This is a genomic window from Bacillus sp. ISL-47, from assembly GCF_018613175.1.
In the GTDB taxonomy this organism is placed as follows: Bacteria; Bacillota; Bacilli; order Bacillales; family Cytobacillaceae; genus Cytobacillus.
This window is the reverse complement of sequence record NZ_JAGGQS010000019.1, coordinates 57,051-114,721: the sequence shown is the minus strand read 5'-3', so window position 1 is coordinate 114,721 and position 57,671 is coordinate 57,051. Positions and strand designations below refer to the sequence as shown.

Annotated in this window: 58 protein-coding genes (1 of these 58 only partly in view); 17 read left to right on the top strand and 41 right to left on the bottom strand. The window is 39.5% G+C overall.

The features are described 5' to 3' along the window. The 3 genes from J7I93_RS06900 to J7I93_RS06890 all read right to left on the bottom strand — a co-directional run. Window positions 1-436, bottom strand: partial view of a CAP domain-containing protein gene (locus J7I93_RS06900; protein WP_214724615.1) — the 5' portion only. Its footprint begins 578 nt before the window's first position; the window shows 436 of its 1,014 coding nt (coding positions 1-436); its start codon is at window positions 434-436; the stop codon falls past the left edge of the window. Between the two features lie 728 nt (window positions 437-1,164). Further along, window positions 1,165-1,596, bottom strand: coding sequence for a CBS domain-containing protein (locus J7I93_RS06895; protein ID WP_214724613.1), 432 nt, complete (start codon window positions 1,594-1,596; stop codon window positions 1,165-1,167). A gap of 4 nt (window positions 1,597-1,600) precedes the next feature. After that, on the bottom strand, window positions 1,601-2,239 hold the full coding sequence (locus tag J7I93_RS06890; RefSeq protein ID WP_214724611.1) for a CAP domain-containing protein: 639 nt from the start codon (window positions 2,237-2,239) through the stop codon (window positions 1,601-1,603). A gap of 244 nt (window positions 2,240-2,483) precedes the next feature. On the opposite strand from J7I93_RS06890, the gene J7I93_RS06885 reads away from it, so the two are divergent. After that, on the top strand, window positions 2,484-2,843 hold the full coding sequence (locus tag J7I93_RS06885) for a YugN family protein (protein ID WP_214724609.1): 360 nt from the start codon (window positions 2,484-2,486) through the stop codon (window positions 2,841-2,843). 83 nt (window positions 2,844-2,926) lie between these two features. Here the strand turns inward: J7I93_RS06885 and J7I93_RS06880 are convergent, their stop codons facing one another. After that, on the bottom strand, window positions 2,927-3,277 hold the full coding sequence (locus tag J7I93_RS06880) for an Asp23/Gls24 family envelope stress response protein (protein WP_214724607.1): 351 nt from the start codon (window positions 3,275-3,277) through the stop codon (window positions 2,927-2,929). A 225-nt stretch (window positions 3,278-3,502) separates the two neighbouring features. On the opposite strand from J7I93_RS06880, the gene ytvI reads away from it, so the two are divergent. Beyond that, entirely contained in the window at window positions 3,503-4,561 is a 1,059-nt protein-coding gene (gene ytvI, locus J7I93_RS06875) for a sporulation integral membrane protein YtvI (RefSeq protein ID WP_214724605.1), read from the top strand. Window positions 4,562-4,895: 334 nt separating this feature from the next. Here the strand turns inward: ytvI and J7I93_RS25510 are convergent, their stop codons facing one another. The 8 genes from J7I93_RS25510 to cyoE all read right to left on the bottom strand — a co-directional run bounded on the left by J7I93_RS25510 (window position 4,896) and on the right by cyoE (window position 13,036). Next, the gene (locus tag J7I93_RS25510) at window positions 4,896-6,068 is read right to left on the bottom strand and encodes a GNAT family N-acetyltransferase (protein WP_214724603.1); all 1,173 of its coding nucleotides are present in this window, start codon (window positions 6,066-6,068) and stop codon (window positions 4,896-4,898) included. Between the two features lie 172 nt (window positions 6,069-6,240). Beyond that, entirely contained in the window at window positions 6,241-6,708 is a 468-nt protein-coding gene (locus J7I93_RS06865) for a DUF420 domain-containing protein (RefSeq protein WP_214724601.1), read from the bottom strand. A 224-nt stretch (window positions 6,709-6,932) separates the two neighbouring features. Then, on the bottom strand, window positions 6,933-7,835 hold the full coding sequence (gene ctaG / locus J7I93_RS06860) for a cytochrome c oxidase assembly factor CtaG (protein ID WP_214724599.1): 903 nt from the start codon (window positions 7,833-7,835) through the stop codon (window positions 6,933-6,935). Between the two features lie 208 nt (window positions 7,836-8,043). Further along, entirely contained in the window at window positions 8,044-8,379 is a 336-nt protein-coding gene (ctaF, locus tag J7I93_RS06855) for a cytochrome c oxidase subunit IVB (RefSeq protein WP_110067833.1), read from the bottom strand. Window positions 8,380-8,383: 4 nt separating this feature from the next. Continuing rightward, window positions 8,384-9,013 (bottom strand): cytochrome c oxidase subunit 3, encoded by a 630-nt coding sequence (locus tag J7I93_RS06850; RefSeq protein WP_144542371.1) that lies wholly within the window; start codon window positions 9,011-9,013, stop codon window positions 8,384-8,386. Then, window positions 9,013-10,881, bottom strand: coding sequence for a cytochrome c oxidase subunit I (gene ctaD, locus J7I93_RS06845; RefSeq protein WP_214987931.1), 1,869 nt, complete (start codon window positions 10,879-10,881; stop codon window positions 9,013-9,015). Before ctaD ends, J7I93_RS06850 begins: the two co-directional genes overlap by 1 nt. Window positions 10,882-10,909: 28 nt before the next feature. After that, entirely contained in the window at window positions 10,910-11,986 is a 1,077-nt protein-coding gene (gene coxB, locus J7I93_RS06840) for a cytochrome c oxidase subunit II (RefSeq protein WP_214724597.1), read from the bottom strand. A gap of 111 nt (window positions 11,987-12,097) precedes the next feature. Continuing rightward, window positions 12,098-13,036 carry a heme o synthase gene (gene cyoE / locus J7I93_RS06835; protein WP_214987933.1) on the bottom strand — a complete coding sequence of 313 codons (939 nt, stop codon included), beginning with the start codon at window positions 13,034-13,036 and terminating at the stop codon, window positions 12,098-12,100. A 673-nt stretch (window positions 13,037-13,709) separates the two neighbouring features. On the opposite strand from cyoE, the gene J7I93_RS06830 reads away from it, so the two are divergent. Then, complete coding sequence (locus J7I93_RS06830; protein WP_214724595.1) at window positions 13,710-14,684, top strand: COX15/CtaA family protein; 975 nt, start codon at window positions 13,710-13,712, stop codon at window positions 14,682-14,684. Between the two features lie 63 nt (window positions 14,685-14,747). Here the strand turns inward: J7I93_RS06830 and pyc are convergent, their stop codons facing one another. From pyc to glsA, 4 genes are all read right to left on the bottom strand, one after another. Beyond that, window positions 14,748-18,188: a pyruvate carboxylase gene (gene pyc, locus J7I93_RS06825; protein ID WP_214724592.1), complete on the bottom strand. Its 3,441-nt coding sequence runs from the start codon at window positions 18,186-18,188 to the stop codon at window positions 14,748-14,750. Between the two features lie 197 nt (window positions 18,189-18,385). Further along, window positions 18,386-19,588: an FtsW/RodA/SpoVE family cell cycle protein gene (locus J7I93_RS06820; RefSeq protein ID WP_214724590.1), complete on the bottom strand. Its 1,203-nt coding sequence runs from the start codon at window positions 19,586-19,588 to the stop codon at window positions 18,386-18,388. Window positions 19,589-19,845: 257 nt separating this feature from the next. Further along, window positions 19,846-20,127 carry an Fpa/YlaN family protein gene (locus tag J7I93_RS06815; protein WP_110067841.1) on the bottom strand — a complete coding sequence of 94 codons (282 nt, stop codon included), beginning with the start codon at window positions 20,125-20,127 and terminating at the stop codon, window positions 19,846-19,848. Window positions 20,128-20,504: 377 nt separating this feature from the next. Beyond that, entirely contained in the window at window positions 20,505-21,437 is a 933-nt protein-coding gene (gene glsA, locus J7I93_RS06810; RefSeq protein WP_214724588.1) for a glutaminase A, read from the bottom strand. A 146-nt stretch (window positions 21,438-21,583) separates the two neighbouring features. Here glsA and J7I93_RS06805 point away from each other — a divergent pair, with 146 nt between their 5' ends. After that, complete coding sequence (locus tag J7I93_RS06805) at window positions 21,584-22,081, top strand: molybdopterin-binding protein (protein ID WP_214724586.1); 498 nt, start codon at window positions 21,584-21,586, stop codon at window positions 22,079-22,081. A gap of 134 nt (window positions 22,082-22,215) precedes the next feature. Here the strand turns inward: J7I93_RS06805 and J7I93_RS06800 are convergent, their stop codons facing one another. After that, on the bottom strand, window positions 22,216-23,544 hold the full coding sequence (locus J7I93_RS06800) for a PhoH family protein (RefSeq protein WP_214724585.1): 1,329 nt from the start codon (window positions 23,542-23,544) through the stop codon (window positions 22,216-22,218). Between the two features lie 376 nt (window positions 23,545-23,920). Here J7I93_RS06800 and J7I93_RS06795 point away from each other — a divergent pair, with 376 nt between their 5' ends. Further along, window positions 23,921-24,520, top strand: a complete 600-nt coding sequence (locus tag J7I93_RS06795; RefSeq protein ID WP_214724583.1) for a YhcN/YlaJ family sporulation lipoprotein — start codon at window positions 23,921-23,923, stop codon at window positions 24,518-24,520. Between the two features lie 115 nt (window positions 24,521-24,635). Here the strand turns inward: J7I93_RS06795 and J7I93_RS06790 are convergent, their stop codons facing one another. Continuing rightward, window positions 24,636-25,091, bottom strand: a complete 456-nt coding sequence (locus tag J7I93_RS06790; RefSeq protein ID WP_214724581.1) for a pyridoxamine 5'-phosphate oxidase family protein — start codon at window positions 25,089-25,091, stop codon at window positions 24,636-24,638. Window positions 25,092-25,340: 249 nt separating this feature from the next. On the opposite strand from J7I93_RS06790, the gene J7I93_RS06785 reads away from it, so the two are divergent. Then, window positions 25,341-25,541, top strand: coding sequence for a YlaI family protein (locus tag J7I93_RS06785; protein ID WP_214724579.1), 201 nt, complete (start codon window positions 25,341-25,343; stop codon window positions 25,539-25,541). Between the two features lie 129 nt (window positions 25,542-25,670). On the opposite strand, the gene J7I93_RS06780 is transcribed toward J7I93_RS06785, so the two are convergent. The 3 genes from J7I93_RS06780 to typA are packed head-to-tail and all read right to left on the bottom strand — an operon-like array spanning window position 25,671 to window position 28,157. Then, a complete protein-coding gene (locus tag J7I93_RS06780) occupies window positions 25,671-25,961 on the bottom strand; it encodes a hypothetical protein (protein WP_214724577.1) in 291 nt (96 codons plus the stop codon). Window positions 25,962-25,976: 15 nt separating this feature from the next. Then, the gene (locus J7I93_RS06775; protein WP_214724575.1) at window positions 25,977-26,291 is read right to left on the bottom strand and encodes a YlaH-like family protein; all 315 of its coding nucleotides are present in this window, start codon (window positions 26,289-26,291) and stop codon (window positions 25,977-25,979) included. A 27-nt stretch (window positions 26,292-26,318) separates the two neighbouring features. After that, complete coding sequence (gene typA / locus J7I93_RS06770; RefSeq protein ID WP_214724573.1) at window positions 26,319-28,157, bottom strand: translational GTPase TypA; 1,839 nt, start codon at window positions 28,155-28,157, stop codon at window positions 26,319-26,321. A gap of 227 nt (window positions 28,158-28,384) precedes the next feature. Here typA and J7I93_RS06765 point away from each other — a divergent pair, with 227 nt between their 5' ends. Then, window positions 28,385-28,570 carry a YlaF family protein gene (locus J7I93_RS06765; RefSeq protein ID WP_214724571.1) on the top strand — a complete coding sequence of 62 codons (186 nt, stop codon included), beginning with the start codon at window positions 28,385-28,387 and terminating at the stop codon, window positions 28,568-28,570. A 39-nt stretch (window positions 28,571-28,609) separates the two neighbouring features. On the opposite strand, the gene J7I93_RS06760 is transcribed toward J7I93_RS06765, so the two are convergent. The 3 genes from J7I93_RS06760 to J7I93_RS06750 form a co-directional block, all read right to left on the bottom strand. Next, window positions 28,610-29,080 (bottom strand): GNAT family N-acetyltransferase, encoded by a 471-nt coding sequence (locus tag J7I93_RS06760; protein WP_214724569.1) that lies wholly within the window; start codon window positions 29,078-29,080, stop codon window positions 28,610-28,612. Next, window positions 29,067-29,867 carry an inositol monophosphatase family protein gene (locus J7I93_RS06755; protein WP_214724567.1) on the bottom strand — a complete coding sequence of 267 codons (801 nt, stop codon included), beginning with the start codon at window positions 29,865-29,867 and terminating at the stop codon, window positions 29,067-29,069. Before J7I93_RS06755 ends, J7I93_RS06760 begins: the two co-directional genes overlap by 14 nt. Window positions 29,868-30,302: 435 nt before the next feature. Next, window positions 30,303-30,497, bottom strand: coding sequence for a hypothetical protein (locus tag J7I93_RS06750; protein WP_214724565.1), 195 nt, complete (start codon window positions 30,495-30,497; stop codon window positions 30,303-30,305). Between the two features lie 299 nt (window positions 30,498-30,796). On the opposite strand from J7I93_RS06750, the gene J7I93_RS06745 reads away from it, so the two are divergent. Then, on the top strand, window positions 30,797-31,417 hold the full coding sequence (locus J7I93_RS06745; RefSeq protein WP_214724563.1) for a YktB family protein: 621 nt from the start codon (window positions 30,797-30,799) through the stop codon (window positions 31,415-31,417). Window positions 31,418-31,514: 97 nt separating this feature from the next. On the opposite strand, the gene J7I93_RS06740 is transcribed toward J7I93_RS06745, so the two are convergent. Then, window positions 31,515-31,787 carry a UPF0223 family protein gene (locus tag J7I93_RS06740; RefSeq protein ID WP_214724561.1) on the bottom strand — a complete coding sequence of 91 codons (273 nt, stop codon included), beginning with the start codon at window positions 31,785-31,787 and terminating at the stop codon, window positions 31,515-31,517. A 35-nt stretch (window positions 31,788-31,822) separates the two neighbouring features. Then, on the bottom strand, window positions 31,823-32,788 hold the full coding sequence (locus J7I93_RS06735) for an NAD(P)H-dependent flavin oxidoreductase (protein ID WP_214724559.1): 966 nt from the start codon (window positions 32,786-32,788) through the stop codon (window positions 31,823-31,825). 231 nt (window positions 32,789-33,019) lie between these two features. Here J7I93_RS06735 and J7I93_RS06730 point away from each other — a divergent pair, with 231 nt between their 5' ends. Continuing rightward, the gene (locus J7I93_RS06730) at window positions 33,020-34,489 is read left to right on the top strand and encodes an aminotransferase class I/II-fold pyridoxal phosphate-dependent enzyme (protein ID WP_214724557.1); all 1,470 of its coding nucleotides are present in this window, start codon (window positions 33,020-33,022) and stop codon (window positions 34,487-34,489) included. Between the two features lie 42 nt (window positions 34,490-34,531). On the opposite strand, the gene J7I93_RS06725 is transcribed toward J7I93_RS06730, so the two are convergent. Continuing rightward, window positions 34,532-34,663 (bottom strand): GapA-binding peptide SR1P, encoded by a 132-nt coding sequence (locus J7I93_RS06725; protein WP_214724555.1) that lies wholly within the window; start codon window positions 34,661-34,663, stop codon window positions 34,532-34,534. A 227-nt stretch (window positions 34,664-34,890) separates the two neighbouring features. Continuing rightward, window positions 34,891-35,190 carry a DUF3055 domain-containing protein gene (locus tag J7I93_RS06720; RefSeq protein ID WP_214724553.1) on the bottom strand — a complete coding sequence of 100 codons (300 nt, stop codon included), beginning with the start codon at window positions 35,188-35,190 and terminating at the stop codon, window positions 34,891-34,893. 172 nt (window positions 35,191-35,362) lie between these two features. Between J7I93_RS06720 and J7I93_RS06715 the strand changes: the two genes are divergently transcribed. Both J7I93_RS06715 and J7I93_RS06710 read left to right on the top strand, forming a co-directional pair. Beyond that, on the top strand, window positions 35,363-35,797 hold the full coding sequence (locus J7I93_RS06715) for a DUF1885 family protein (RefSeq protein WP_214724814.1): 435 nt from the start codon (window positions 35,363-35,365) through the stop codon (window positions 35,795-35,797). Window positions 35,798-35,873: 76 nt separating this feature from the next. Beyond that, window positions 35,874-36,221: a hypothetical protein gene (locus tag J7I93_RS06710; protein ID WP_214724551.1), complete on the top strand. Its 348-nt coding sequence runs from the start codon at window positions 35,874-35,876 to the stop codon at window positions 36,219-36,221. A 300-nt stretch (window positions 36,222-36,521) separates the two neighbouring features. On the opposite strand, the gene J7I93_RS06705 is transcribed toward J7I93_RS06710, so the two are convergent. Beyond that, window positions 36,522-37,388, bottom strand: coding sequence for a polysaccharide deacetylase family protein (locus J7I93_RS06705; protein ID WP_214724549.1), 867 nt, complete (start codon window positions 37,386-37,388; stop codon window positions 36,522-36,524). Window positions 37,389-37,636: 248 nt separating this feature from the next. Between J7I93_RS06705 and J7I93_RS06700 the strand changes: the two genes are divergently transcribed. Next, window positions 37,637-39,160: a glycine betaine uptake BCCT transporter gene (locus tag J7I93_RS06700; protein WP_214724547.1), complete on the top strand. Its 1,524-nt coding sequence runs from the start codon at window positions 37,637-37,639 to the stop codon at window positions 39,158-39,160. A gap of 58 nt (window positions 39,161-39,218) precedes the next feature. Here J7I93_RS06700 and J7I93_RS06695 read toward each other — a convergent pair whose 3' ends face one another. After that, window positions 39,219-39,464: a hypothetical protein gene (locus J7I93_RS06695; RefSeq protein ID WP_214724545.1), complete on the bottom strand. Its 246-nt coding sequence runs from the start codon at window positions 39,462-39,464 to the stop codon at window positions 39,219-39,221. 386 nt (window positions 39,465-39,850) lie between these two features. On the opposite strand from J7I93_RS06695, the gene J7I93_RS06690 reads away from it, so the two are divergent. Beyond that, window positions 39,851-40,231 (top strand): small peptidoglycan-associated lipoprotein, encoded by a 381-nt coding sequence (locus J7I93_RS06690; RefSeq protein WP_214724543.1) that lies wholly within the window; start codon window positions 39,851-39,853, stop codon window positions 40,229-40,231. A gap of 38 nt (window positions 40,232-40,269) precedes the next feature. Here J7I93_RS06690 and lpdA read toward each other — a convergent pair whose 3' ends face one another. The 5 genes from lpdA to J7I93_RS06665 all read right to left on the bottom strand — a co-directional run bounded on the left by lpdA (window position 40,270) and on the right by J7I93_RS06665 (window position 46,689). Then, on the bottom strand, window positions 40,270-41,679 hold the full coding sequence (gene lpdA, locus J7I93_RS06685; RefSeq protein WP_214724541.1) for a dihydrolipoyl dehydrogenase: 1,410 nt from the start codon (window positions 41,677-41,679) through the stop codon (window positions 40,270-40,272). Between the two features lie 3 nt (window positions 41,680-41,682). Further along, window positions 41,683-43,029 (bottom strand): dihydrolipoamide acetyltransferase family protein, encoded by a 1,347-nt coding sequence (locus J7I93_RS06680; RefSeq protein ID WP_214724540.1) that lies wholly within the window; start codon window positions 43,027-43,029, stop codon window positions 41,683-41,685. Window positions 43,030-43,120: 91 nt separating this feature from the next. After that, window positions 43,121-44,098 carry an alpha-ketoacid dehydrogenase subunit beta gene (locus J7I93_RS06675; RefSeq protein WP_214724538.1) on the bottom strand — a complete coding sequence of 326 codons (978 nt, stop codon included), beginning with the start codon at window positions 44,096-44,098 and terminating at the stop codon, window positions 43,121-43,123. A 3-nt stretch (window positions 44,099-44,101) separates the two neighbouring features. Beyond that, on the bottom strand, window positions 44,102-45,217 hold the full coding sequence (pdhA, locus tag J7I93_RS06670) for a pyruvate dehydrogenase (acetyl-transferring) E1 component subunit alpha (protein ID WP_214724536.1): 1,116 nt from the start codon (window positions 45,215-45,217) through the stop codon (window positions 44,102-44,104). 803 nt (window positions 45,218-46,020) lie between these two features. Continuing rightward, window positions 46,021-46,689 (bottom strand): YkyA family protein, encoded by a 669-nt coding sequence (locus J7I93_RS06665; protein ID WP_214987936.1) that lies wholly within the window; start codon window positions 46,687-46,689, stop codon window positions 46,021-46,023. Window positions 46,690-46,972: 283 nt separating this feature from the next. Between J7I93_RS06665 and J7I93_RS06660 the strand changes: the two genes are divergently transcribed. Both J7I93_RS06660 and def read left to right on the top strand, forming a co-directional pair. Further along, window positions 46,973-47,113, top strand: a complete 141-nt coding sequence (locus tag J7I93_RS06660) for a YjcZ family sporulation protein (RefSeq protein WP_214724534.1) — start codon at window positions 46,973-46,975, stop codon at window positions 47,111-47,113. Window positions 47,114-47,290: 177 nt separating this feature from the next. Continuing rightward, complete coding sequence (def, locus tag J7I93_RS06655) at window positions 47,291-47,842, top strand: peptide deformylase (protein ID WP_214724532.1); 552 nt, start codon at window positions 47,291-47,293, stop codon at window positions 47,840-47,842. A 106-nt stretch (window positions 47,843-47,948) separates the two neighbouring features. On the opposite strand, the gene J7I93_RS06650 is transcribed toward def, so the two are convergent. Further along, window positions 47,949-48,719 carry a Cof-type HAD-IIB family hydrolase gene (locus J7I93_RS06650; RefSeq protein WP_214724530.1) on the bottom strand — a complete coding sequence of 257 codons (771 nt, stop codon included), beginning with the start codon at window positions 48,717-48,719 and terminating at the stop codon, window positions 47,949-47,951. A gap of 36 nt (window positions 48,720-48,755) precedes the next feature. Then, entirely contained in the window at window positions 48,756-49,649 is an 894-nt protein-coding gene (locus J7I93_RS06645; RefSeq protein WP_214724528.1) for a DMT family transporter, read from the bottom strand. 546 nt (window positions 49,650-50,195) lie between these two features. Here J7I93_RS06645 and J7I93_RS06640 point away from each other — a divergent pair. Beyond that, window positions 50,196-50,408 carry a DNA-dependent RNA polymerase subunit epsilon gene (locus J7I93_RS06640; RefSeq protein ID WP_214724526.1) on the top strand — a complete coding sequence of 71 codons (213 nt, stop codon included), beginning with the start codon at window positions 50,196-50,198 and terminating at the stop codon, window positions 50,406-50,408. Between the two features lie 3 nt (window positions 50,409-50,411). After that, entirely contained in the window at window positions 50,412-52,079 is a 1,668-nt protein-coding gene (rnjA, locus tag J7I93_RS06635) for a ribonuclease J1 (protein WP_214724524.1), read from the top strand. Between the two features lie 235 nt (window positions 52,080-52,314). Here rnjA and J7I93_RS06630 read toward each other — a convergent pair whose 3' ends face one another. The 4 genes from J7I93_RS06630 to J7I93_RS06615 all read right to left on the bottom strand — a co-directional run bounded on the left by J7I93_RS06630 (window position 52,315) and on the right by J7I93_RS06615 (window position 57,655). Next, the gene (locus tag J7I93_RS06630) at window positions 52,315-52,974 is read right to left on the bottom strand and encodes a potassium channel family protein (RefSeq protein ID WP_214724522.1); all 660 of its coding nucleotides are present in this window, start codon (window positions 52,972-52,974) and stop codon (window positions 52,315-52,317) included. 95 nt (window positions 52,975-53,069) lie between these two features. Further along, on the bottom strand, window positions 53,070-53,984 hold the full coding sequence (locus J7I93_RS06625) for a DUF4349 domain-containing protein (protein ID WP_214724520.1): 915 nt from the start codon (window positions 53,982-53,984) through the stop codon (window positions 53,070-53,072). An 87-nt stretch (window positions 53,985-54,071) separates the two neighbouring features. Continuing rightward, on the bottom strand, window positions 54,072-55,889 hold the full coding sequence (locus tag J7I93_RS06620) for an ABC transporter ATP-binding protein (RefSeq protein ID WP_214724518.1): 1,818 nt from the start codon (window positions 55,887-55,889) through the stop codon (window positions 54,072-54,074). 11 nt (window positions 55,890-55,900) lie between these two features. Next, a complete protein-coding gene (locus J7I93_RS06615) occupies window positions 55,901-57,655 on the bottom strand; it encodes an ABC transporter ATP-binding protein (protein ID WP_214724516.1) in 1,755 nt (584 codons plus the stop codon). Window positions 57,656-57,671: the final 16 nt, after the last annotated feature.

Genomic DNA, 57,671 nt, shown 5'->3' with positions numbered 1-57,671 from the left:
CTTCTTCAGACAGTTCAAAACGGTAGGAGCTTTCCTTAAATTCAAGATTGATATTTGTCTCAACAAAAACGGATGAGTAAATTTCACCGACTGGCTGTCCGATTTTAAAAGGGCTGATGTCCAAATCTTCCCCAGTAGCAAAAATTGTGACCACTTTGTTGCCGCTAATGCCAACCTGGGCATACTTTGTATCGCTTTTATTATAAATCCACCATTCATAACCAAAAAAAGAAGGATCCACCCTGGAAGGCTCACCTAAACTTTCTTTAACCTCCTGAATAGATTTCCCCATCAGCCTGGCCAGACCGTTTTGAGGAATACCTGCATTTGAAGACATGTCAGGATTCATATCCTGCCCGAAATCCTTTAACGCCTCAGGCTGCGAATTTTCCTGGTTTACCAATATTTCTCCCTGTTCCTCACCGGCAATATCCATATAAAAACCAGCGGCAAGAAATATGGAGATCAATACTACTATTCGTAAAAGTGTCCGCAGAGAACGCGCCCTCCCTTCTATTAGTTATTCTATTTATGTATTTAAAGAGTATAACATTTACAATGTCTTATGTAATGTCCGCTGCGATATCAATTGACAAATATATCTCAGGCTTTTGTACTAATCATACCATTAGGTGTATCGTTTTTCTATTGTTTTTGGATTTGTTAAATTGCCTGGTGATTTACACTCCAGTCATTCGCTTTCTGTGTGCAGTCCGAATGCAGCCTCCTTGGCGTAAACGCCTGCAGGGTCCCCTTTTGACTCGCGTTTCCCCTTAGGAGTCCCGTGCTTTTTACTCCCATCAACTTGGCGCCAAAATCAACAATGAACTTTAACAAAGCTTTTTTTAAGGACTCTGTTAAATAGGCCTGTTTAATTCAGCACGAGGCACTCCCTTTCCACGGGCGGTCCGACGCTCCTCGTTGCTTTGCTCCTGCGGGATCTCCCTTTGATCCGCACTCCCGCAGGACTTTGAATAAGCTTTCTTGAGTAAACGTTGCACGAAGGAAATGCGAAGGCATTTTCGCGGGATTAGTGCCTTCCGCTCCAATCAACAGGGTGCTAAAACAACAATAAGCTTTAACAGAGCCATTTTATAAGACGATTTCTGACATTTAAACATTTAACCTGGGTAAGACAAAAAAAGAACACCAATTGGTGTCCTTTTAGTGCTGTGCTTCATTTTCATGTTTTGAGATATCGGAAAGAGCTTCTCCTGCCTGTTCATCTGTTAAATGACGAACAGCAAAGTCGCCAAGTGATACGATCCCCACAAGCTTGTCACCTTCCACCACAGGCAAGCGGCGGATTTGGTGCTCTGCCATCAAACGGGCAGCTTCTCTCGATTCTGTATCTTTATTAACTGTTACAAGATGGCTGCTCATTATGTCTTCGACTTTCGAAGAAGCAGGATGCTTTTCAGCCACACAGCGAAGGACGATATCGCGGTCTGTTATCATTCCGACAAGCTTATTATTATCAACAATTGGAATGGCACCTACATTTAACTCCTTCATCTTAACCGCAACTTCATATACATTATCCAAGAGCGAGCAGCTTTCAACATCGTCAGTCATAATATCACGAATTTTTTCCATGTTTTTATCCTCCTTCATTTTTCTCAACAATAAATATAGTCCAATAGTGCCCATGCAAACCGCCTTTTACATATCCAACTCCAATGTGTGTAGCCTTTTTATCCAGGATGTTTGCGCGGTGAATCGAAGAATTCATCCAGGCTGAAAACATTTCATCAGCTGACCTGTAGCCGGCCCCAATGTTCTCCTTCACTGTCAGGAAAGAAATTTGCTGATTCCTTAACATTTTTGTAGGATTTCCATATGTAGGAGAATTATGCGACACATATTCAAATTTCATCATATCCTGAGATTTTTGTTTAGCCACGCCAGTAAGCATCGAATCCATAACTAATGGCTTTAACCCTTTCTGTTTGCGTTCATCATTGGCAAGCTCCCATATGGTGCGCTCATCGGCAGCAATTTTTGGTGTGCCACTCCTCCCCGTTTGGCCAGGTATGAGTACAATTTGTCTCGGATATATAAAATCAGGGTTTTTAATATGAGGATTGCTGTTAATAATATCATTTAAATCTTTGTTGAATTTAACTCCTATTTTCCATAGCGTATCCCCTTTTTCCACCTTATACTCTGTAATAGCAGCAGCGGGCCCGGAAGCCAATAAGAATATGAATAAAGCTAGAGAAATCGTTCTTTTCTTCATTTCGTTTCTCCTTTCTCCTTGTTATGCTGTAAATTTATTTTGCATGTTGATAATAGAAATAAAATAAATAATTTTCCTGATTTCTCGCATTTACACTGATGATATATGACAGAACCATGTTTTCTTGCATGTATCCGTTGCATGTTACGCTTTTTTCTACTATTATTAAATTTGAGATAAACTTGTTTAAATTATGCATGGATCCGTTCAGCTGAACCATGGATTGTTTTCAGGAGGGACAATTATGAAATTTGAAAACACAGGTCTGGAAAATAAAAAAGCAGACTTAACCCGCTTAGATGAAGTGATGCTATCACACGGCCTTGTCCGTGAGGGCCAATGGGATTATGAAAGAGTTACATATGACCGAAAGTTCGAATTAAAAGAAGGAGTTTTTTACCTTCGTGTATTCGGATATGCAGTTGAGGGGGATGTAGGAGCACATAAAGCATTAATTCAGCTAATGACTCCACTTCTTGGTAAACATTATTACCCGCATGGAATTGAATATGGAGAAGGAGAAACCTTCCCGAATTCACTTGTAAAGCAGTGTGAAAAAATTCTTTCAGATATTAAAGCTGAAATCGATCAATTCGCGGTATAAATTTAAAAATGGAAGCTGTATAGCTTCAGAGCTGTTTTCACAGCAAAAGACGCATGGACACCATGCGTCTTTTTATACAATAATTACCGAAAATCCTCAAGGGATGAGTGATGTATTATTTTGTCTATAAATAGATCAACTCTTCTTACTTTAAGTCCTGTTAAGTGAATGATTTCATCCTTGATTTCTTTTTGAATCTTGGTTGTTTCCTCGATTATATTCATTCCCTTTTGTATGTTCATTTTTATTTTCAAATAAACTTCTGTATTCTTAAATGAGAGTGAAATATAATCAGGGCTTTTTTTAAAAAAAGAGAATTTATCACTTTTCACGGGAACCACACCTTCCCGTTCTTGTAAACTTGAGTCAACTATTGCTGAGATTATATCGCTCGCTGCCTTAATCGTTTCGAAGTCGAGATATTTATATCGCATCTTCTTCTCACTTCTTTCTGTCCGATTTATTTAAGTAATACCGAGCTATAATCTCTCAGTAAATAAATCATGTACATAACAGTTGTTTTTTATTGTTTCTAATATTAAATGCATAATATAATTGAAATGTTACTATTATTTTGGATGTTTTATTACTCTGGAATCTATGCTATTACATTGGCTGATGCTAGCTGCTTTTTAGGAGTTTGGAAAGGGGATCTATTTTTGTCTGCCATATTCACTAGACGATTTTTATTTATATTAATTGGCGCACTTCTCATCGCTGCCATATTCTACTTTATTTTGCCTGTATCTGTTCCATTGATCGTAGCCTTCATTACAGCTCTTATTCTGGAACCAATCGTAAAATTGCTTCGGGATAAAATAAAAATAAAAAGAAGATTATCCGTGCTGATTACTTTTATTGGATTTGTCCTTTTTATTGGTTTGACTGGCTATTTTATTACAACAAAGGTTATTACAGAGGCGATTAAGCTTATTGAAAATGCTCCTATGTACATTAACGAAATTACAAAAGCCTGGCTGCGGGCAGAGGCGGATTTTACGAATGCCGCTAAAGACCTTCCAAAGGATTTAGTTGATGAAATCAGCATGCAGGTCCAATCCTTCTTGAATAAAACAAAGGATGATCTTGTAGCTTATGTCAATATAGATAATCTAAAAGCATTATTGACTAATATTCCAAATTATCTTGTCAGTTTCATTGTGTATCTAATCGCATTGTTCCTATTTTTAATTGACCTTCCACGCTTAAGGAAAGGAATGTACAATCATCTTACAGAAAAAACTGCAGATAAAGTCAGATTCATGACTTCCAGGCTTACGTATGTTGGATTTGGCTTCTTTAAAGCTCAATTCCTTGTTAGTGTGATTATTTTTATCGTTTCCCTGATTGGGCTATTATTTATCAATCCAGAAGTAGCCTTGGTAATGGCGATCATCATCTGGGTGATAGACTTTATTCCGATCATTGGCTCCATTGTTATTCTTGGTCCTTGGGCACTTTTCCATCTCTTCACTGGAGATATCGCAATGGGAACAAAACTTGCCATTTTAGCAGCTATCCTATTAATTATTCGAAGGACTGTTGAACCAAAAGTAATGGGCACGCATATTGGATTATCTCCATTGGCAACTCTGATCGCCATGTATATCGGCTTAAAACTGCTGGGCATACTCGGGTTCATCATTGGTCCGCTTATGGTTATTGCGTTTAATTCTGCCAAAGAAGCCGGTTTAATTAAAATGAACTTTAAAATATAAGGCTCTTTTCGTATAGATTATTGTGTTGGACTATAAAACTTGCCCGTTAATTTCCGCTCCAGTCACGCAGCGAACCCGCGGGGAGGAACGGGAACCTCCTGTTGACTCGCTTCTCCCCCAGGAGTCTCGCCCCTTCCGCTCCAATCAACAGGGTGCAAGAATCAATATAAGCATATACACATCTAAGGTAAAAAAAAGAAGTAAATCGTCCTACCGAGTGTTATGCTGTCCATTTAAAATGACTCGAAAATGAAGAAAAAAAATCCCTAAATAAAAGCTGACATAAAAGAGTCGTCATTTAACGACCTTTTGAGTCAGCCTCTTTGCGTGTAATTTAAAAGAAGTCGTAAAAAAATGATTTTTGCTGCGGGATTTTTCTCTCAAGAGCCTCGACATCACTCCTTGGACCTGCAATTTCATCTAAGTCATATAATTCCAGCGGCCGTTTGTATCCAATGATAATTGCTGTTAGAGCATTTATAGACATATGCAGCCCTCTAGCAGCTGGCTTTGCACAGCGGCTCCCTTCTTTTTCCTTGAAAGGAGTTATACCATCGCCTGATATTAGATAGCTTCCAGTGTTCCATGGAGCATATGGATCCTCAATATGGATAAAAACTTTTTCTTGGTTATTATTAAATGTATATAGGTTCAAACAATTTTCCACATTTACGATTCTCCCCATAAAGTACGGGAAAACCTCCATCTTCAAATTAGGCTGAGGCAGGTAATATGGAAAAGGGTCATGTACAGAGGTAGTGAGCTTTACCTTCTCCACCATCGAATCATGCTGGCAGATGAAGTTCCATAAATTCACTCTGGCTTCGTGGTTTAGTGCCGTAAATTCTTCTACGTCCATTTTATGATCTTTTACTTTAAAAAGAAGGTAACCCTTCCCATCCCCTTTTTCATCATAATATACAGCTATCTGATAATCCGAGTAGACAAAGTTCTCCCACCAATAGGTATCTCTGATAAGCCCTCCAGAAAACTGCCCCATATATTCTTCGTAAATTTTTTCAATATCTTTGATATGCTGGCTTTTATTAAATCGTCTAATCGAGCCAGAAGATTTGCCCGCCATTTTTAAATCAATTTTATTAATTACAGTCTTCTTATAATCAGTAAATATTTCCCATCCGTATTTTCGATAAAATGAAATTTCAAAAGGATGCAAAAATGAAAAGATTTGCCCCTGCTCATCCATCTCAGCCAATGATTGTTTAATTAGCTGGCTGACGAACCCATTTCTTCTGTACTCAGGATAGGTTGCTACCCCAGCTAACCCTCCCATTTTCCAAGCTTGGCCATTAATATGGACGTTTAATGGAATGATGTGCAGTTTAGCTGCCAGGTGTTCTCCTTCCCATATCCCAAAAATTGTATGTTCCTTTAGCCTTTCCATCCGCTTTGGAATGTCATCTTCTGGAACATCGTACTGAAAAGCATACATGGAAAGTTTCATTGCTTCTAAATATTCTTTTTCTGCTAATTTCCTTACGTTCACTTTTTTCACTCCCGATTAATTTCATCCTGATAAAGATTCGCTATAGACCTGATAACTCCTTCCTAAACTATTGACTGGATTATGTGACCGGTTCAGCCGATGCAACTTTACTCAATGAAAAAACGTATATTTGCAAAAAAAATACCGCTTCAAAGCGGTATTCAATGCATTATTACGTTCCCAGTATTGCCTTAATAACAGATGTAGTCTCACCGCCGTGATAGAAAACATAAAGCAGCAAGTAAACAGCAACACCTGTAATCCCTGTGAAAAACCAGACAACACTTGTAATAGGTCCAAGTTTTCTATGTTTTTCCAATTTGTTTTTATAGCCGGTATAAAGGGATATAATTCCTAAAACAGCTCCCACAGTTGCAAGAGTGATATGGAAAATCAAGAAGATCGTATAATAAATTTTAATGTCATCGGGGCCGCCAAAAGCTGTATTGCCAATAAATATTGTTCTGCTGGCATAGATGATAAAGAAAATGACAGCGAGAACAGCCGCCAAAGTCATCGTTTTCTTATGGGCTTCAAGTTTTCTTTTGCTAATTTGTACCCAGCCAATCGCAACAGTAATTGCACTAAGCACAATGAATGTTGTACTGATTGTAGGCAGTATAGGTAATGAATATTCCATATAGTCTTCCTCTCTCCGGTTTTCGGTTGAAATTCAATATAGCTGCATCAAATAAATCACAAATTTAATTCTAGTAGAGTATTATGCTTTTTTCAACAAACAGCTTGTACTTTTAAGAAAAGTTCCTTAAATGTTCAATATTTATTAATTCTTATGTGATTAAACTCACTGCTCTATTGACAGAGAGTGCAAAAAAACTCCAGCATTTAAGCTGGAGTTTCCAATTATTTGATTGGCTGCGGATTAAGCATATGTTCTTTTTCAATTGGTGTTTCTTCTTGTTCTTTCTTATACCAGGCGAAGAATATCTGAGCCAAGACAATGCCATATACAATTTCCTGAATGATTTTCATGATAACGCCGCCCAGCTGCTGGTCATGGATAAGAGACATAGAATTAAACATTTCAGGTCCGCTTAGGTTAAGGCTTGCCAAAGTAGTAGATGGAACACATAACTGAAGTGCCTGCGCCCATGCATTAGGATCAGAGTAAGTATTGTACATCGGTGTATCTGCAAAAATAATCAGCGCGCATGCAGGCGTTAGCAAAACACCATTGGCAAATACGTACCCTACCTTCTTAAGTCCCCCTAACGTATCTCTTTCAGGCAGTTCATTCAGAATAGGCCACCACATAAAAGTTGCCAGCAGGAACAATATAGTCGTGTATGCTGTATGAAGCAGCATATCCGTTTTTACAATATCAAACACATCAGGTATATGGTAAATAGAAAATACGCCATTGAACAGGATAAGAGCTATGAGCGGCTTGGTAAAGAAATCAAATAAAGGTTTAACACCTTTATAATTTATTGCCGCGCGCCAAACCCATTGCGGGATACCTAAAATTACAAGCGGAGGAACGACTAAGTATAAGATAGCCATTTGAACCATATGTGCATAAAACATTAAATGGCCCATCAGGTCCACAGGAGAACCCTTGATGGCATATAGCACAGCCATTCCGGCAACAAAGTATACTCCCTGCCTTCTTGTCAAAGGCTCACTGTTTTTATATTTGGTGCGATACTTTACAGTTAATAAGTAATATCCTGCAAGAACAAGAAGCACAAATAAAAGGAAGAATGGACTCCAAAGCGCACGAAAACCGAATATTTCTAAAGACATGCCTATCACCTCATTCAGTATTACTCAATATCGCCAATCACTCTTTTAGTAACGGCTTTTCAACATATCTCTGCAATAACTGCAAATACATTTCCAATCATATTATACTCTCTTTCATCCACAATCTCAATGAAGTGCAACTCCCTATCATTTCCAAAACCTGCTTACATAAAAAGAAAATCGGCCGTTAGCCGATTTTCTCCTACGATTACCACCATATGACAGTCAGGAACGCAATGATTGTAATAAATCCGACTAATGCTCCGGAGTATAAGAACAATGCAGGTGCTTCGTGACCTTTATGGCTCATATGCATGAAATAATATAATTGGAAGATTACTTGCACGACTGCAAGAATCAAAATGAAAGGCACAATAAACCATGCCGAGAAACCTTCATAACCAGCTGCTACGAACGCAACAATTGTTAAGAAAATCATCATTGCAAAAGTGATAACTTGATGCTTCATCTCTTCCGCACTTTTTTTACGTCTATATTCAATGTCTACTCTTGGGTTTCCTGAGTTTGGTTGTTGATTTGCCATCAGATTATCCCACCATTCCCATTAAATATACTACTGTGAAGATGAATACCCAAACAACGTCAATGAAGTGCCAGTAAAGGCTTGCAACATAGAACTTAGGAGCATTGTAAAGGCTCAATCCTCTTTTGCTGTTGCGGATCATTAGAGTTGTGATCCACAGCAAACCAAATGCCACGTGGCCACCATGGAAGCCGACTAAAGTATAGAAGGCTGAACCAAATGCACTGCTGGTGAAGCTATGATGGAATTCATGCACATAATGATTGAACTCGTAAATTTCCAAACCTAGGAAACCAAGTCCTAGCAAAACTGTTATTCCAAGCCACAGCTGCATCTTTTTGAAATTAAAATTCTTCATATGATACATTGCATAAACGCTTGTTAACGAGCTAGTTAATAGAAGCATCGTCATCATAAACGCAAGAGGAATCTCAAATAGGTCTTTCGCCAGTGCCATATCACTGCTTGGTACTTTATCCTTCAAGGCAAGGTATGTTGCAAAGAGGGAGGCGAATAGAACTGTCTCTCCTCCAAGGAAAAACCAGAAACCTAAAAATTTATTCTTAGCCTCGAGGGTTTGCTTTTCAGGCGACGCCGGCCATGTTTCATAAGTCATTTTTTGTTCAGCAGCCATTATGCCTTAACCCCCTTATCATTATTATCTTCCAAATCTTCTTTATGAATGTGGTATCCATGATCATCCTTAATAGAACGGACAAACATAGAACCTAATGTAATCAGCATACCAATAATCAATACTGGAATTCCCCAGCTGTAGTCAGCTCTGTACATTGCACCAAAAGCAGCCACAAATAAGCCGAATGAGATAACAAATGGAATGAAAGAATTGTTTGGCATATGGATATCACCTAGTGGTTCAGCAGGTGACATTCCCTCTTTGCCGTCCATCTTCTCAAGCCAGTATGCATCAAGTCCGCGAATTAGCGGAAGCTGCTTAAAGTTATAGAATGGAGGCGGAGAAGGAATAGCCCATTCAAGCGTACGGCCATCTCCCCATGGGTCATTGCCAACCTTTTCGTTTTTAACAGTTGTTATAACAACATTGATTAACAATACAATCACTGCGACTGCCATGAAGAAAGCACCGATTGTACTTACAAGGTTAGCCGTCTCTAATCCTTGGCCAGGAAGGAATGTAAAGATACGGCGCGGCATTCCCCAAAGCCCTAAGAAATGCTGGATAAAGAATGTTAAGTGGAATCCGATAAAGAATAACACAAAGGTAATTTTACCAAGGAATTCGTTTAACATTGTACCGAACATTTTCGGCCAGTATAGATGTGCACCTGCAAATAATGCAAATACAACCCCGCCGACAATTACATAGTGGAAGTGGGCAACTACAAAGTAGCTGTCATGGTACTGATAATCCTGTGCTGCAGATGCAAGCATAACACCAGTAACACCGCCGGCTACGAATGAAGGGATAAATGCAACAGCCCAAAGCATTGGTGTTGTAAACGTAATGCTTCCGCCCCACATTGTAAATAACCAGTTAAAGATTTTAATACCAGTTGGTACGGCAATAGCCATTGTTGCTACTGCAAAGATTGCGTTCGCAATTGGACCCATTCCAGTTGTAAACATATGGTGAGCCCAAACCATGAATCCTAAGAAACCGATAAGTACTGTTGCGAATACCATGGAAGAATATCCGAACAGGCGCTTTCTTGAGAAGATCGCAAAAATCTCGGAGAAGATACCGAATGCCGGCAATACCAAAATGTAAACTTCAGGGTGACCAAAAATCCAGAAGAAGTGCTCCCAGATTATTGTGTTTCCTCCCATAGCAGGATCAAAGAAATTGGATCCAAACATACGGTCAAAGATTAGCAAGAATAAACCTACTGTTAAAGCAGGGAATGCAAAAAGAATTAATGCTGACGTTACAAACGTCGCCCAAGTAAACATCGGCATGCGCATATAAGTCATTCCAGGAGCACGCATGTTAATGATGGTAACAAGGAAGTTGATACCCCCAATTAACGTACCCGCACCTGAGATCTGCAATCCAAGTGCATAGAAGTCAATTCCATGGCCTTCAGAAGCAATTGATAGAGATGCATAGGAAGTCCAGCCGGCATCAGGTGCTCCTCCTAAAAACCATGAAAGGTTCAAGAAAACTCCACCAAAGAAGAACAGCCAGAATCCTAAAGAATTCAAGAATGGAAATGCAACGTCACGCGCACCAATCTGAAGTGGCATTACGGCATTCATAAATGCAAATATAAGTGGCATAGCCGCCAAAAATATCATCGTTGTACCGTGCATTGTTAGAATTTCATTATACAACCCGGCACTTACAAAATCATTGTTTGGTACTGCTAGCTGGATACGGATGAACATGGCTTCCAAACCGCCAAGCAAGAAGAAAAATCCGCCCGCTATAAGATAAAGGATTGCGATTTTTTTATGGTCAACTGTTGTTAAATAGTCCCATAAAGTCGCTCCAAAACCTTTTTTCTGTGCTAAGGTACTCACAATTTTACCTCCCTTTTCAAAAAATCCCCTATTGTTCCATAACCTTTAAGCCCATTAAGTATTCTGCAAGAGCATCAAGCTCTTCTTCAGTCAACTCGCCATAAGTTCCAGTCATTTTGTTGCCAGGTTTAAATGTTTCTGGATCTCTTAACCAATCCTTTAGATCTTTTTCAGTGTGATCAAGGATACCGGCAATACGCTCACGGTCACCAAAGTTAGTTAAGTTTGGAGCTAAACGAGCTGCTTCTGGAGCAGTGTTTGCTGGTGTTACAGCATGACAGCCGATACAGCTGTTATTAAATACTTCCTGTCCAGCTTGCGCAAGATCAGTTTCAGCCTGCTTAGGCTCTTTTACATCCTGCATTGCAGTTACCCACTGATCAAACTCTTCACTTGGAACCGCTTTAACTTTGAAATCCATCAAAGCATGGGAAGGTCCGCAAAGCTCTGCACACTTACCATAGAATAAGTTGTTAGCCTCATCAGCCTTTTCGCCATCAAACTTCAGCCAGAATTTATTCACATTATCTGTGTTTGTATCCAGCTTTCCGCCAACAGCAGGAATCCAGAATGAGTGCTTAACATCAGACGCAATTAGGTTGAAATAAACTTTTTGGTCAGTTGGAACAACTAGTTCCTGTCCAGTGATAATTTCCTGGTTTGGATATTCAAACTCCCACCAGTATAGGTTAGCACGCACATTGACAACAAGTGCATCTGTTTTGCCTTCTTCATTCTTCTTTTCCATTTCACTTACGTCTGCAAGCTTAAAGGTAGCTGAAACTGTTGGTACAGCAAGAATAAGAAGCAAAAGAATAGGAATGACAGTCCAAATAATTTCAAGTTTGTGGCTTCCTTCAACTTGTTTCGGAATTCTGTCGTCTTTGCGGCGGAATTTAAAAACAACAATAAAGAAGATTACTGTTACTACGGCAATTACCCCCACCATAATTGCAGTACTTAACACCATTAGATCAAATTGTGTTTGCGCCACTTCGCCAGCAGGATTTAGCGTAGATAAATACGGTTTACCGCTGCACGCGGATAGAACGAGCGCCATCACCGCAAACAGAGAAAAAAGACGCCACTTTGCAAGCCTTTTCATAGCTTAATCAAACCCCTCTTTCGTAAAAATTTCATTTTTTGAATTGTTTGATCAAAAAATATGGATAAATCCCCTCTCGTAACTAGCGAAAGTAAGAATTTCCTAACAAAATTAAATAAGTGTGATGATTACCATAGCTACAAACATGATAGTCAGATATTGTAATGAGTATACAAACATTAATGTAGCCCATTTAATATCGTCATTAAACTTTCTGGCATAAATGCCTGTTAAGATCCAGCCAACATTCAAGATGGTTGCTAGAATCATAAATGCCAAACCAAGTGAAGGCATAAGGAATGGCAGCGGCAATAATGCAGCAACCCAGATATAAATATGCCTTTTTGTAGCTTCAAAACCTTTTACAACCGGAAGCATTGGTACTCCTGCCGCACGGTATTCCTCCACTCTTCTCATCGCAAGTGCGTAAAAGTGGGGAGGCTGCCAAATAAATACGATTGCGAATAGCACCCATGCCATAGGGTCGAGGCTGCCATCCACAGCTGCCCATCCAATTAACGGCGGCACAGCACCGGATATACTGCCCACAATTGTGTTGGAAACAAATCTGCGCTTTGTCCACATTGTATAAAGGACAACATAGCTAAAAACGCCAATTAATCCGATTACAACTGCTGTTGCTGTCGTAAACATAAGAAAGGCAGTCCCAAGGCCAATAAGCAGAAAACTTAAAAGCGCAACCTTTGCAGGATTCACTTTCCCCGTTACAGTCGGCCTGCCTTTGGTTCTTTCCATTAATGGATCAATATCGCGGTCAATATAATTATTGAGACTGCAAGAGCCAGCTATAATCAGTGAAGAACCAATTAATGTGTAGAAAACCAGGTCTAGATTATTGAAAAATCCTTTGCCGGAAAAATGCAATGCTAGCCAAACACCGGTAAAGGTTGTTATCAGATTGGAATTTACAATGCCTATTTTAATCAGCGCAAGAAAATCCTTCCAGACTGTAGTCTCCGGTATATCATTTTGAAGGCTTCGCTCACTGTCTTCAATGGCAGCTTCACTCAAAGCCCGTGAGTTAGACATATCTTTTCCTCCTTTATCCCTTATCACAAACAAAGCTATTTTAACACTACAACTACTATATAGCATAATTGCTTTCAAAGCCATATTTGCAATAAAAAACGAGGGGTTCACCCTAAATAAATAATTATCACCGAAATAGTTTTCTACTATTTACAATGTAATTAAACAGTTTATTATTCAAATAAAAAATAAACCTTTCTTCTGTATATTAAATCACACTTTAAAACTCTTTTGTGAATTTTTTTAGAATAATTTATGACTAATTTGTGTCAAAAATTAAATATGCTTAAAGAAAGGTTGTTTTTTTGAGATAATAAACTTGCAGAAAACTTTAAGGAGTAAAGATTTTAACTCACCATTATGTATCTGGCCAAGGGGGAACCATTAATATTTTCCGCGACAAGAATATCCATATTTATACCCCCTATATATTTCTAGCAAACTCCAATCCAAGTTTCAACCTTTTTTACTATAATTACGTTTATAAATTTTTATAAGTGTTGTAAAAAAAGCTTTATTCCTGTACTATCGAAAAAGTAAATGGAGCAACAATCCTATCTGGTTTTTTAGAGAATTTTTGTTAAGATAGAATACGGATAATTAATAGAAAAGAAATTCTATTCTATATGGTCAAACAAAAGCAAAACGAATATGACAAAGAAGGTGAAAGGCTTTGCAACGATCTTTAAAGTGGTTTGCTGTATTAACCACAATCGGCATGCTTTTAATATTGTTAGGCGGTGCGCTTGTTACTAAAACAGAATCAGGAATGGGTTGCGGAAAATCCTGGCCGCTGTGCAATGGAGAGTTCGTTCCAAGCGATATCACTCCTGAGCTGGTTATAGAACTTGCTCACAGGCTGGTTTCCGGTTCGGTTGGGATTATGGTTTTGATTCTATCTGTATGGACTTGGAAAAAAATGGGTCACATTAGAGAAACTAAATTTTTGTCGCTGACATCTTTTTTCTTTCTCGTTCTGCAGGCATTGATTGGCGCGGCTGCCGTGGTCTGGGGACAATCGGATTTCGTACTTGCCCTTCATTTCGGCATTTCCTTAATATCTTTTGCAGCAGTACTTCTTCTGACCTTGCTTATTTTTGAAGTTGACAAGAAATTTAAGGCTGAGAAACTAATCATTGATAAAAGAATGAGGAAGCATATAATAGGCGTATCATTATATAGCTATGCCGTAGTCTATACAGGAGCTCTTGTCCGCCACGTTAATGCCAGCCTGGTTTGCCGTGATTGGCCGCTTTGTATTAATGGAGCCTTTACACTTCCTGGAAACATGTATGAGTGGGTGCAAATGGGCCATAGAGCCGCGGCAGGATTAATCTTCATCTGGATTGGCTATATTACCTATCTCGCAATAAAATATTATAAAGACCAGAAAGTTATTTACTGGGGATGGATCATTTCATTTATACTAGTATCCCTGCAGGTTGCAGCGGGCGCCCTGGTAGTCATTACCAGACTTAATTTATATATAGCATTAGCACATGCATTCTTTATTTCTTGCTTATTTGGGGTATTAAGCTATTTCATCCTTTTATCATCCCGAAGCAAAAAGAATGAGCTCGCCATTGAAAAAGTGAAGAAGGAAGAAAAGCAAGGAGCATCAGTATCTCCCGTGACGACAATCACGTAGCAGGAAAAGCTGCTAATAAACATAAAAAAGAGCTTCGGCATTGGCCAAAGCTCTTTTTTATGTTTATTTTGTTATTTCAATCAAAAGATCGCCAGTTTGTATAGCTTCACCATTCCCCACGTAAATGTCTTTTACTGTTCCTGAAGATGGTGCCTGTACAGTTGTTTCCATTTTCATCGCTTCTGTGATCATTAAATGATCGCCTTTTTCCACTTTCTCTCCCTTTTCAACGACTACCTTTATTACTGTTCCAGGCATGCTGGCAGCAATATGGGCTTCATTATGAGGGTCTGCTTTAACTTTTGAAGCAACGGTTGCTTTAATGCTTTCATCCTTTATACTAACTTCACGAGGCTGTCCATTCAGCTCAAAATAGACAATCCTTGTGCCATCTGCCTGAGGCTGACCGATAGAAACCAATTTAACAATTAATGTTTTTCCTGTTTCAATCTCAATTTCCACTTCTTCTCCAAGCCTTAACCCATAAAGGAATGTTGGAGTATCCAAAACAGAAACATCACCAAATTGATCGCATGTTTTTACATAATCCATAAATACTTTTGGATACAAGGCATAAGCAATTGCTTCAAAGCTTGTTACCTGCCTTCCCAGTTCCTTAAAGAGTTTTTCTTTCAAAGCATTAAAATCAACATCCTCTAACAGCTCGCCCGGGCGAACTGTTAGAGGCTCTCTATCTTTTAGGATCACCTTTTGGAGCTCCTTAGGGAAACCTCCATATGGCTGTCCTAAATATCCCTCAAACAATTCAACTACTGAGTCAGGGAAATCAAGTGACTGCCCTTTATTTATTACGTCTTGCTCTGTAAGCTTATTTTGGACCATAAACAGAGCCATGTCCCCTACTACCTTTGAGGAAGGTGTTACCTTAACGATATCCCCAAACATATGATTCACTCGGGAATACATGTTCTTTACTTCATCCCACTTATCGCCAAGGCCTACAGCTTTAGCCTGCTGCTGCAGATTACTGTACTGTCCGCCTGGCATCTCATGCTGGTAAATCTCTGAATGAGGAGCCTTCATGCCGCTTTCAAAGTCCTGATAATATTTGCGGACATCTTCCCAATAATAAGACAACTGTTCAAGCGCCTGAATATTGACATTCGGTTTGCGGTCAGTTCCCTCCAATGCATAATAAAGGGAGTTCGCACTTGGCTGTGAAGTTAATCCGGCCATCGTGCTCAATGCTGTATCGACAATATCAACTCCGGCTTCGATGGCTTTTGCATATGTGTAAATTCCATTTCCGCTTGTATCATGCGTATGAAGATGGATCGGAATGTCCACCGTTTCTTTTAGTTCAGAAATCAGCCTGTAAGCCGACTGGGGCTTTAGCAGTCCAGCCATATCCTTTATAGCAAGTATGTGAGCTCCCTGGTTCTCAAGCTCTTTGGCAAGATCCTTGTAATAATTCAGATTATACTTGGTTCTCGCTGGATCGGAAATATCACCTGTATAGCACATGGCAGCTTCAGCAATCTTGCCGCTCTGGCGGACAGCATCAATTGCGACTTCCATGCCCTTAACCCAGTTAAGACTGTCAAATATCCGGAATACATCAATTCCTGCATATGCAGATTTTTCAACAAATTCCCTAATAACATTGTCCGGATAGTTTTTATATCCTACTGCGTTGGAGGCACGAAGAAGCATTTGGAAAAGCACATTCGGCATTCTCTCTCTCAATGTGAGCAACCTTTCCCAAGGGTCTTCCTTCAGGAATCTGTACGCCACATCAAAAGTAGCTCCGCCCCACATTTCATACGAGAACATTTCCGGAAGAAGCTTTGCCGTAGGCTCTGCAATACTCTTCAAATCATTGGTTCTTACGCGTGTTGCAAGCAATGATTGATGTGCATCACGGAAAGTTGTATCAGTTAGAAGAACTTCCTTTTGTTCTTTAATCCATTTTACAAGGCCCTCAGGACCAAGTGAATCCAATATCTGCTTTGTACCGTCCTGGAAGGCTGTGCTGTATTTCATTTTAGGCGTTCTAGGCTCGTCAAAAACAGGTCGTTTTTTCTTTTCAACTCCCGGAAAACCATTGACTGTTACATTCCCGATGTAGCTGAGCATCTTTGTACCTCTGTCTTTCCTTTTCGGGAATAGGAAAAGTTCAGGTGTTTCATCAATAAAGGAAGTATCATATTCTCCCTTCAAGAATTTTTCATGCTTAACCACATTTTCAAGGAAAGGAATATTAGTTTTAATACCGCGAATACGAAATTCTTGAAGATTCCGGACCATTTTGGATGCTGCCTGCTGGAAAGTCATCGCATGAGTCGACAATTTTACCAGTAGGGAATCATAGTATGGGGTGATAACCGCACCCTGGAAGCCATTCCCCGCATCCAGGCGGACACCAAATCCGCCGCCGGATCGGTATGCCATTAATCTTCCTGTATCAGGCATAAAGTTATTTAACGGATCTTCAGTCGTAACACGTGACTGAATGGCAAACCCGTGAATGTGGATGTTTTCTTGTGTTGGCACTCCCACTTCTTTGCTATGCAAAGAGTGGCCTTCTGCAACAAGTATTTGCGTCTGTACAATGTCAACCCCTGTTACCATTTCGGTGATCGTATGCTCAACCTGTACTCTCGGGTTAACTTCTATAAAATAAAACTGGTCTTCGGATACAAGGAATTCTACTGTCCCTGCATTTATATAATCAACATTCTTCATTAGGTTGACTGCTGCCAGGCAAATTTCATCCCTCAACGTTTCAGATAGGGAAACGCATGGCGCCACCTCTACAACCTTCTGATGACGTCTTTGTACGGAACAATCTCTCTCATATAAATGGACGATATTCCCTTCACGGTCTCCTATGATTTGAACCTCAATATGCTTCGGTCTTTCTATGAATCTTTCAACATATACTTCATCATTTCCAAATGCTGCCTTGGCTTCTGATTTTGCACGTTCGTAGGACTCCTTTACTTCCTCAAGGCTTCTCACTATGCGCATGCCTCTTCCGCCGCCACCGAGGGAGGCTTTAATAATGATAGGGAATCCATGACTTTTTCCAAAGCTAATCACTTCTTCTAGGCTTTGTACTGGCCCGTCACTTCCAGGGATAACCGGAATTTCAGCAAGCTGTGCCTGTGTTCTGGCTTTAACCTTATCTCCGAACATATCTAAATGCCTGGATGAAGGACCAATAAAAATAATGCCCTCTTCCTCGCATCGTCTGGCAAATTCAATATTTTCGGATAGGAATCCATATCCTGGATGAATTGCATCAACATCGCTATTTTTAGCAATTGCAATAATTCCTTCTATATCCAGATATGCATCAATCGGCTTTTTGCCTTCCCCTACCAGATATGCTTCATCAGCTTTATAGCGGTGATAAGATCCTGAATCTTCTTTTGAATAGATTGCTACCGTACGGAAATCCAGCTCTGTGCAAGCACGGAATACGCGGATAGCAATTTCTCCTCTGTTAGCTACTAAAACTTTGTTAATTCTTCGGCTCAAGAAAAACACCCCGTCTTTATGTATTTTTAATAATATTCTGCCAAATTCAGGCTGTATCAGGGTGGGAAAACCCACCCGTTGCTGACCTGAATTTCTATGATTGGCACCCTGCAGTTTATTGCAGAACACCCTTTTTTTTATCAGAAGGAATTTACTCCTGATTTATGTATTAAAAAGCACTGAGAGTAACCCTGTGCTTATTTACGGATTACATAAGCTTTTTCAGAAGACTCTGGAATAGCTTCCGGCATTGGTTGTTCATCTTTATTTTTATACTTTTTTTCATAAGTTACAAACATAGAGACGTTCACCAGTATCCCCATAGCAATGGAAAGCTGCAGAAGCGAAGATCCACCATAACTTACAAAGGGAAGAGTTACACCCGTAAGAGGCATGACTCCTGAGATCCCGGCCAGGTTGATAAAAGCCTGTATCCCAATCATGGAGGATATCCCAATAGCAAGCAGGCTGCCAAAGGCATCTTTACACTTTAAACTGATAAAGATTCCTCTCAGGACAATGTACCCTAGAAGCAAAATGACAAAACCAACCCCGATAGCACCAAGTTCTTCCGCAATTACCGCCATAATAAAATCTGTATGCGCTTCAGGAAGGTAGCCCAACTTCTGGACACTCTCCCCAAGACCAAGTCCCTTCAATCCTCCTGCACCAAGCGCAATATATGAGTTGGAAAGCTGATAACCAAATTCTGATCCAAAGGGATCTCTGAAGGCTTCAATTCTTCCCATGCGATAAGGGGCAAATATCTTATTCTTTAAAAGAAGGATAAAAGGTGCAGCAAGCAGCATTCCAAACAGGCCCAGCTTAAAGATATTCTTGAAATTCATGCCTGAAGTAAAAATAATTGCTGCTGCGACAGCAAAAATAATTATGGCTGTCCCAAAGTCCGGCTGAATAGCAACCAGCAGGATAGCAAGGATTAAGTAGGCAAGCGGCGGAAGAACTCCCTTATTAAACTCATTTATATATGGCTGCTTTTTTGCATATACTGCAGCTAAATATATAATAACTGAAAGCTTTACAAATTCAGCGGGCTGAAGGCTTCTGCTTCCTATTTCAAACCAGCTCATGGCTCCGCCTGCCACTTTGCCAAAAATAAATAGGGCAAATAAGCCGAAAACAGAAATCCCCACCATGGGCACAAGAAATTTATTGCTTTGCATGGCTTTATATGGAAATAAAGCAACAAAGATAAATGCTATTGCAGAAATAACTAAATGCATTTTTTGCTTATTATAAAAGTAGTCGCTTTCTTGATCATAAATTTGTACTGCAGTAACCATGCTTGCGCTAAAAACCATAATTAGCCCAAAAACAGATAGCAGAGCTACAGCGATAACCAAGGTATAATCATACGATTTTAAAATTTTTTTTAACATCCAGCCCTCTTCCCTTATCTTCTAAGTTTATTACTTATTCTACTATAGTATTGAATATCCTGCTTTGAAGAAAAGAAAAGTTAATTTAAATGTAACATAACAATCAAGAGAATTCCATAATTATGTCATACTAATTTAAAATAAAGTTATACCGTTTAAATATAATCTTTCAAGCAGGCATACTAATCAACCTTATTGCTCAATTTGGTTATAAAAAAACTCAAACAATCTATGAAGAATGTTTGAGTTTTTTAATTTTATTTTTTTACTGAAGCTTCGTGAAGAATGGAGAGTTCTCTTTCCAATTCATCAAGAATAGCCTTGCCTTCGGTCTCTTCAATTAAACCGAGACGGACAGCAAAATCTATTTCCCTGGACAACCCGAACATCTGAGTATCAAGCACCTCTTCATATAGAGGGCATTGGGGCATTGTGAGGTTATCCATTTGAACCTTGATTAACTTTAATATTTTAGCAGCATCTGCCTTTAAAAGAGCGTTTGCTTTTTCTTTGTGATCTAAAATCATTTCAGAAGCCAACTTTCAATCCCTCCATTTCCGAGCGATTATCCTATCTTTAAATTTTATACTTAAGCTTGGAAAAAAGCAAGGATAATAAGGGATTAATAAAGAATAGCGTTCTGCCGAACGTCTTGCTTTATTTAGAACTTTTATATTTTAGACTCTGTAATTCCCCTGTTGATTTCCACTCCAGGCGCTCCCGAACCGCAGGCGTTCCGGCAGCTTCCCTCCGCGTAAAACGCGTCTTTGAGATCTTCCTTTGATTCTCTTCTCCCGCTGGACGTTAAGATAACATTCTTGAATCAACTCTGTACGTAGGTAATGAGAATGCGTTTTCAAGGATCTCTTGCCTTCCGTTTTAATCAACAGAGTGCCAATACCAACAGTGAGCCATTTTAAAATATGCTGTAGTTATTTCTATCTGCCAGAATCTCCAATAGCTTTAAACCTGCTATGCTATTTCCTCTTTTGTCCAGTGAAGGGCCGAAAATGCCTATGCCGCACCTTTCCGGCACTACTCCTAAAATTCCGCCCGACACGCCGCTTTTTGCCGGTATTCCAACTTTGATGGCAAACTCCCCCGATGCATTGTACATCCCGCATGTAACCATGAATGTTTTACAAATACGTGCAATCTCTCTAGAGATAATTTCTTCACCGGTCTCCGGATCCTTCCCATCAAGTGCAAAAACAGCACCTATTCTTGCGAGATCGAAGCAGCTCATTTCAATTGCACATTGTTTTGTATAAATGTCCATCAGTTCTTCTACATTCCCCTCGATAACACCGTGCTGTTTCATGAAGTAACAGAGAGCTCTATTAAGGCAGGAAGTATCAAATTCAGATTTTGCTACTTCCTCATCACAGGTTACATCTTTATCACTTGCCAATCGCTGTACAAAATCCCTAATGCGGCTCCATCTTTCCAATGCGTTCTCACCTTTTATCATGTTCGTAACCGCCAGTGCACCTGCATTAATCATTGGATTAAGAGGCTTTGAAGGAATAGATGTCTCAAGTTTGGAAATAGAATTGAATGGATCGCCGGTTGGTTCCATCCCCACTCTATTAAAAACATAGCCATATCCTCTATCTTGAATGGCCAATGCCAAGACCAGCACTTTTGAAATGCTTTGCAAAGTGAACTTTTTTTGGTAATCTCCGGCGTATATGCAGCTGTTATCCATAATGTTGTATATCGCTACTGAAAGATCTTGCTTGTTTACTTCTGCAAGTGCAGGAATATAATCTGCTACTTCGCCTTCATTTGCCAATGGAACGACTCCATTAACAATTTTTTGCAGATCACCGCTAGTATGACAGGTCATTATTTCCCTCCTGGCATTATTTTTATCATTGAGCTAGTTTACCCCAAATATTTATCAAGAATGCCAATATGACAACTTCCCATAAAATCTGTATACTAAAAGCATATATCTATTCATGAGTGCATGGATTTGCCAGGAGGATTAATATGGAAAATATTATTTCATTTAAAGGACAAGTTAAATATACGATTACATTGGATCCGGGAGTCTGGATTTTTGATGACCGGAGAGTAGATTTGAATACATATTTTGATAAGGAAACTGTGAATAAAAATGAGCTCGAGGAATATACGAAGGCAGTTTCTAAGCATTGGGATAGGGAGATCATGGAAGGAGCTGTGTTTCCTCCTACATTAAAAACAGAAAAAAAATTCGAAAAGGAAAAGGTATTGACAGGTACTTTCGGGATTCCTTTTAAACCGTTCCTCCATAATGCCGAGCCGGATGAAAGTGCAGAATCTCTAATTATCGAAAGTGAAGACGGCGAGGTTCAACTGCCTTTATCCCAAGCAGAAGAATTAATATTGGGGTTCTCAAAGGAAGGAAAACCTTTAAAGGATGACGGACCTGTACATGTATATATCGGTGATGGAAGCAATAAAAACAATCCTATCAAAAGAGTGAAAGCTTTCAGAGTGGAATGACCGGAGAGGGCGATGGAATATCGCCCTTTTCTTATTGGCCGCACGCAATAACAGTATATTCTGCTTTTGCAGGGCCACCCCCGGCTATAGACCAATTATTGTAAATTCGGGTGAAATATTAGGCTAAAATGTTTCTATAAAAGGTCAGCTGCAAGCTGTGCAAGGCCGGATCTCTCGCCTTTGACAAGCTTGACATGTCCGGAGATAATTTGATCTTTAAACTTTTCTACAACATAGGTAAGGCCATTGTTATAGGCATCAAGGTATGGATGATCTATTTGCTCAGGGTCACCCATTAAGACAATCTTACTTCCTTCCCCCACTCGCGTAAGAATGGTTTTCACCTCATGCTTAGTTAAGTTCTGCGCTTCATCAATAATGATAAACTGATCCGGAATGCTCCTTCCCCGTATATAGGTCAGCGCCTCAACCTCGATCGATCCCATTCCTGCAAGTATGGCATCCAATTCCCCTGGTTTCTTCACGTTAAACAAATACTCCAGATTATCGTAAATCGGCTGCATCCACGGTCTTAGTTTCTCTTCTTTCTCACCTGGCAGGAATCCAAGATCTTTTCCTACCGGAACAATTGGCCGTGCTACCAGCAGCTTTTTGTATTGTCCATAGTCCTCGGTCTGCATTAAACCGGACGCCAGCGCCAATAAGGTCTTTCCGGTTCCAGCCTTCCCAATTAGCGTAACTAAAGGAAGATCATTTCTTAGCAAAAGCTCCAAAGCCATTGTCTGCTGAACATTTCGGGGTTTGATTCCCCAAATATGATCATGGTCAAATATAAGCTTCTTTACCTTCTTTCCATTTTGATCAACCACCCCCAAAGCCGATGAAGAGGAGCCAAGGGCATCTTTCATAACAAGGAACTGGTTGGGATAGAAAGGATGATTTGCCACATCTGACAATGGCAATTCACCTTTTTCATAAAAGCGGTTCAATCTATCCAGCCCTATATAAACTTCCAGGAAACCAGGATACAAATGATCATTTTCCACTACCCGATCACTTAAAAAATCTTCAGATATTAACCCGATTGCATCGGCTTTTACACGGACGAGAGCATCTTTGCTTACCAGAATGACTGTTCGTCCATTTTCTTTTGTCTCTTCTTCAAGTGATAAATTCTTGGCAACTGCCAAAATCCGATTATCATTAGTTTTTTCCACAAAGATCTCCTGCAGCTGTTGAAATGATCTGTGGTTCAATTCAATACGCAGGCTTCCGCCATTTTCAAGAGGGATTTTTTCATGAAGCTTTCCCGTTTCTCTCATGCCGTCAATCAGCCTGGATACTTGTCTTGCATTTCTGCCTATCTCATCCATATACCTTTTCTTCGAATCGACTTCTTCCAGTACCACAGCTGGAATTACCACTTCATTATCTTCGAATGAAAATATGGAATTAGGGTCTTGCAACAAGACGTTGGTATCTAAAACGTAAATTTTACTCAATCTGATGCCTCCTGCTCCTCTTGGGTCTTTATAAAGCGAAACTTCGTAAGTGGGGGCTTTCTGCCTTTTTAGTTTCGATAGCTGCTGTGTCTTTGTTTGGTATGAGCCCATTTTGGAATCATAACGAATACGTCGTTTGTTTATATTATTCATTCCCACTGAGAAGTTGAATGAATAGGATGAAAGGCTTTTATATACAGTGGGACAAATATAACTTGGTAAAATATATGTTTTGCCGAATAAAGATAGAAGAAGTTTTGCACAATAATCATTAAAGAATCCTATTTAGTCCTGATAAACTGCAAAATACTCAGGGCATTTCGGGTAATTGCTTTTATTTCAGGAAAATTTTTTGATAGCCCCGGAGGTGTCAAATATGAAGAAATGGCTATTTTTGTTCTTTTCAGCCTTACTTTTGTCAGGATGCGGATTAAACAATAACCAGTCCCAAGACCAGCAGGACCAGCAAAATGCCATTAATGTTAAAAACAGCACGATTCAGGAAGTTGACAGGGAGACCGGACAGCAAGTTTCCAGACACCTTGTCGACTTGGCAACAAGGATACCCAATGTTAACGACGCGACTGCGGTTGTCCTCGGAAGATTTGCGATTGTAGGGATTGATGTAAATAAAAACCTCGACAGATCTGAAGTTGGGACAATTAAGTATTCTGTTGCAGAAAGTCTGAAAAATGATCCCCATGGCGCAAGAGCTATGATTGTGGCCGATCCGGACATTAACGCCCGGCTTCGAGAAATAGCCGAAGACATTCAAAATGGGGAGCCTATTCAGGGAATTATGAATGAGCTGGCTGATATAGCTGGCCGTTTAATGCCAGAAGTACCCGCAGATTTAGTTGATCCAAACAAGAAAAATGAAAAAAACGCAACAGAGGATCCGAAGAAAAAACTCAATAACAACCAAGAAAAAAAACTCGAACAAAAACAAGAAGAACATTCAAACTACCATAAATAAACCAGGTACCTATACCAGTTGTACGAACTGGTATAGGTACCTGGTACTTTTTTGCTGCTCTAATCAACAGTTTTCTCTAACATAGCCATGAAAAAAGCTTAGCTCCCTTAGGGAACTAAGCTTTTTTCATGGCTTCCATTACCTGTTTATCTAAACGGGCTGCAGCATCTTTGTCGTAAGTTTTGTCATATTGCGGTTCTGCTGTAATTTTGGAGCCGTAGAACATTACATCACGAACTTCTTTTACGCTGATATCCAATAGGGCCAGCTTAAGCGGCACACCTTCCATCTTTTCAGACTTTACTGAAGCCTCTCCAGAGATGGAATATGTAGATTCGTTTGCTATGATATTCAGGACTACTTGATTGTTGTTATTTATGTTTTGTACGATTCTTGAACGGTTATCAACAGCGAAACAGATTGTTTCTTCATCCTTGGCCAATACCCAAGAAATCGCGCTAACATTTGGCCCTCCTGTTTCGTGATCAACAGTTGCAAGTGTGACAAACCGCTCTTTCTGCAATTCATCATATAATGGTTTAATTAATTTGGGTTCTACCTGATTTGCCATTCTTTTCCCTCCTTTATTAGTTTCATCATAGTATGATAAGGAATTTCTTTCAACCAATATACATTCATGGCTAAAGCACCTTCTTCAGCAATACGGCACTGAAACTCTATTCTATACTAATATGAACCAATACCTCAGGCCAAATACCGTAAAAGCAGCAAAAATTTATTTATCGCAAAGCATTCGAATCCATTACGAACTTGTACTATAATGGTATTAAAAGCAGTCAAAATAATATGAGGTGTCCCTATGAGAGTTAAATGTGTACTTTGCGATAAAATCGAATCTATAGAAAATGAATCTCTGCAGGCTAAGCGTCTGCGCAATCGCCCAATTCACACCTATATGTGCAAACCGTGTGAAACAAGAATTGCTGAGAGAACGCAAAAGAGAGCCGATACCGGTAATTTTAAACTGTATCGGAGCAAGGTCCAGGAGGAAGAATGGTAAGCCTCCCAATTTGGAGTGTAATGGACTTTTAAAACAAATTAGGATTTATCCGCTAGGCAGAATAGCTTGGAATGCCAGACAACACGAACAAGCCAAAATAAAGCCGCCCCTTGGAGGGAGCGGCCTTTATTAATCTTCTGGATAATTCACATACTTATCAGGTTCATTTTGGATTTGATTGAGCATGACCTCAATCAAATCACGCGGAAAACGGGTTTTATTCCGTTCTCCGTCCTTAGTGTAATGCACATAGTACATAACTTCATCTTTTTCAACTTCCAGATCGGAAATCTGATGCTCATCTCCGAGAATGTCAAAAAACATCTTTTCTGTGTCTGTTGCTGCTGTATCATCAGGCCGTTCATCACTGACAATTTTAATCGTTAACCAGTTATACAGTGAATCCTGCAAAGATTTCATATCAGCCTCTCCCCGTTAATCCGCATTTGCCTGATGCTTCTTTTCCTGGTGAAGGCGGATTTTATAGATAATCAAGATTAGCGCAGCCACAACAAGGCCTTCAGCAACCGGAAGGAACACACCAAGAAAAGTCAGCATGGTACATCCCAAAATTAAGAAGGTGTAAATAACAACTGATTTGGCAATAGGAAGCTTTTTGGCAAATCCAAGTTTAAAAACCAGGATAGACAAAAGGACAATTGTTATATAAAGCAGCCACATCCCTGTTGTGGGATTTTGATCGACTTTGAATAAAGCAGCGAAAAAAGACAGGCGTTGTGAAACATCCATATCCCTCTTTCCTCCCCCTTCTTAGCCTTAGTTTGTTTCAGCGTATTTCTTTTTCTTAGCTACTCTTTCACGTTCATTTTTATCAAGAATTTTCTTGCGCAGTCTGATTGATTCAGGTGTTACCTCAAGAAGCTCATCATCATTCAAATATTCCAGGGCTTCTTCAAGTGTCAATATGCGCGGCTTTTTAATCACATTGGTTTGATCCTTATTAGCAGAACGAATGTTGGTTGCGTGCTTCACTTTTGTGATATTAACTGTAAGATCATTCTCGCGAGTATGTTCACCTACAATCATTCCTTCATAGATCTCAGTACCTGGCTCAACGAAAATAGTTCCTCTATCCTCTACTTGCATAATACCATATGTGGATGACTTTCCACTTTCCATTGAAACGAGCACGCCTTTGCTTCTTCCGCCAATTTGTCCTTTAATCTCAGGCTGATAGCTGTCAAATGTGTGATTGATAATACCGTATCCGCGAGTAAGCGTCATAAATTCTGTGGAATAGCCAATTAGTCCGCGGGCTGGAACATTAAATGTTAGTCGCACTTGACCATTTCCGTTATTCACCATATCAAGCATTTCACCTTTACGTGTACCCATTGATTCAATAATTGAGCCGGTATTATCCTCTGGCACATCAATTTGAACACGTTCTACTGGTTCACAGCGAACACCATCAATTTCTCTAATAATTACTTCAGGCTTCGAAACCTGCAATTCAAACCCTTCACGGCGCATATTTTCAATGAGGATTGATAAATGAAGTTCTCCGCGTCCAGATACAACCCAAGCGTCAGGCGAATCTGTATTTTCAACACGAAGACTCACATCTGTCTCAAGCTGGGCACGTAATCTTTCTTCAACTTTTCTGGCTGTAATATACTTGCCTTCTCTTCCTGCGAATGGGCTGTTATTTACAACGAAAGTCATTTGCAATGTTGGCTCATCTATTCTTAGAACAGGAAGTGCTTCCTGATGCTCAACAGGGCAGACAGTTTCCCCTACGTTGATATCTTCCATTCCGGAAACAGCGATTAGATCCCCAGGATAAGCTTCTTGGATTTCTTCGCGCTTCAGGCCGAAGAACCCAAAAATTTTCGTCACACGGAACTGTTTGACTGAACCATCAAGCTTCATTAGTGCAACTTGCTGACCGACCTTAATCGTTCCACGGAATACGCGGCCAATCCCAATTCTTCCTACATAATCATTGTAATCTAAAAGTGCTACCTGGAATTGAAGCGGTTCTTCGCGGTTATCAACAGGTGCTGGTATATGGTCAATAATGGCTTCATAAACCGAATGCATATCATCATCCTGTTTTTCAGGAGTTGTACTTGCAGTTCCAGCAATAGCTGATGCATAAATGACCGGAAACTCAAGCTGGTCTTCATCTGCACCAAGTTCGATAAATAAATCGATTACTTCATCAACAACTTCTGTTGGGCGGGCAGATTCCTTGTCAATTTTATTTACAACTACGATTGGAGTTAGTTTTTGTTCCAATGCCTTTTTGAGCACGAAGCGTGTTTGCGGCATACAGCCTTCATATGCATCCACTACTAATAAAACACCATCAACCATTTTCATGATACGTTCAACTTCACCGCCAAAATCTGCGTGTCCTGGCGTATCAAGTATGTTGATTCTTGTATCTTTATATTTAACTGCAGTATTTTTAGCTAAGATGGTAATTCCACGTTCTCTTTCCAAATCATTTGAGTCCATGGCACGCTCTTCTACATGCTCGTTTGAGCGAAATGTTCCAGACTGTTTTAAAAGTTCGTCAACCAGCGTAGTTTTTCCGTGGTCAACGTGGGCAATAATCGCTATATTGCGAATGTCTTCTCTTAGTTTCAAAAGATTTCCTCCTATTTATAAAAACTAAATCATTTTTCTACATTTTTTTTACAACTGATACATTATATCATAATTACTGTAGAAACCTAAAAGCTTTTTGTGTAAAATAATGTAGAAAAGGGGTTCGTGCCTGGCTTTTTAGGTTATTTCAATTATTTAATACGCTATTTCTATATATTGTTTGCCAGCAAATGCACTTATTACTCCGCCTGGGAGGGTAAAATAGTATGAAACATATCAAGTGGCCTTTATTAGCTTTTGCGATTGGAACAGCCGTATGCATGATGGGAATTGGAGTTGCAGTGGCTGAACGAAGCATATTTGGCATTATTTTTTCAATCGTCCTGTTAGTTTTTGTAATGGGTTTCGGTTTTAAAACAAAGAAGAAAATGAGAGAAGACGGATTGCTATAACAAAGCGCAAAAAAGCTGCAGCCAAGTGCTGCAGCTTTCTTAAATAAGCGGACAGACCATTATCAAATAATCTTTTCCTTCAGGAGAAGTCTCCATCTTAAACTGTTCAAATCCGGCATCAGATAGAAACTCGATCCACTTATAGCGATATTCCGGCACACCTGCAAATAATGACTTCTCCCCACTGCTTTTCAGTTCCTCACCTATTTTTCCGATTATCGCTATACCCAAACCTTGTCTCCGCCTTTCTTCCTTAACAAGAATAGTTCCAATCCACGGCTTTTGATTGGATGGCGATTTATTAACATGAAAGGTGACGGCTATCTGCTCACCATCCAATCGCCATAGTCTCCACTCCCCATTCAATTTCTCATGCAAAGCCACGTACTTTTTAAGGTTAAACCCGCTTTTTTCGGTTTCTTCCCACTCAGGACTGGTTTTTATGATTTTTAAGAAGAATGGCCAATCTGAATCAGTCAATAAATTACTGGTCAGATTACCAATTTCCATTGTTTAAATACTCTTTCATGATTTCCTGGTGGAGACCCGGCTTCGAGACAAAAACAGAGTTATTTTCTAGCAGATTCAACGGCTCTCCTTTAAGAGTAGTCGCTTTTCCTCCCAGCTCCTCAATCATTATGACACCAGCGGCAAAGTCCCACGGCGCCAGTCTTAAGGTAATATAGGCGTCAACCCGCCCTGATGCAATATAAGCCATCTCTATAGCAGCAGAGCCATAAGAGCGGGTCCCCCGCGCATTTTTAACCAGCGGTGCCAGCAGCGACGGATCAATCCGCTTATTTTCCGTTACCCATGTGGCATTCAGCCCTATAACCGCTTTGGAGACTTCTGTTTCTTTTAATGGAGGAAGCTTCAATTCATTCATATAAACTCCATGCCCCTTAATAGCATGATACAATTCATCATGCACCACGTCATAAATCAATCCGATTTTCCCTTCGCCATTTTCATAGATGCCAATTGAAATCGCAAAATTTCTTTGCTGATGCACAAAGTTCATTGTTCCATCGATTGGGTCGATAATCCACACAATTCCGTCCAAGTCGTTTAACTTATCGCCAAATCCCTCTTCCCCAAGGATTCGGTGTTCAGGATATTTCTCTTTAATTTTCTTTATGAAAAATTGTTCTGTTCCCTGATCAATATCCGTAACCAAATCATTTGCATTTGACTTTGTCGTAATTGTCAATGTTTTACTGAAGGAATTCCGGATGTTGACTCCAGCCTCTTTAACCCAGGCTTTTGCATATGTATCTAATTCGCTCCAATTTGTCATACTTGGCCCACCCTCCGCTAAGTCTCCATTGTTATTTTATGGGATTTTTTAAAAATATGGCTGTTGAACTTGCCTGTTGATTTCCGCTCCATACATTGCTTTCAGCAGGCGGTCTAACAGCGCCTGTGGGGTCTCCCCATGACTCGATTCTCCAGATGAAACCTCGTGCCTGCCGCTCTTTGCTGAAATCAATATTTAGCTTCAACACAGCCTAAAATATTAATAGCTTAAATGAATTAGCGATGTTCTTCAAGTTATATCCTCTCCCAGGGAGAGGATAATCATTTGCAGCCTATTTATTTAAGAAGAAGGCATTTATAAAATAATAAACGAACTCCATATCCAATAAGGGAGTTCGTTTCTAAAGGTTTTTGCTTTTTATCTGCATTTTTTCTGCCTTTTCTCCTTTGCTTCACAGTTCAAGATACATCATCTTTAAAGTGCTTTTAATCTTAGAAGTTCCTGTCTGATCCTTTCAAGCTTTAGCTTTGTTTGCTTCTTTAAGTCTTCATTTTTTTCTTTCATGGCATCAAATAAAGTAGCTAATTCATAATCCATTTCCAGTCTTAGAACTGCTGTCCTTTCTCTCTCACCGGCTTTTTTCTTAACAGAATTCATAAGTTGTTTCATTAGACAGTACACCCCTTCCAATAATCTAATTAATTTTCTGATTATTTTTACTATTATCATATGAAGAGTAATTCTCAGATGCAACTAATTTGTGCGATAACCCAAACTTAAATTATAGCTCTGCTAACCGTGCCTGTTGATTCCCATTTCAGGCGCCTGCTTTTCGCTCCAGTCATCTTAATGCCAAGATCAGCATGAGAGTTTACACTGCCTATTTATAAAGAGCTTTAAGGCTTAATATTTCTAGATTGTTCGAGGTTATGCTACAATATTTGACAAAGCATTTAGGAGGTTAGCTTATGGCATTTTCCGGTTTTACCAATGAAGATTTCAATGTTTTTGAAATAGATGGCCTTGATGACAGAATGGAAGCATTAAAGTCAACGATTAGACCGAAGCTTGAAGAACTGGGACAGCATTTTGCCCCTTCGCTTTCAGCATTATCCGGCGATGAAATGTTTCCTCATGTTGCTAAACATGCGAGGCGAACCAAGAATCCCCCAAAAGATACGTGGGTTGCCTTTGCAAGTAATTCAAGAGGCTACAAAATGCTTCCGCATTTTCAAATTGGTTTATGGGAAACACATGTATTCATTTGGTTTGCTGTCATCTATGAAGCACCGAGTAAAGAGGCCATCGGAAAAGCTTTCGAGGACAGTCTGGATAAATTGTATAAAGAAGTACCTAAGGATTATGTCTGGTCTGTTGATCATACAAAACCATCGGTGCATCCGCATAGCCAATTGTCCAAAGATGAATTACAATCCATGTTTGTTCGCCTGCAAACTGTCAAGAAGGCTGAAATTCTGTGCGGCATCAATATTCCTAGAGAAGAAGCCGTCAGCATGTCGCCTGATCAATTTATTGAAAAAGCAGATTCTGTATTTAGAAACTTATTACCCCTATACAAAATGGCATAAACATCATTAATTAATATCAAAAAAAGCAAAACTTCCTTTCAAGTAGGAGGTTTTGCTTTTTCGTTCTTTAGCCGGTGCAGTTCATTTGCCAAGCCTGTTATTTCATTTTTATTTTATCCCCTGCAGAAGACTCCTTGGCTGCCTTCACCGCTTTGTATGATGAATAGCCGCTTTGTTCTTCAAATTCATCACAAAGATTTTTTTCCTGTGCTTTGCCCGGTACTATTTCCTTAAACCGTCTGTAGGCATTCATGAATTGATCCCGCTCAATTCCTTTTTCATAAGCCTGCTCAATGCTTTCGAAATATTTAATAACATCTACAATTTCTTCTGTTGACCAATCATGGTCAATCGGGTATTGATATTCCATGTCAATTTCACCTCAATTATGATTATCCTGCTGCTTTATATTGACTCAGCCCATTTTTTTCGGACGCTTTCCCCTTCAGCTACCATCCTCTGAATTAACTCATCAACAGTCGGCACATCCTTGATTAATCCCATTACCTGGCCAGCCCATGCGAAACCTTCATGGTCTTTCCCCTCATGAATATATTTCTTATTAGCATTCCCGCTTATGTAATTCTTTAATTGTTCATAACTGCCGTTTTGTTTTTCTATTTCGAGGATTTTATCTGTCCAAGGGTTTGCAATTACCCTGGCAGGAGCGCCAATTGTTCTTTTTATAACAACTGTATCATTTTCTGTTCCTTCCACCAGACGGTTTTTATATAACTCGGATGCATGAACGCACTCTTTTGTCGCCACAAATCTCGTTCCCATTTCAATCCCTTCTGCTCCAAGACTTAGCGCAGCCATCATTCCTCTGCCATCCCCGATGCCTCCTGATGCTATAACAGGAATGGATACAGCATCAACCACTTGAGGAACGAGGACAAAGGTTCCGATATCATCCCTGCCTAAATGTCCTCCCCCTTCCTGGCCGACGACCATTACTGCATCGGCACCTAACTCTTCCGCCTTTATTGCCTGCCTTTTGGCTGCTACAAGAACAAGTTTCTTAACATTTATACCTTTCAATTGTTCAAAAATGGGGGCAGGGTTTCCACCTGTCATAGATATTACCGGAACTTCTTCTTCAATAGCAATATCCAGATATTCAGCAAATGACCTGCCGTGCTGCCCAATAGCAAAATTAACCCCGAAAGGCTTGTCTGTCAATGTCTTTACTCTTTGGATTTCTTCTTTGAGTTTTCCTGGGCTGCTTAGAGACATTGCTGTTACCTGCCCTAGCCCGCCTGCATTTGAAACGGCAGCAGCCAAATCAGAATAAGCGAGATGTGCAAGCCCTCCCTGAATGATAGGATATTGAATATTTAGCATTTCTGTAACCCTTGTGTTCCAATTCATAATTACAACCTCCATTCGTCAATATTCTTCTATTTCTATTTTTATGTTTTAATTTCCTGTTAACTTCTAAAACTAAAAAGAAAGCAGAAAATTTTAGCCAGGGGAATTGTCTGGCCCATATGGTTGCAGAACGATAAATCTTTCTATGCAAAGGGATTGAATAATGCTATAATGCAAATGTTTTATAACATGATCAAATTGAAATATTAACTAAAGAGGTGTGGGAATAAGTTGTCTCAATATAATACACCGTTATTCAGCGGTTTACTTGCACACGCAAAAAAGGATCCGGTGCAGTTTCACATACCAGGGCATAAAAAAGGCACTGGAATTGACCCGGAATTTAGAGAATATATTGGAGATAATGCTCTTGCAATCGACCTGATCAATATCGGTCCGCTTGATGATCTCCATCAGCCAAAAGGAATTATTAAAGAAGCCCAGGACCTTGCTGCAGAGGCATTTGGAGCTGATAGAACATTCTTCTCCGTACAGGGAACAAGCGGAGCCATCATGACGATGGTTATGGCGGTATGCGGTCCTGGAGATAAAATTATCGTTCCTCGGAATGTTCATAAATCCGTTATGTCTGCTATTGTTTTCTCGGGTGCAACGCCAATTTTCATTCATCCCGAGATCGATGAAAAACTGGGTATATCACACGGAATTACTACTGAATCTGTATCGAAGGCCCTTGAACTCCATCCAGACGCTAAGGGAGTTCTGGTTATAAATCCAACATATTTCGGCATTTCAGCTGATTTAAAGAAAATTGTAGACATAGCCCATTCCTATAATGTGCCAGTCCTCGTTGATGAAGCACATGGAGTGCATATCCATTTCCATGACGAGCTGCCATTATCTGCTATGCAGGCTGGAGCAGATTTAGCAGCTACCTCGGTTCATAAACTGGGAGGGTCTATGACGCAAAGCTCTGTTTTAAACATGAAAGGAAACCTTGTTTCGGCCAAAAGGGTACAATCCATTTTAAGTATGCTGACGACTACTTCTACTTCCTATTTATTGCTTGCTTCATTGGATGTTGCCAGAAAACGCCTTGCCACTGAGGGCAAGGCGCTTATTGGCCAAACTATAGAATTGGCACAATCAATCCGCCGGCGCATAAATGATATCGATCGATTATATTGCGTTGGAGAAGAAATATTGGAAACGCAAGCTGCCCATGACTATGATCCGACAAAATTGATCATTTCAGTCAAGGAACTTGGCATGAACGGTTTTGATGTTGAAAATTGGCTTCGCGAAAAACATAATATCGAAGTTGAAATGTCCGATTTATATAACATCCTTTGTATCATCACACCAGGAGATACGCAAAAGGAAGCCGACATTTTAGTATCTGCTCTTGCCGAACTTGCGAAAGAGCGCGAAGGAAATACGGAAAAACTTGAAACTCAAGTGCTGCTGCCTGATATTCCAGTCTTATCCTTAACGCCTCGCGATGCCTTTTATGCTGATACAGAACTGGTGCCATTTGATGAATCAGAAGGAAGAATTATAGCTGAATTCATCATGGTCTATCCGCCCGGCATACCGATTTTTATCCCAGGGGAAATCATTACAAAAGAAAATCTTTGGTATATTAAAACAAATATGGAAGCCGGTCTTCCAGTACAAGGACCTGAGGATTATGATTTCAAATTCCTGCGCGTCATTGAAGAACATCGTGCCATACGATAAAGCAAAAGAGCCTTTCCTTTATGGAATAGGCTCTTTTTATTATTAGCGGTTATTAGCTTTGTCTGTTTTTTCTCCGTCACAGCAGTTGCATTGTTTAGAATACAAAACCGTTACTTTTTCATCCTCAAAGTGATCGATAGTTGAATTGCAAGCCTGGCATACGATTGTACCCATCTTTTCATTCTCCTTTTCATTGAGTTTTTTATTTAAACTGAAAGCGCTTAACTTCTTAATTCAATAATAATATAACACTATTAATATTTCAAGCCTAATTGTATAACATATTTAAAGTATTTTTTGGTATTTTACATTTCATCAGGCACGTGTTCCTTCCTTATTAGTATGTCACAATATAAAAAAGCAGACCTAAGTGTCTGCTTTTTTATAAGAATCCTTATACATTATTCATATTGTGTTTCAAAACGGGCACCCGGTATAGCTTCTTTGAAAAACTCACTCAAATCCGCTGCCTGTTCATATAAATCAAGCTTAAATGCCTTTTGTAAGTATTCAATGTCTTCGAGATCTTTTGGGTCGAGGAGAGTGGAGCGGCCTGTTTGCATACAAATAACCAGAGGCTTTGAAAAGAAGAGATTGGTATAAACGATGCCAAAATCATAACGGGTTGTTTCAGTTGTAAAACCAACAAATCGAACATTAACATTTTCATGCTCATCGTAGAGCTTCTCGAAAAACTCCATATTATTCCTCCTTTTTAATTTAATATTTAGAATATTATTATAATTCAATTTCCCAATTTTGACAAGTATTTTAAATTTTCCTTCCTATTTTAAGTTGTCATAAGATTTTAATCAGTGCTAGAATGAAATAGGATGTTCATACCACACTATTTGGGATAATGGGGGGAAGATGATGGCAGCTAATGCATATATAAAGCTTGTTCCTTCATCAGATAAGGAAAGGATCACAACTGAAGAGATTAAAGAACTATTTTTGTATTTTAAAGACATTACAGGTAAAACAGGTGACCAGATTAAGTGGGAATATGATGATGCCGCTTTTCCTTATGAAATTAAAGAAAAGCCTGAAGGAAAAGGCAGCTGGTTTTACCTTTTGTCAAACCATGACCGCTATAATGCTATTATACTCGGTGTGGATAAAGAAATGGTCAGAGTAGAAGATGGTTCTGAAAGAGAGCAAACCTACATACAAGTAACATTGCCAGAAAACGCTACGTTTGGTGATAAGGGGAAAGCCAACGAATTCTGCAAATTCCTTGCTAAAAAGCTCAAAGGGGAATTGCATTTATTTAATGGAAGAGTTATGTATTTCTATCCCAGAAAATAAAAAAAATAGATTTATTAAAGAGAACAGCTCCAAAGCTGTTCTTATTCTATTTATACATAAACCCAAGAGGTGAAACATGATCAGCAAAAAGGTTATTATTATCGTAATATTAAGCTTGGCGTTTACTATAATATCTCCATTTATTTTTCACTCGTATTATGAGCGGAAACCGGAAAGCACCCATCAAAATATTGAGTTCGGTGCACCATTTCCTTTCGCGGAACAAACAACATCCTTCCCTGAGGATTCCTATTCTTATCCGCTGGAAGTAAAATTTTCATCTCCGTTTGAAAAAGAAACGGGCTACAAAGCTGTACCTTTTCTTTTTTCTTTCTTTAGTTACTTTTTATTGTTCTTTCCCCTTTACACTATTTTTTCAAGATATTTTACTGGGAAACCAAAGAAGGAAGAGGAGTCAAACTAGAGACTCCTCTTCCTTCTTTTAGGCTCTTTTCTAAAGGCTGTTTTCGCAAACTTTGTTGCTTTTAAACAAGTAATGATTTCCGCTCCAGGATGCTCAGCGAACGAGGGGCGGGCGGTGAGCCTCCTCGGCACGCAGCGCCTGTGGGGTCTCACCTGTCCCACTCCTCCCGCTGGAGTCTCGCACCTTACGCTCCAATCAACCAAACTTACTTAACAATATTTTTATTTATGGACTCTATCTAAAAGCAACAATCTTTTAGAAAAGAGCTTTTCTAAAAGATTCAGTAATCAAATCAATACTTTATTGAACCGTTTTAATTCGTGCTGGGTTTGCCATTTCATATCCTTTATTTTGGAGTCCTTTTACAATATCCTCTAGAGCTTCCTTTGTCCATTGCCTGTCATGCATCAATAAATTGGCACCCTCCACTAAATATGGAGAATTGACCATTATGTCTGTCAGAGCCTCTTTGGATTGATATTCTTTTTCCCAATCATACCCATAAGTCCAATTCATAACGAGCATTTTTTCATCCTGTGCGATCTTTTTGCTGTAATCTGTATTGGAACCAAAAGGAGCTCTAAAAAATTTTGGCCTTTGTCCAATTATGTCTTCAATTTCATCATTCAGACCGACAATTTCTTTAAATTGCTGTTCCTCTGAAAGGTCTTTCAGATTTTGGTGGCTATATGTGTGATTGCCAATTGGAAAGCCAAGATTATGAATGGCTTTCAGTACGGCTGCCTCTTCTGGCGTATCGATAAAATGTCCGTTTACAAAAAAGATTGCCGGTGCACCCAGCTTCTTTAAGATTTCAGCCATTTGGAGCGCGTATGTATCAGGAGCGTCATCAATCGTTAATAGAACAACTTTTGAATTTGCATTTTTTATAGGTTCAATGGTCCAATTGTTCTCATTTAGCTGATATTCCGTTTCAACGGCTGCTACAGTTTCCTGGCTTGTTTCATTATTAACGTTATCTTCTTTGTTATTGCTTCCTTCGTTCGCCTGTATATTTGTTTCCTGCTCAGAATTGCTTACTTCCGTTTCTTCTTCAATTTCTTCTTGTTCCTTTTTGACTGTTGCTGCCTCTTCCTTTTTTACAGTACCGCATGCAGACAGAAACAGAATGAAAGAAAATAGTATCATAACCCCTGCTTTTTTCATGTTGCCCTCCTTTAATGCATATTTCTTTTCAGTCAACCCAATAAGTGGTATTATCAACAATGGTATTCAAAGAGCCAAAGAGTTGTTCCCCTACTCACTCCTTACCCTTACCCACTGCATTTACACGAAATAGGTTCGATATGAACATTATAAAACATTTTTCCTATTTTCTTAACAGCCAGGGAGTTTTACACAATTTTTTTATCAGGGTAAAAAATATTACAATTGAAAACATATGGAGGGATTTGATGAAGAAACTGACACCCGTATTTACGGTCTCAGTCATATTCACAGCATTATTTATTTTATGGGGACTTGTCCCGCAAAGTGTTTTGCCGAATGGAAACCTTGACTCAGTCACACAGAACATTCAAGGATTCATACTAGAGAAATTTGGCTGGTTTTATTTATTATCAGCTTCAGCCTTTTTAATTTTTTCTATCCTATTAATATTCACCAAGTACGGAAATATTCGCTTAGGGAAAGATGCTGACAGACCAGAATATAATTATCTAACTTGGTTTGCTATGCTTTTCAGCGCCGGAATGGGGATCGGCCTTGTATTTTGGGGAGTGGCGGAACCAATGTACCATTATTATGCCCCTCCATTTTCAGAAGGGCAGACCCCTGATGCTGCAAGAGCAGCAATGAGATATTCCTTTTTCCACTGGGGACTCCATCCATGGGCGATTTATACAGTAATTGCGCTTGCTCTTGCCTATTTTCAATTTAGAAAAGGAGCGCCAGGAGTTATTAGCTCAATATTAAGACCTGTTTTAGGCGACCGTGTTGATGGCCCTCTGGGCGTGATCATTAATTTCATCGCCGTTTTTGCTACTGTATTTGGTGTTGCAACCTCTTTGGGTCTTGGAGCTATACAAATTACAGGGGGACTTTCTGCAACATTTGCCGGAATCGATAATAATATTGCTACCCAGTTAACGGTTATTGCCATCGTTACCATCCTATTTATGCTTTCTGCGCAAACAGGTTTAAATAAAGGAATAAAATACTTAAGTAATTTAAACATTATCTTAGCTATAGGTTTAATGATGTTCCTGCTGTTTGTAGGTCCTACAAATTTTATTATGGATCTATTTACAACAACCATCGGCTCTTACCTTCAAAACCTGCCTTCTATGAGCTTCAGATTAAGCCCTTTTGATCAGGAACTAACATGGTTCCAGGATTGGACGATCTTTTATTGGGCATGGTGGATTGCATGGGCACCATTTGTCGGAACCTTTATAGCCCGTATCTCCAGAGGAAGAACCATCCGGGAATTTGTGATCGGCGTACTTGCCGTTCCTACCATTTTCGGGGCTCTGTGGTTTTCTGTTTTCGGCGGAACCGGAATATACCTTGAATTTTTTGAAGCAAAACCAGTAATGGATTCAATTGAACAACAAGGAATGGAAGTCGCTTTATTTACTGTTTTTGATAACTTTCCTTTCTCAACCGTTCTATCCTTATTGGCTATTTTCTTAATCAGCACCTTCTTTATCACATCTGCAGACTCCGCCACCTTCGTTCTTGGCATGCAGACAACTAACGGGAGCCTAAACCCTTCCAACAGAATAAAATTTGTATGGGGAATAATCCAATCTGCCTCAGCAGCTATACTATTATGGACAGGTGGATTGGAGGCACTTCAAAGAGCTTCTATAATCGCAGCACTGCCTTTTACAATCATCATGCTTCTGATTGTTGTTTCACTTATAAAGGCATTTAAAGAAGAAATCATTCCCGATCGAAAAGTGCATAAATCATAGAAAAAGCAGGCACCTATGAGGACAGGTGCCTGCTTTTCTTTTGTCTGATCGGATTACATCACCAATGACTGAGGTATGACATAGCCAAATGAAAAGAGCCATATAAGCTTAGACTCATTAGTGTTACCATTAATGTTTTTTTTGTCGATTTAATAATCCAATTCCCAATATTTATTGCCAAGTAGAAAAACACAAAAAACATAATAACTTTGTATACAAGCTGGTCATATTTCGACAGCCATTCAATGAATGTATAACCGCTCCAAATAATCAGCTGAAGCAAGAGAGCTGTATAAATCTTCATTTTTCCCACCACCACATTTTATCATCCATTTCCCTTTTAAAAGACTATGTTAAACCTGGCTCTCGACTGTCACTCCCGACAACATGGGCTAAAATCACAACTGAGCCGAGCACATCCTTTAATAAAGGAAACACTGTGTGTTTGTAATATATGTTTAAAATGAAAATCTTATTTTTCATTTCTGTAACATTTGAATGACAAGCCAAAATAATAATAATCTGTATGATAAAATACTCATTATTATGAGGTAAAGGCTTCAAATAATTGCCGAACTGTTAGCTAAATGGAAAATCATAAAGACTTTTATACTATAAAAAATATACACTTTAATTTGAACTGTCTTCTATTCGTTTTATGGAATCTTTTATAAAGTGAGGGCAATGGATATGAAAGGTCTGCCGCTTTTAATAATCGTTTCTCTCTTGTTTGTGACCTCTTCATGCAATCATAAAGAAGCAAAGAAAGAACTGATAATTGACAACAGTGTTAAACAAATTATCTTCTTTTCCAATCATAAACAATACGAGCAAGAAGTCTCTTATTATGATGCAATCATCGAATTAAAGAGAAGCTTTCCGGAAGAAATAAAAAAAATGAAAATTATCACTGCATCAGAATCAAAAAATTATTATAACAATTATGAGGTTGAAAACTGTCCGGCGATTTTACTTGTGTATCAAGATGAAGTGCTTGTTGAGATAAAAGGTAATGTTCCAAAAGAACAAATTGTTAAACCTATGGCGCACGCGTTGGATAGTGGCAGCTAAAATAAAAAAAATCCTTCCCGAAATGGGAAGGATTTTTTTTATTTTACGATATGAATAGGACTGCCAATAGCAACTTCTGCTGCTTCCATTGTGATTTCACCTAATGTTGGGTGAGCATGAATCGTCATAGCCAGATCTTCTGCAGTCATTCCAGCTTCAATAGCCAATCCAAGTTCAGCAATCATATCAGATGCACTTGCACCCGCAATTTGAGCACCAATTACAAGTCCATCTTCTTTACGTGTAACAAGCTTTAAGAAACCATCAGTTGAGTCGAGCGCAAGCGCACGTCCGTTAGCTGCAAATGGGAACTTCGCTGCTGTTACTTCAATTCCTTCTTCTTTTGCCTGTTGTTCTGTATAACCAACTGATGCTAATTCAGGCTCAGAAAATACAACAGCAGGAATTGCTAGATAATCAATTTCTGAATTATGGCCAGCAATTGCTTCTGCTGCGATTTTACCTTCGTAAGAAGCTTTATGAGCTAATTGAGGACCTTCAACAATATCACCGATCGCATAAATATTGCTCACATTTGTACGGCAATGTTTATCGATTTCAATAACACCGCGTTCACTCATCTTAATGCCGACCTGTTCTAAACCTAGTTCATCTGTATTTGGACGTCGTCCAACCATTACAAACACATAATCTGCATCAAGTGATTTTTCTTCGCCTTTTTCTTCGAACTTAACGGTAACCCCATTTTCATTCTCTTCAACACCTTTAGCAAGTGCTTTCGTAATGAATTCAACGCCTTTTTTCTTTAGGTTCCGTTTTACAAGAGAAGTCATTTGCTTCTCAAATCCGACCAGGATATCATCAGCACCCTCAAGGATGGTCACTTGTGAACCAAAGTTCGCATAAGCACCTCCAAGTTCAATCCCAATAACACCGCCGCCAATTACAACGATTTTTTCTGGAATTTCTTGAAGTGCAAGTGCACCTGTTGAATCTAGAACACGTTTGGAGTATTTAAAAGCAGGCAGTTCAATCGGACGTGAACCAGTTGCAATGATAGCATTTTTAAACGTGTATGTTTGTGCTGAATTGTCATCCATAACACGAAGGGTGTTACTGTCAACAAAGTAAGCTTCACCACGAACGATGTCAACTTTATTCCCCTTTAACAGGCCTTCTACTCCACCAGTAAGTTTCTTAACGACACCGGATTTAAATTCTTGAACTTTTGTAAAGTCAACTTTTACGTTTTCAGCTGTAATACCCATCGCTTCTGAGTGCATAGCTGTTTCGTAGCGGTGTCCTGCTGCGATTAACGCCTTTGAAGGAATACATCCAACGTTTAAGCAAACACCGCCCATATTTGCTTTTTCTACAATTGTAACCTTCTGTCCAAGCTGCGCTGCGCGGATAGCTGCAACATATCCTCCTGGACCTGCTCCAATGACTATAGTGTCTGTTTCAATAGGGAAATCTCCTACTACCATTTATTACGCCTCCATTAACAATAGTTCTGGATCGTTCAGTAAACGTTTGATGTGGTTTAGTGCATTCTGTGCAGTTGCTCCATCAATGATTCTGTGGTCAAAGCTTAAAGACAATGCCAATACTGGTGCAGCAACAATTTCGCCATCTTTTACGACCGGCTTTTCAGCAATTCGGCCAATACCAAGAATGGCAACCTCAGGGTGATTGATAACTGGAGTAAACCATTGTCCGCCTGCAGACCCGATATTTGTGATTGTGCATGAAGCACCTTTCATTTCATCCGGAGCAAGCTTTCCATCACGAGCTTTTCCAGCAAGTTCGTTAATTTCGTTTGAAATTGCAAATGTAGATTTGCGGTCTGCATCCTTTACAACCGGTACAAGAAGACCTTTCTCCGTATCAGCTGCAATTCCAATGTTGTAGTAATGCTTGTGGATGATTTCACCTGCAGCATCATCAATGGATGTATTTAATGCAGGGAATTCACGCAATGCACTTGTTAATGCCTTTACCACATATGGAAGGAATGTAAGCTTGATTCCTTTATTAGCTGCGATTTCTTTAAACTTCTTGCGGTGAGCAACAAGCTTAGTTACATCAATTTCATCCATTAATGTAACGTGTGGAGCAGTATGCTTGGAGTTTACCATAGCCTTGGCAATGGCTTTGCGGATTCCGCTCATCTTCTCGCGAGTTTCCGGATATTGTCCAGCAGGAATCGCCTGTGCAGCTGCAGGTGCAGTTTCTTTTGCTTCAGCTTTTGGTGCAGCTTCCTGAGCAGGGGCTTCAGCAGCTTGTGCACCACCATTCAGGTATGCATCAATGTCAGCTTTTTGAATGCGCCCATTTTTGCCGCTTCCAGCCACCTGGCGTATGTCCACGCCTTTGTCACGAGCGTACTTTCTAACAGAAGGCATCGCAATAATGCGGCGGTTAGGATCAACATCAGCCTGAGAAATAACTGCTCCTTCTTTAGGTGCATCCTGTGCAGGAGCTTCTTCTTTCTTCACGTCCTGGCCAGCTTCAGCTGTTGCCTGTACTTGCGCTTCTGTTTTTTCTTCTTTAGGAGCCTCATCTTCATGGTCTCCCTTGAATTTAAGGTCCTCATATCCAGGAGCATCAAACGTAATTAAGACCTGCCCTACAGTTGCAACTGTTCCTTCTTCAACAAGAATTTCTTCGACTTTACCTTTAACAGGGGAAGGAATTTCAACAACTGCTTTATCGTTTTGAACCTCACAAAGCACGTCATCTTCTTGTACTTCATCGCCTGGCTTTACAAACCACTTGACGATTTCACCTTCATGGATACCTTCACCAATATCAGGCAATCTAAATTGGAATGCCAATGGAATTCAACCTCCTATTATTTCGTTCGTTCATTCATAATAAAACACGTCAGGGGGATATTTTCCCCCTTGTGTTATCCGTTATACATAATTAAAATTCAAGAACCTTTTTAGCTGTTTCGATTACATCTTTATAGTTTGGCAGCCACACTGTTTCAGCTTGCGGGAAAGCAAATACAGTATCTGGAGCCGCTACACGAAGGACTGGAGCTTCAAGGCTCAGGATTGCACGGTCATTGATTTCAGCAACCACATTTGCTGCAACACCTGCTTGCTTCTGTGCTTCCTGAACAACAATAGCTCTTCCTGTTTTCTCAACAGAAGCAATAATTGTATCGATATCAAGCGGAGCAACTGTGCGCAAATCGATTACTTCAACAGATTTTCCTTCTTTTTCAAGCTCTTCAGCCGCTTTTAATGACTCATGAACCATTGCGCCATAAGTGACAATGGTAAGGTCTGAGCCTTCTCTTTTTACTTCTGCCTTGCCAAGCGGAATTGAATAATCCTCTTCTGGCACTTCCTGACGGAAAGAACGGTATAATTTCATGTGCTCAAGGAAGATAACAGGATCGTTATCGCGGATAGCTGAAATCAGCAGGCCTTTTGCATCATATGGAGTTGATGGAATAACAACCTTTAATCCCGGCTGCTGAGCCATAAGACCTTCAAGGCTGTCCGCGTGCATTTCAGGAGTATGTACGCCTCCTCCGAATGGTGAGCGGATTGTAACCGGTGCACTGTATCTTCCTCCGGAACGGTAACGCATACGCGCCAGCTGGCCGGAAATAGAATCCATTACTTCATAAACGAAGCCAAAGAATTGAATTTCTGGAACTGGACGGAAGCCCTGTAAACCAAGACCGACTGCCAGACCGCCGATTCCGGATTCAGCTAGTGGTGTATCAAATACACGCTCTTCGCCAAATTCTTTTTGAAGGCCTTCGGTAGCACGGAAAACGCCGCCGTTTACGCCTACATCTTCACCGAATACTAAAACATTCGGATCGTTACGCAATTCTGTGCGCAGGGCATCAGTAATTGCCTGAATCATTGTCATTTGCGCCATGGCTTACTTCGACTCCTTTTCTTTATAAATTTCAAATTGTTCTTTTAGGTTGTGAGGCATTTCTTCATACATGATTTTCATTAAGTCAGTTACTTTTTGCTTAGGTGTATCATCAGCCTTCTTAATGGCTTCTTTAATATCATCCTTCGCTTTTTCAATAACTTCGTTTTCCATATCTTCGTTCCAGATTCCCTTGTCTTCAAGGAACTTGCGGAAACGAACAAGAGGATCTTTCTTTTCCCACTCGTTATCAAGATCTGATGTACGGTAGCGAGTTGGATCATCCCCTGCCATTGTGTGTGGTCCATAACGGTAAGTAAGCGTTTCAATAAGAGTTGGGCCTTCACCGTTTATTGCGCGCTCACGAGCTTCGCGCACTGCAGCATATACAGCAAGCGGGTCCATACCATCAACCTGGATACCAGGAATTCCTGCAGCAACTGCTTTTTGTGCAATGGTTTTAGCAGCAGATTGTTTCTCAACTGGAGTTGAAATAGCAAATCGGTTATTTTGAACGATAAAGATTGCCGGTGCTTTGAATGCTCCTGCAAAGTTAATTCCTTCGTAAAAGTCACCCTGTGAGGCACCGCCGTCACCAGTGTAAGTAATGGCAACTTTCTTTTCGCCGCGCTTTTTCATGCCAAGTGCCACACCCGCAGTTTGGATGTATTGAGCACCAATAATAATTTGAGGAGCAATAACATTTACACCTTCAGGGATATTTCCGCCTTCATAGTGTCCTCTTGACCAAAGGAAAGCCTGGTATAGAGGAAGGCCGTGCCAAATAATTTGAGGCACATCACGGTAGCCAGGAAGAATGAAATCTTCTTTTTCCAATGCAAATTGAGAAGCAAGCTGTGAAGCCTCTTGTCCTGCTGTTGGTGCATAGAAGCCTAAACGGCCTTGTCTGTTTAGTGAAATAGAGCGCTGGTCAAGAATGCGTGTATATACCATGCGGCGCATTAATTCCTGCAGTTGCTCGTCGCTTAAGTCAGGCATTGCTGATTCATTAACAACCTTGCCTTCTTCACTTAAAATTTGTAGAGTTTGGAACTGTTCTTCAACTGTTTCGAGCTGTTTTTTCGCGTCGAATTGTGCCTTCTTTGTTTTCGAAGCCATATCAGTCACCCTTTCCTTTCATAAAAAGACGTTAATTAAGAGTTTTTATACACAAAATTTAGGTTACCCAAAATGAAGCCATATTAGAAAAATCCTATTAATACTAATTAATTTTTTCTATCAGGCGCTGTGCTTTATAAAGTATCTCTTAATAGCAGAAATCTTAATTCTGCCAAATGCATACTTTTAATTAGTTTTCCACAGATCTTAACTAAAAAAACGTCTTTCTGTTCATCCTTAACTATCATATTCTGTATTAGTTTAATTTGCAACTAAATTGATACAGAATTATTTACGAGAATAAGTTTAATATACCTATGACACGTACGTCAATTACCTTGTCTTATGTTTTTACATTGTAATCATACTTTTTATATACTTTCACAAAATCAAAACTGTATTATCTATAGTACCTCACCTGTACTATAAAAATCTTCTAAACCTGCTTGTGTTATAGTAAAGTTACTCCGTGTAGTATTATTCTGAAAAAATAAAAAAAGGCTGCTGCCCTATCCTTTTTTTCTGAAGAACTAAATCAAAGTGATATATACCTTGGATCCACCTTTGAAATAAAAAGGCTCTTTTCTTAAGGATTGTTGTTTCTGGACTATAAAGCTTGCCCATTGATTTCCGCTCCAGTCACGCATTGAAGCGGGGAGGAGCAGAGCTCCTCGGCGTTTCACGCCTGGGTCTCCCGCTCCCTCTCTTCCCGAAGGACATTGAATAAGCTTCCTCGAATAAGCAACAAACTTTACGAAAACAGCCAATAGAAAAGCCGGCAATTTATTTTGCCGGCTCCACCCTTAATCTTCTGTTTTAATTTCAAGCCCTGCTTCTTTATAAAAAGATAGCTTTGCTTCATTGTATTCTTCCGTTTTTTCGTTGAACTGCTTATTTGAAGCCAGTATTTTTTCATACATATCGTTTATTTTGCTGATTTGCTCTTCCAGCTGTTCAAGTGAAAGGTCTTCCTTCTTAAACATCGCATAAAGCTCTTTATCATATTCAAGCGCTTTGGAATAGTCTTTATAAAGCACATCGTGGATTTTATATCTTTCCATCATAATTTCATACAATAATTTGGACTTTTCCTTTACCTTTTTATCCTCTATTTCCTCTATAATAGGCAATAAAGTTTCAAATTCCACTTTAGATGCCTGGATGCTCTCCTGCTCTTTTTCCATGTGATCCTTCCTTTGATCGACTATGGAAGATGCTTCATCTGAAAGCTTTGTAATTTCGTCAAATTCCTTCATTCCCAGGGCAATAATTCTATCGTATAAATCCTTTTCTTTTTTCTCCAGGTTTACAAGCGGATCCTGCTGCTCCTCAAAAGTTTTCTCTTTTGCCACTACGTTTTCAAGAATCTCATACATTTTTTCCTCTGGAGTGGGCTGATTCATACAGCCTGTCAGGAAAATAGCACCTATGGATAAAACCAGCAACAGGCGGCATTTGCTAAAAATAGACACGATGATACCTCCTTACTTCTAACAATTTTAACTATATCGGTACTTGCACCATTTGACAATAGCCTATTGGAATGACAAATTTTGTCGAGTTTCACTCACACCTCTCTATCAGCTTGTCCTTTCCTGGAGCTTTTGCCTTTTTTAATCTATTCATTTCGTTTTTCCTTTATGACTTGGGCAAAGGCCTACACCAAACATCTTCTCTCACATAGGCTATATTAATCGTCCGATGCGACTAACAAAAAAATATGGACGATAATCTACTTTAGGGAGGTTATCCTTCATGTACGGATATGGCGGATACGGTTCTGGCTGCTGTTATCCAGGAGCTGTTGCAGGTGCTGGTTACGGCAGAGGTTTTGCGTTGATTGTTGTTTTGTTTATTCTTTTGATCATTGTTGGCTGCGCTTGCTGGAAATTTTAATTTTTGGAGAAGGTGCCCTTGGTGCCTTCTCTAATTAACTTTTTCACAGCACTCTGTTAGACTAAAGAAAACAACAGTAGCATATGAGCTGGATTTGGCACCTGCATCCATGCACTTTTTTTATGCTTATCCTTGCTTGCTCCACACACACTAATTACATAGCGGGAGTGATTATTCATGCTGAGCATGAAAGATATAATACGCGATGGTCATCCTACCTTAAGGCAAATTGCCTCAGAAGTGAGCATTCCTCCATCCGAGGGAGATCAACAAATATTAAAAGATATGCTTGAGTATGTAAGAAACAGCCAAAGCCCTGAATTGGCTTCGAGATATGGATTGAGGCCTGGAATAGGCTTAGCGGCACCCCAAATAAATATTCCTAAACGAATGATTGCTGTACATGTAACAGATAATAATGAGCTTTTAAGTTATGCTCTCTTCAACCCAAAGATTGTTAGCCATTCTGTACAACGTTCTTATTTAGCTGCAGGTGAAGGCTGTTTATCGGTTGATGAATCCATACCCGGTTTTGTTCCCAGGTATGCAAAAGTAACAGTAAAAGGTACAGACCTTGAAGGAAAAGAAGTAAAGCTTCGATTAAAGGGGCTGCCTGCAATTGTATTTCAGCATGAGATAGACCATTTGAACGGCATCATGTTTTACGACCATATTAATAAACAAAATCCGTTTCTTCCAATTGAAAATGCCATAGCAATTGAAAGATAATCAATTTCTCCATATTAATGTTGCGTGGCATATAATAAAGGGAAGTCCACCTTGCATCAGGACTTCCCTTTATTAGTGGCTCTGTTAAAAAAAGTTTTATTTACAGCTAAATTAATTGAAGCTCTTTCAATCCATTCCATATTCCTTCTTTATCGACCGAAGCTGTAACCCGGTCAGCTGCTTTTTTTACTACATCTGCTGCATTGCCCATAGCCACCCCGGTACCCACAGCATTCAGCATCTCAATATCATTTAAGCCATCTCCAAAAGCGTATACATCCTTCAAATCAAAGCCCAGCCGTTCAATCATTTTTTTAATTCCTTCAGCTTTAGAGCCTCCCGCAGGCAAAACGTCTACCGAGTAAGGATGCCATCTGATAAAACCAAAATCCGGATATTCTGAAAAATACATGTGTTCGTCTTTTTCCTCGCAAAAAAGCAATGACTGATATAACTCCCTGCCTTTAAAGAAGGCCTTATCCTCTTCTGGATGGGGAAACTTAAGACTTCCCATGCTTTTTTCTATAAACTCGTGATGCCGGATTGTAGATTTCATGGTTTTTTCATTCATAAATACAAGCGGATGCCCGTTTTCCTGAGCATGTTTGTAAAGCAATTCAATTTCAGATGTTTTTAAAGGGTTACGGTAAATAGCTTCATTCTCAAAAACTACGTATTGTCCGTTAAAGCTGACAAATGAATCAATATCAAGCTCATCCCTTAGGCTTTCGAACATAAAAGGGGCTCTCCCGGTCGCGATGGCCACAAATGTTCCATTCTTTTTCAACTGTTCTATAGCTTCCTTTGTACTGTCAGGGAGCTTTTTATCAAAATCCAATAAGGTCCCGTCAATATCGAAGAAAACAATTTTTTTCATATCTACAAACTTCCTTTCGTGCATAATCAAGCTGATTCAAGCGGCAGCTTTCCTGCCTGCCGAACGCTCCTTTTTCGATGTTATATATACCCCCGCAAAAATAATAAGAAGCCCGATCATCATTGACAAGTGGATTTCTTCCTTAAGGAGAATGCCTCCCCAAACGATTGCTGATGCTGGTACAATGTACGTTACCAATGACGCAAATTCAGGGCTGCCCTCTTTCACTAAATAATAATACAGCAGATAGGCAACTCCTGAACCAAAAGCTCCCAAACCAATTAGCGGAAGAAATATAACAGCCTCCATAAATTTGTTTATAGGTGTTGGCGATAAAAACTGCATGGCAAAAAAACTAATGATAGTTGCTGCAAAGAGTGTAAACAGCGAAATTTGCAGGGTGGATACACCAGAAAGGTGTTTTTTTGTTAGATGCGTGCCAGCTCCGTAACAAAAAGCAGCACCCGACATTAAAAGTACACCATATGTATTTCCTGATAATAAATCAGCTGTATGGATATCAGATAGTATTAAAATTCCGATAAAACCAATCACAATGCCTAGCCACTGATTTTTGCCAAGCGCAGCAGTAAAAAATAATGAACCGATCAAAAGAGTCCAAATTGGAGTAGTTGCATTCAGCACTGAAGCCATGCTGGAAGATATCATCATTTCACTAGCTGAAATCAGGAGCCATGGCAAAGCATTATTTAAAAAACCTACCAATATCAGTTTTTTCATCGGCAACCGTTTAAATACAATATTTTCCCTCTTTATAAGTACAATAAAAGCTAGCGTTGCGGAACCAAACAAACACCTTCCAAATACGACAGCCGCCGGACTTATGTCCTCCAGCAGAATCTTAATAAATAGAAATGAGGTTCCCCAAATCAGGCTTAATAGCAATAAAGCTCCATAAAGCTTCCCCATCCGCTCCACAACCTTTATCTCTTTTTCTTTCGTTAAAACACTAAACCCTTAAAGGGAAATTGTCAATTTGCTTTCTAAGGAATACAGAGTGTTCAGACACATACTGTAAAAATTGCAATGGATTTTCCAAGTTTCCCCACGAGAGATTTTCATATTCCATCATATAATATAACTAAAAAGAGACCATTATTAAAACTAAATCTGTTTTAAACCCCCTTGTTTCCTTTACTTTGGACAAGGATCGTTTAAAATAGAAAGTAAGGAGATGATCCACTATGTTGAAGAAGCTAAGAAAGAAGCTCTTAAAACAGTGGAACGACATGCTTCGAAAAAAGTCTATTGCCTGACAATTTTGAGCCCTTCAAACTTGCGAAGGGCTCCTTCCTTATTGTAAATTGGTTATCAGTACACTTTTTTACATAGTTTTCACTCCGCACCACCTGCTTCCAGCTGGAGCGGAATTCATCCTAAACAAGAAAAAACATGTAATACATGTTATTATTTAATATAATAGAAAAAGTTATATCGGATTAAGGAGAGATTGAAATGATTTTCAAGGTATATTATCAGGATTCTAAAACAGAAGTGCCAGTCAGAGAAAAAACAAAAACAATATTTGTTGAAGGCAATTCCGAAAGAGATGTCCGCACAAAGCTGGCTGATCGTCCATATAATATTGAGTTCGTAACAGCCGTGGAAGGCGAATTCCTGGAATATGAAAAACAAAATGAAGACTTTAAAGTATTGGAGATTGGATAATTTATGAAATTTGTTAAAAATGACCAAACAGCCGTTTTTGCATTAGGCGGCTTGGGAGAAATCGGTAAAAACACGTATGCTGTACAGTTCCAGGATGAAATAATTCTGATTGATGCGGGAATTAAATTTCCTGAAGATGAGCTTCTCGGAATTGATTATGTTATTCCTGACTATACCTATTTAGTGAAAAATGAAGATAAAATAAAAGGATTATTTATTACACATGGACATGAAGACCATATTGGGGGAATTCCGTATCTATTAAGAGAGGTAAACATCCCAGTATACGGCGGAAAACTTGCGCTTGGCCTTCTTAGAAACAAACTTGAGGAACACGGCTTACTAAGGCAGACTACCCTGCATGAAATTAAGGAAGATGACATCATTAAATTCAGAAAGACTTCTGTAACATTCTTCCGCACAACTCATAGTATTCCGGACTCATATGGGATTGTTGTAAAAACACCTCCTGGACAAGTTGTTCATACGGGAGATTTTAAGTTTGATTTCACTCCTGTTGGTGAACCTGCAAACTTAACTAAAATGGCTGAAATCGGAAAAGAAGGTGTCCTTTGCCTGCTTTCAGATAGTACAAATAGTGAAATTCCTGAATTTACAATGTCTGAGCGCCGTGTAGGCGACAGCATTCACGATATCTTCCGAAAAGTGGAGGGCAGGATTATTTTTGCGACATTCGCATCTAATATTCACCGCCTGCAGCAGGTGACAGAAGCGGCCGTAACAAATGGCAGAAAAATTGCTGTCTTTGGAAGAAGCATGGAAGCAGCGATTAATATTGGGCAGGAACTTGGATATATTCAAGCCCCTAAAGATACTTTCATTGACGCTCACCAAATCAATCGACTTCCGGCAAACATGGTGACAATCCTATGTACAGGAAGCCAGGGGGAACCGATGGCAGCATTGTCAAGAATCGCTAACGGAACCCACCGCCAGATTCAAATTATACCTGGTGATACTGTTGTATTTTCTTCTTCACCTATTCCAGGGAACACAATCAGTGTCAGCCGTACAATTGACAGGCTTTCCCGTGCAGGCGCAGAGGTTATTTACGGCAAATTGAGCGATATCCATACATCAGGACATGGCGGCCAAGAAGAACAAAAGCTTATGCTTCGATTAATAAAACCAAAATTCTTCATGCCGATACATGGTGAATACAGAATGCAGAAAATGCATGCTAAATTGGCGGTTGACTGTGGTGTGGATGAAGAAAACTGTTTCATTATGGATAACGGGGAAGTACTGGCACTCAGCGAAGATGCTGCACAAGTGGCCGGCAAAATCCCTTCAGGTTCTGTTTATATAGATGGAAGCGGAATTGGAGATATTGGAAATATTGTACTTAGGGACCGCCGAATTCTTTCTGAGGAAGGTTTGGTTGTCGTAGTAGTCAGCATTAATATGAAAGACTTTAAAATTGCTTCAGGCCCTGACTTGATTTCCCGCGGATTTGTCTACATGAGAGAATCAGGAGACTTAATCAATGATGCCCAAGCTCTTATTACTAAGCACTTAAGCAAGGTAATGGAACGCAGAACAACACAATGGTCTGAAATCAAAAACGAGATCACAGATACACTTGCCCCATTCCTTTATGAAAAAACCAAGCGTCGTCCAATGATATTACCAATTATAATGGAAGTATAATAAAAAGGCTGAATCGCTCATTTGAGTGATTCAGCCTTTTCTACGTAAGTTTTGGTTAAAGCTCAGTGTTAATATTGGCACCCTGTTGATTAGAGCGGAAGACGCTTGACTCAAGCAGCAGGAGAAGCGAGTCAAAGGAGCCCCGCAGATGTGCATGGAGCTGAGGAGCTCTCAGGACCGCGGAAAGCATTCACCTGATTTGGATATCAACAGGCAAGTTTACCTAAACATGGATTTAAGACATTACCTTCTTTTCAAAGCGGTTGATATCGACATCCGCACCAATGACAATCAGAATATCATCATATTGAATTTTTTCATTTGCCTGAGGAGATACAATTATTTCATTCTTTCTTTTAATTGCTACAATATTAATTCCATATTTGGCACGGATATCAAGATCAATAATGCTATGTTCTGCAAGCTTTTCATTCGCAACAATTTCAACAATACTATGCTCATCAGAAAGCTCAAGATAATCAAGAACGTTATTTGAGACGATACTATGTGCAATCCTTTTGCCCATATCTCTTTCAGGATGGACAACATGGTCTGCTCCTATTTTCCTTAACACTTTTTCATGATAATCATTTTGGGCTTTAACAGTTATCTTATTGACCCCAAGTTCTTTTAAGATTAAAGTTGTCAGGATGGATGCCTGTATATTGTCTCCAATTGCAACAATTACATGATCAAAGTTCCTTATGCCTAGGCTTTTAATCACCGATTCATCAGTCGTATCACCAACCACTGCATGTGATGCGATTCTGGCAAATTCGTTTACCCGGTCTTCATTTAAATCAATCGCCATTACTTCCATACCCTCTTCAGCGAGCGCACGACAGATACTGCCTCCAAAACGGCCAAGACCGATAACAGCAAATTCTTTCTTCATTTCAAACTCCTCCAACCCTGTTTTCAATATAAATAATAATAACATATTATCATTAGCAGCTGGTAAGCAAGCAGGATTGCAATTAGGAGACAGATTTATTCCCGTTTTTCTGAACCTTTTCTTTTCTTTGTCCATAAAATTGCAGCTCCGGCTATAATTATGAATACGAAGATGAAAGGCAGGTTGCCAATCACCATTACCACAGCACCCGATAGGATTGCAATCATCCAATTAGTACTGGTTGCCAGCTGTTTTTTTGTTCTTTCCCATGTATTTAAATCTTTACTGTCCAATGAAGGCACAATAACTTTATTCTCAAATAAACGGATATTCACAGTTGAAAAAGAAGTCTGGTTCTTTAAATATCTCATCCGTCCTTCAATCTGTTCGATTTCTTCCTGGATTGCGGAGAGATTTGCAGAAATCTTTAATAAGTCCTCTGACTTTTGGGCCTTTTTCATAAAATCAATGAGGCGCTCTTCTGCCACACGCTTCGACCGGATCCTTGATTCAAGATCAACAAACTCTTCAGAAACATCCTGTCCGCTGACAATCCTCTCAAGGGTCTCTGTCGCTATTCCCTCAGTATCATGCAAGAAGCTTTGAAAATTGTCTGCAGGTATTCGGATTTTCATCGTGCCGCTGGTATGCTCTTCCCCCTCTTTATAAATGTTCGATTCTACAATATACCCATTATATAGAGCTGCCTTTTGTTCAAGCGATTTTAGGGAAATTTGAAAATCTTTAACCCTTATGGATAGTTCCGCACTAAATATGACCATCCTGCCATCATTTCCCTTATTAGTCTTCAGCTCTTCTTCTGTGGAATTCCCTTCGGAAATAGCCGTTGACTCATTTTTATTTTCTTCCGATTCATTACTTATATCTTCTTCAACGGCCATTTTTTCTCCCCCTGCAGAAGTATCCAGACTTTTTTCGGATGAGCCAGCGCTGCATCCTGCTAGCATGGCCATTATGCAAAACCAGAAAATGAAAAATTTATTACACATTGTTCTAATGCCCCCTCTTATCTTCTATTGATTATGAAGACGTTAGTTGTTGGAATAATGTTACAAAAAAAACCTCCATAGGAGGTTTTAGATGGCTTCCAGCATATTAAATTGGGCTTTTACTAAATGATAATATTCACCTTTCATGTCCATCAGCTGATCATGATTTCCTTGTTCAAGAATATTTCCGTGATCCAATACAAAAATTTGATCAGATTCGCGAATGGTTGAAAGTCTATGTGCGATAATTATGGCCGTTCTGCCTTTTAAGAGTGTCTTTAATGCCCCCTGGATTTTCATTTCAGTCTCAGTATCTATACTTGCCGTTGCCTCATCCAGGATGAGAATGCGCGGGTCTGCAAGCAATGCTCGGGCAAAGGATAAAAGCTGTCTCTCCCCTACCGAAAGAATATTTCCCCGTTCCTCTACTTCGGTCTTATACCCATTTGACAGTTTTTCTATGAACCCATGAGCACCTACCGCTTTGGCAGCTTCCATTACTTCTTGATCCGTGGCAGCAGGCCTTCCAAAACGGATGTTATCAAAAATCGTTCCCGAAAAAATAAAAGTATCCTGCAACACCACACTTATTTGATGCCGCAAGCTGGATAGCGATACATCCCGCAAATTATAACCGTCAATTTTCACAGCTCCGCCAGTTGGATCATAGAAACGGCTGATTAAATTGGCAATCGTTGTTTTTCCGGAGCCTGTGTGCCCGACAAGTGCTACAGTCTGCCCGGCTATCATTTCAAGACTTACCCCGTTTAAAGCAGTTCTTTTTTCATCATAGGAAAAGACGACATCTTCAAACTCGATATGCCCTTTTATATCCTGAAGATCAATTGCATCAGTTTTTTCTGAAACGATTGGCTTTTCATCCAGAAATTCGAAGATCCTTTCAGAAGAAGCCATCCCCATCAGCAGTTGGTTATATACCATGCCAAGCCGGGAAATCGGTTCCCAGAACATACCCAGATAGAATGCAAAGGAAACAAATACACCAATAGTAATGGCGTCACTCTGGATTAAATTCACCCCATACCAAATTAAAACAGCAGTACCTAATGCATTGGTCAATTCAACTAGCGGCCTGAACATAGCGTTTTTCTGTGAGGCCATCCGCCAGCTTTCAAAATTCTCTGTATTTACACCATCAAAAAACGCCATATTTTCTTTTTCCTGTGTAAATGACTGAGTAATTCTGATTCCCTGAATGCTTTCATTTAAATGGGAGTTCAGCTTTGATTGTTTTAACCGAACCGTTTGCCAGGAACGTCTAATATTTCGCCTCAAAGAGGTAGAAATAAAAAACATGATTGGCAATATGACCATAATAGCCAGTGTCAGTTCAGGACTTAGAGTAAATAAGATAATAAAGATACCTGCGAGCATGATAAGATCCATTAACAGGTTGATTACACCGTTCGTGAACAGTTCCTGCAAAGAGTTAATGTCATTCATTATCCTTACTAATATGGAACCTGCCGAACGCTGGTCAAAGAAACGGTGTGAAAGCGTCTGGACATGAGTGAAAAGATGTTTTCGAATATCATAAATAACACTTTGCCCGAGCATATTCATCCATTTAATCCGAAAGTAGTTTGCTATATAAGACATTGTGTAAAGCCCTGCTATTAATGCAACCAGGAAAGCCAGAAGCTGGCCATCCTTTTCAATGAGGGCCTTATCAAGTGTATAAACACCTATTAAAATAGGAATTAAAAGCCGTACTCCAGTATTGATTAAAACCATTATGATGGAAAGAGGGAGCAAGTCCTTTCGATATGGTTTCATATAACTGAAAAGACGCAGCATTTGTTTCCAGTTGAACGGTTTCTCAATTACTTCTTCTGTTGAATATTGGAATCTATTTAATACTTTTTCATTTTTCTCCTTTTTCAAATGAGCACCTCCTAGCCTGCATGTGATTGGAGAACCTTTTCACGGTCCTGGTATTGAATATCGTAAATTCTCTGATAAGGGCCCTTATTATTTAGCAGCATTTCATGTGTGCCTCTTTCTGCTACAGTTCCATTTTCCAGAACCAAGATTTCATCCGCATGTTTAAGAGAAGAAATTCTGTGCGCAATAATAAAGGTCGTTCGGTTTGCCATAACTTCCTTTAATGCTTTCTGTATCCTGAATTCGGTCTCCATATCCACTGCACTTGTAGCATCATCCAAAATTAAAATGCTTGGATCAGAGCATAGAGCTCGGGCTATAGCGATCCTCTGTTTCTGGCCTCCCGAAAGGCCCATTCCCCTTTCTCCGAGAACCGTATTATACTTTTCCGGAAGCTCCATGATAAAATCATGTGCTTGTGCCCGTTTGGCAGACTCAATAATCTCCTCCATCGATGCATCAGGCTTTCCGAAGGCTATATTTGCTTTAATAGAAGAAGAAAATAGAAATGATTCCTGGAGCACAAAGCCAATGTTTCTTCTAAGCGACTTTAGTGAGTATTCCTTTACATTCACTCCGTCAATAAGCACTTCTCCTTCAACTGGCTCGTAAAATCTTGTCAGAAGTTGTGTAAGACTTGTTTTCCCTGACCCCGTTGAACCGATTAAGCCGATAACCTTCCCTGGCTGTGCATGAAAAGTGATCTTGCTTAGTGCATCTTTGTCCTCCTCTGTATATTTCAGGGTTACATCTCGAAATTCAACCTCCCCATACAGGCGTTCAACCTCGATAGAAGATTCTTTGCTTTCAATTTCATTATCGGCTTCCAATATCTCAAGCAGCCGTTCGCCTGATGCCTTGGATTGCGAAAAAAGATTTACAATAAATCCAAGGTTCATGATTGGCCACATGATGTACCAAACAAGGCTATAAAAAGCAACTAACTCCCCTGGCTTTAAACTGCCTGCCATTACTAGGTAGCCGCCGTAAGCCAGCAGCAATACAACACTTAAATTTCCCAGAAACTCCATTAACGGAAAGTACTTAGCCCAAATATCCGAAGTAAACAGATATTTGTCCTTATAGTCGCTATTGGAATCATTAAATTTATTGATCTCGTAATTTTCTCTTGATAATGATTTCACTGTATTAATGCCGCTGATATTTTCTTGAACTTTGGTGTTCAGGCGTCCGAAAGATTTTCGAATACTCCTGAATGCCGGGTGTACAGCTTTATCAAACTTGAAGGTGACAACTGCCAGAAAGGGCAGCGTTATAAGAGTTACTATAGTTAATGGTATAGAATAGTAGAACATGACTGAAATACTGATTAAGACTAATAAAAAGAAACGGATTAGTTCTGAAAAACCGAATGAAAGAAAAAATCGAAAACCTTCTACATCTGCTGTTAATCGAGACATTAAGTCTCCCGTTTTTGCGTTGTCATAATATCGGAAAGACAAAAACTGCAGCTTTTCATAAAGAGAGTTCCTAAGCTTATAAACAGATGTAATTCCGAATAAATCACCCGTGTATTGATGGATATAAGTCGCAACACCTTTAACAGCCATTATGGCGATAAAACCTAAGGCCAAATAAGGGATCCATTCATATTTCCCCCCCATTACAACCTCGTCAATTGTAATCTGCAGAATCATCGGATACACAACTGTTATGGCCGTTACTAAAAACAGAAATAGGATTGACCAAATAAAATAATTTTTAAAAGGCCAATAATATTGCTTTAATTTTTTAAATGTTTCCATCTGCATTCCTCCCCTC

Coding starts and splice junctions, on each gene's coding strand:
- J7I93_RS06895 (WP_214724613.1), bottom strand. CDS start 1,596: ATGGAAAAAATTCGTGATATTATGACTGACGATGTTGAAAGCTGCTCG.
- J7I93_RS06890 (WP_214724611.1), bottom strand. CDS start 2,239: ATGAAGAAAAGAACGATTTCTCTAGCTTTATTCATATTCTTATTGGCT.
- J7I93_RS06885 (WP_214724609.1), top strand. CDS start 2,484: ATGAAATTTGAAAACACAGGTCTGGAAAATAAAAAAGCAGACTTAACC.
- J7I93_RS06880 (WP_214724607.1), bottom strand. CDS start 3,277: ATGCGATATAAATATCTCGACTTCGAAACGATTAAGGCAGCGAGCGAT.
- J7I93_RS06865 (WP_214724601.1), bottom strand. CDS start 6,708: ATGGAATATTCATTACCTATACTGCCTACAATCAGTACAACATTCATT.
- ctaG (WP_214724599.1), bottom strand. CDS start 7,835: ATGTCTTTAGAAATATTCGGTTTTCGTGCGCTTTGGAGTCCATTCTTC.
- ctaF (WP_110067833.1), bottom strand. CDS start 8,379: ATGGCAAATCAACAACCAAACTCAGGAAACCCAAGAGTAGACATTGAA.
- J7I93_RS06850 (WP_144542371.1), bottom strand. CDS start 9,013: ATGGCTGCTGAACAAAAAATGACTTATGAAACATGGCCGGCGTCGCCT.
- coxB (WP_214724597.1), bottom strand. CDS start 11,986: ATGAAAAGGCTTGCAAAGTGGCGTCTTTTTTCTCTGTTTGCGGTGATG.
- cyoE (WP_214987933.1), bottom strand. CDS start 13,036: ATGTCTAACTCACGGGCTTTGAGTGAAGCTGCCATTGAAGACAGTGAG.
- J7I93_RS06820 (WP_214724590.1), bottom strand. CDS start 19,588: ATGTTAAAAAAAATTTTAAAATCGTATGATTATACCTTGGTTATCGCT.
- glsA (WP_214724588.1), bottom strand. CDS start 21,437: ATGACCTGTCATACTAGCGGTGATCTGCAAAAAATTGTTAATGGAGTC.
- J7I93_RS06805 (WP_214724586.1), top strand. CDS start 21,584: ATGGAAAATATTATTTCATTTAAAGGACAAGTTAAATATACGATTACA.
- J7I93_RS06795 (WP_214724583.1), top strand. CDS start 23,921: ATGAAGAAATGGCTATTTTTGTTCTTTTCAGCCTTACTTTTGTCAGGA.
- J7I93_RS06790 (WP_214724581.1), bottom strand. CDS start 25,091: ATGGCAAATCAGGTAGAACCCAAATTAATTAAACCATTATATGATGAA.
- J7I93_RS06785 (WP_214724579.1), top strand. CDS start 25,341: ATGAGAGTTAAATGTGTACTTTGCGATAAAATCGAATCTATAGAAAAT.
- J7I93_RS06780 (WP_214724577.1), bottom strand. CDS start 25,961: ATGAAATCTTTGCAGGATTCACTGTATAACTGGTTAACGATTAAAATT.
- J7I93_RS06775 (WP_214724575.1), bottom strand. CDS start 26,291: ATGGATGTTTCACAACGCCTGTCTTTTTTCGCTGCTTTATTCAAAGTC.
- J7I93_RS06765 (WP_214724571.1), top strand. CDS start 28,385: ATGAAACATATCAAGTGGCCTTTATTAGCTTTTGCGATTGGAACAGCC.
- J7I93_RS06760 (WP_214724569.1), bottom strand. CDS start 29,080: ATGGAAATTGGTAATCTGACCAGTAATTTATTGACTGATTCAGATTGG.
- J7I93_RS06755 (WP_214724567.1), bottom strand. CDS start 29,867: ATGACAAATTGGAGCGAATTAGATACATATGCAAAAGCCTGGGTTAAA.
- J7I93_RS06750 (WP_214724565.1), bottom strand. CDS start 30,497: ATGAAACAACTTATGAATTCTGTTAAGAAAAAAGCCGGTGAGAGAGAA.
- J7I93_RS06745 (WP_214724563.1), top strand. CDS start 30,797: ATGGCATTTTCCGGTTTTACCAATGAAGATTTCAATGTTTTTGAAATA.
- J7I93_RS06740 (WP_214724561.1), bottom strand. CDS start 31,787: ATGGAATATCAATACCCGATTGACCATGATTGGTCAACAGAAGAAATT.
- J7I93_RS06735 (WP_214724559.1), bottom strand. CDS start 32,788: ATGAATTGGAACACAAGGGTTACAGAAATGCTAAATATTCAATATCCT.
- J7I93_RS06725 (WP_214724555.1), bottom strand. CDS start 34,663: ATGGGTACAATCGTATGCCAGGCTTGCAATTCAACTATCGATCACTTT.
- J7I93_RS06720 (WP_214724553.1), bottom strand. CDS start 35,190: ATGGAGTTTTTCGAGAAGCTCTACGATGAGCATGAAAATGTTAATGTT.
- J7I93_RS06715 (WP_214724814.1), top strand. CDS start 35,363: ATGGCAGCTAATGCATATATAAAGCTTGTTCCTTCATCAGATAAGGAA.
- J7I93_RS06710 (WP_214724551.1), top strand. CDS start 35,874: ATGATCAGCAAAAAGGTTATTATTATCGTAATATTAAGCTTGGCGTTT.
- J7I93_RS06705 (WP_214724549.1), bottom strand. CDS start 37,388: ATGAAAAAAGCAGGGGTTATGATACTATTTTCTTTCATTCTGTTTCTG.
- J7I93_RS06700 (WP_214724547.1), top strand. CDS start 37,637: ATGAAGAAACTGACACCCGTATTTACGGTCTCAGTCATATTCACAGCA.
- J7I93_RS06695 (WP_214724545.1), bottom strand. CDS start 39,464: ATGAAGATTTATACAGCTCTCTTGCTTCAGCTGATTATTTGGAGCGGT.
- J7I93_RS06690 (WP_214724543.1), top strand. CDS start 39,851: ATGAAAGGTCTGCCGCTTTTAATAATCGTTTCTCTCTTGTTTGTGACC.
- lpdA (WP_214724541.1), bottom strand. CDS start 41,679: ATGGTAGTAGGAGATTTCCCTATTGAAACAGACACTATAGTCATTGGA.
- J7I93_RS06675 (WP_214724538.1), bottom strand. CDS start 44,098: ATGGCGCAAATGACAATGATTCAGGCAATTACTGATGCCCTGCGCACA.
- pdhA (WP_214724536.1), bottom strand. CDS start 45,217: ATGGCTTCGAAAACAAAGAAGGCACAATTCGACGCGAAAAAACAGCTC.
- J7I93_RS06660 (WP_214724534.1), top strand. CDS start 46,973: ATGTACGGATATGGCGGATACGGTTCTGGCTGCTGTTATCCAGGAGCT.
- def (WP_214724532.1), top strand. CDS start 47,291: ATGCTGAGCATGAAAGATATAATACGCGATGGTCATCCTACCTTAAGG.
- J7I93_RS06650 (WP_214724530.1), bottom strand. CDS start 48,719: ATGAAAAAAATTGTTTTCTTCGATATTGACGGGACCTTATTGGATTTT.
- J7I93_RS06645 (WP_214724528.1), bottom strand. CDS start 49,649: ATGGGGAAGCTTTATGGAGCTTTATTGCTATTAAGCCTGATTTGGGGA.
- J7I93_RS06640 (WP_214724526.1), top strand. CDS start 50,196: ATGATTTTCAAGGTATATTATCAGGATTCTAAAACAGAAGTGCCAGTC.
- rnjA (WP_214724524.1), top strand. CDS start 50,412: ATGAAATTTGTTAAAAATGACCAAACAGCCGTTTTTGCATTAGGCGGC.
- J7I93_RS06630 (WP_214724522.1), bottom strand. CDS start 52,974: ATGAAGAAAGAATTTGCTGTTATCGGTCTTGGCCGTTTTGGAGGCAGT.
- J7I93_RS06625 (WP_214724520.1), bottom strand. CDS start 53,984: ATGTGTAATAAATTTTTCATTTTCTGGTTTTGCATAATGGCCATGCTA.
- J7I93_RS06615 (WP_214724516.1), bottom strand. CDS start 57,655: ATGGAAACATTTAAAAAATTAAAGCAATATTATTGGCCTTTTAAAAAT.